This window comes from Streptomyces botrytidirepellens (assembly GCF_003721215.1).
GTDB lineage: Bacteria > Actinomycetota > Actinomycetes > Streptomycetales > Streptomycetaceae > Streptomyces > Streptomyces himastatinicus.
Genome location: NZ_RIBZ01000314.1, coordinates 1 through 51,756 on the forward strand (window position 1 = coordinate 1; position 51,756 = coordinate 51,756).

Sequence of the window (51,756 nt, forward strand, 5' to 3'; positions counted from 1 at the left end):
GGTCCCGGACGCGCCCGGCGCCGTATGGCCGCTGCTCAGTCCCTGGCCCGTTGGGCCGCAGCACGCTCCGCCTCGGCCTTCAGCAGGGCGTTCGGGGTGATCTCGATGTACGCGGCCTCCTCGTACACCGTGGCCACCGTGCGGTCGTAGAGCTTCCGGCCCTTGCCGTACGAGTCCACGATGATCTGCGCGGCGCTCGGCTTCTCCTCGTCCGGCAGGATGCGCGCCGTGCACGGGATGACCGCGCCCTTGGGCCTGCCGCGGATGTTGGACGGCGCGAACAGCACCTGGTCGTTGTTGCGCATCCGCCGCACCTTCCAGGAGTCGCAGCCGGTGCGCAGATACGCCCGGCCGTCCTTGAGGCCGAACCACATCGCCGACGGGACGGGGTCGCCGCTGCGCTTGTAGGTGACCAGGAGCGCGAACCGGCGGCGCCTGAACTGCCGCAGGTCACCGGGGCCGTTGGGGGTCGCCGTGACATGCCAGGTCACCGGGTCCCGCCAGGAGTCGTACATCCGCAGAAATCGCTGTTCCCACCATTCCTTGCTGAGCAGACGCGGCACGTAACGGCCTTCCTTTCTCTTCGGTCAGGGGATCAGCACGATGCGGCCCGGGCCACCGGCGCCGCCCTCGCGGCCCTCCAGCAGGCGGTGGGCGCGCGCCGCCTCCGTCAGCGGAAGCTCGGCGCGGACCCTGCCGCGCAGCCGGCCGCTCGCCAGCTCGCGGTTGATGGTCCCGGCGGCGTCCGCGAGGTCCGCCACCGAGGCGTTGCTGATGGCGAAGCCGTGGAGGCTGATGTCGCGGGTGTAGACGGCGCCGACGGGCAGCACGGCGCGCGCCCCCATCCCGGCCATCAGGACGACGCGGCCGCCCCGGGCGAGCAGCGGGATCGTCGTTTCGAAGTCATGGCGCCCGGAGCAGTCCCAGGCGACGTCGACCCCGTCCGGGGCGAGGCGGCGGACCGTGGCGGGGGCCTCCGGGTCGGTGCGGTCCAGGACCTGGTCCGCCCCGCAGCTACGGCACCACTCGGCGTTCTCGGCGCGGTCGACGGCGATGACGCGCGCCCCGGCCGCGGTCGCAAGCTGGACCACGGCGCTGCCCACGCCGCCGCCCGCGCCCTCCACGAGGACCGTCTCCCCCGGCCGGAGGCGGGCGTCCCGGAACAGGCCGAGGTGGGCGGTCCCGGCGGTGTGCAGCACGGCCGCCGCCGCTCCCTGGTCGACCCCGGCGGGCAGCGGATAGAGCCGGTCCACGGGCACGGCGGCGTACTGGGCGAAGGAGCCCTGTCTGCCGTCGTGGCCCAGGCTGTTGCACCACACCCGGTCGCCGCGGGCGAAGGTCCCGGCGGGGGTCTCGACGGTGCCGACCAGATCCCGTCCGATCACGAACGGGAAGGGCACCTCGGTGGCGTACGCGCCGGAGCGGACGAAGGTGTCCACGCGGTTGGCCGCCACCGCCCCGACCCGGACGAGCGCCTCGCCCGGGCCGGGTACGGGACGGGGCAGCGGCCCGATCCGGATGTCGTCCGCATCGCCGAGGGCGGTGATGTAGGCCGCTGTCATATCGCCGTTCACTGCACTGCTCTCCCGTCGGGGGGCCGTTCGGGGCCGTTCATGCGAGAACGAAGGCGAGCGCCAATCCCAGACATCCCAGATCGACCGAGCTGAGCCCGATGAAACGCGCCTTTCGCCACTCTTCCTTTCCGGCACCGTAATAGAGCTGCACGGCGTGGAGCACGACGACGGGCACGACGGTCAGCCCGAGGAGTGGATCGAATCGCGTGGTGGTGAACAGCAGGGTCAGCAGGGTGACGCTGGCGGCGAAGAGCAGACCCAGGAATACCTTGAATGCCGCCGGCGGCAGAAGGACCGCCATGGTGTAACGGGACACCTCCGCGTCGCCTTCTTTGTCGGACGCGTTCCCGTAGGACACGATCAGCAGGAACCACAGGCCGACCAGGGCGCTGGCGATCAGGGATTCGGTGCTGACATGGCCGGCGATCAGCCAGTACGGCACCAGGCCGATACAGCCGATGACATAGAAGATGGTGACTTCGAGGCCGCCGGGCAGATAACTGAGTTTCAGTCCCATCGAATACTGCACCGAGGCGATCTGCCCCACGAGCATCACCAGGACGGCGGCCGGCGGCGCCGTGCCGTCCAGGCTGGCCACGGCCCCGAGCCCGGCGGCGATCGCGATCACCCACATCACGATCCCGAACCGGACCGCATCGCGCTCCGTCAGCACCCCGGTGAGCAGGGGCTTCTTGGCGACGGTGGAGGCGGGGCGGCCCGCGTAGTTGCGGGCGTCGCTGCCGTCCCGGAAGCCGCCGAGGTCATCGGCGGCGCCCCCGCTCCACTGGGTGGCGCACACCATGAGCAGGGTCAGGGCGAGCGCGGCCGCGGTGTCGCCGCCGACCCGGCCGTCGAGGCGCAGCAGGAGCAGGGCGAGGATCCAGCCGTAGGCGTGGTGGTAGATCCGGACCTTGCCGAGTTGGACGTACCCGATGAGCTTGGTGCCGAGCGGTGTCTTCGTCGCGTCGGACGTCGTGCCGGACGCGCTGGTGGCGGTCATGAGCACGCTCCCTCAGACGCTGGTGGAAAGGCGCTGTTCGGCCAGCGATTTCTTCAGCTGTTCCCGCTTGATCTTTCCGGTGACGGTCCGGGGGAACTCGCTGTCGGGGATGATGACGGGCTCGGCCATGGTGGCGAGCCGGCGGGACGCGGATTCCCAGGCCTTGCGCCGGAAGGTGGCGCCGGGCCGCAGGGACAGGACGGGCTGGAGGGTGCCGTTCTTTTCCAGGACGACGAGTTCCAGGAATTCGGGGAACTTCTCCAGCAGGATGTCCTCGATGCCGATGCCGCTGATGGCGCCGGAGACCTTGTCGACCTGGCGGTCGATCAGGGTGATGCGTCCGGTGCGCGATTTGGTGCCCCAGTCGCCGGTGTCCCACCAGCGCTTGTCGGGGTAGTTCTTGGACGTCAGATCGGGCCGGTTGATGTATCCCGAGAACACCCCGGGGGTGTTGACGACCATGCGCCCGGGGGTGCCGGACGGTACGGGCCGCCCCGAGTCGTCGACGATGCGGACCCGGCAGAACGGGAAGCGGGGCCCGGCCGGGTGGCCGCGCAGCAGCTTGGCGCGGCGCAGCCGGCGCAGGGCGCGCAGCGGCTTCTGGGTGCCCTTGAGGTGGCTGCGGATGGCGACGGGCCCGGTCTCGTTCTGCCCGTAGACCTCGACGCAGACGGCGAAGCGGTGGTCCGACCCCTTCAGCAGGGCGCTGACCGTGTCCGGGTGGATGACGTCGAATCCGGCGCCGAAGAAGCGGATCGAGCGGAACGCGCCGCCGGGCGCGAGGTGCTGCCAGGCGCGGAAGGTGTTGGGGTGGGTCTCCAGATAGGTGGGCCGGTGCCGCTTGAGCATCCGGTCCACGTTGTCCGGGGAGTCGTCCTCCAGGAGCAGCAGCGGCGCCTTGCGCATGAGGGCGGCGAGGATGCCGACCACGGTCCGGCCGTGCACGGGTGAGATGGCGAGGGCGAGGTGGCCGTCCAGCCGGGACAGCCAGTGGATGACGGCCTGGACGCGGGCGTTGAACTGGATGCTGGCGCTGGAGCATTCGGCCAGCTTGGGGGTGCCGGTGGTGCCGGAGGTGTGCACGACGACGTACGCGGCGTCGGAGGCGACCTCGCGGGGCCGGGATATCCGCTTGTGGTCGGGGAGTTCGGCGGCGATGTCGCGCCAGTCGATGAAGGTGCCGATGTCCGGGAAGGTCTTCTCGCTCTCGGCGAGCCGAGCGTCGGTGGAGATGACGGCGGTGATGCCGGAGACGTTCTCCACCATGGAGGCGACGACCGGTCCTGAGAGGGTCGGGCTCATCAGGATGGGCACCGCGTCGAGGGCGGTGATGGCCGCGTAGGCGACGATGATGTCCGTCGGGGACTCCAGCCAGACGATGCACCGCCGTCCCGGCTCGATGCCGTGGGACCGCAGGGCGGTCGCGCCGCGGGCGGCGGCGTCGGCGACGTCGCCCGGCCGTACCTTCTCGTCCTCGGCCGTGACGGCGATCGGCTGGTGGTCGACGATCCAGGGCTCGGCATCACTGGGCAGACTCAGCAGCTTGTCGAAGATCAAGGGTGGGCCTCTTCTCGGAATGGGCCGGGTTTCCGGATGACCGGGTTATCGCGTGACGAGTTCCAGCAGTTCGTAGACCACGGGGCCTTCCGGCTCGTCCACGGTGGTGGAGTCGAGGGTGATCAGCCGCTGTTTCCCGGCCGCCGCCAGCTCGTCCAGTTCGGGGCGCCCGGCCCGGCTGCTGAGGGCGATCAGCACCCGGCCCCCGGGCGCGAGGTGATTCCTCGCCTCGCGGAAATACCGCCGGTGTGCCTCGTATCCGGGGTCGACATAGGCCAGCTCGTGTGGGGTCAGGTCGAGTTCCGGCGGTGCCCACACATTGTTGGAATGCCAGTAGACCACGTCGAACGCGGGTGCGTCGTGGAGCGCGTCGAACAGGTCGCTGTGGACGGCGGTGAGCCGGTCCGCGACGCCGAAGCGCTCGGCGTTGAGTTCGGTGTTCTTGACCGCCGCCGGATTGAGGTCGGTGGCGTATACGGCGCGGCAGCCCGCGAGAGCGGCTTCGACGGCGATCAGGCCGATGCCGGAGCCGATTTCGAGGAAGGTGCCGCCGACCGGGAATTCCAGCAGGGACAGATGGGCCAGGCTGGACTTCGAGTGCACCGGGGAGAACACGTCCGGCAGCAGGGTCCATTCCTTGCCGCTCAGCTCGATGTCCGTTTGCTGCCGTACGTCGGCCCGGCTCGCCTCGCTCCGGCTCAAGGGCTGGGTGTAGTCGTACATTCAGCGCTCCGCAGGGGTCGTCGCGTAGTTCTCGATGTCGAAGCGGGCCAGGCCGTTGCGCATCCTTTTGGTGGACCATGGCCAGGTGACGAAGTTCTTGCCGTTTTCGTCGAGATAGACGCTGCTGCACCCGCCGGTGTTGTAGACGGTCGAGGCGAGGCCGCGCTGCACCTCGTCGTTGAACGAGCGGAACGGCTCGGGCCGGATCTCCAGGGCGTCAATGCCCCGGGCGCGTGCGGTGCGGATCGCGTCCACGACGTAGTCGAGCTGGGCCTCGGCGAGGGCGAGCAGCGAGTTGTACATCACGATGTTCGGGCCGAGCAGCAGATAGGCGTTGGGCAGGGCGGGCAGGGTGGTGGCCCGGTAGGCCTCGGGGCTCTTGGTCTTCCAGGTCTCGGAGAGCAGTCGGCCGTCCCGCCCGCGGATCCGTGTCGCGATAGGCGGATGGCGCATCTCGAAGCCGGAGCCGAAGACGACGACGTCCACCTCCACCCGCTCGCCGTTCGCCGCGATCAGCTCGCTGCCGTCCGCCCCGGCGAGGGCGTGCGGCACGAGCCGGGCGTTGGGCCGGGTCAGGGCCGGGAGGTAGGTGTTCGACAGCAGCAGCCGCTTGCAGCCGACGGTGAAGTCCGGGGTCAGCTGGGCGCGCAGCTCGGGGTCGGGCACCTGGCGCCGGAGGAGCCCCTTGCCGACCGGGGTGAGCAGCCGGGCGACGCTTCGGCGGCGCATGATCAGGGCCAGCGTCTTCAGGAAGCCGTCGCAGACGCCGCGGAACAGCCGCTGGGTGACGGGGACGTGCCGGAAGAGCCGCTGGACGGGCCTCGGGACCCGGAAGTCGAGCCGGGGTATCACCCAGGCGGCGGTGCGCTGGAAGACGTACAGCTGCCGCACCTGCGGCTGGATCTCCGGCACGAGCTGGATGGCCGAGCAGCCGGTGCCGATGACGGCGACCCGCTTGCCGGTGAGGTCCACGTCGTGGTTCCAGCGGGCCGAGTGGAACGTGTCGCCCGGGAACCCGTCCAGCCCCGGCAGGGACGGGATGGCCGGCTCGTGGAGCAGACCGGAGGCGAAGATGACGTGCTGGGCGACGAAGCGCCCCCGGCTGGTGTCGAGGATCCAGCGGCGGCGGTCCCCGGACCAGGCGGCCTCCAGCAGTTCGGTGCCGAAGCGCAGGGCCGGGGCGAGGCGGAACTTCTCCACCGTGTCCTCGATGTAGGACAGCAGCTCGGGCTGGCCGACGAAATTCCTGCTCCAGCCCGGGTTGGGGTGGAAGGAGAAGGAATAGATCGACGAGGGGATGTCGACGGCGCACCCCGGATAGGTGTTCTCCCGCCAGGTCCCGCCGACCCGGTCGGCCTTCTCCAGCACCAGGAAGTCCGTGATGCCGCCGCGCCGCAGTTTGACCGCGGCGGCGATCCCCGATAATCCCGCGCCGATCACGATGACGTGCGCGTGCTGTTCCCCGGCCGGGGCCGGGGTGTCGTCCGCGGGTATAGCCATGGGTTTCCCCCTGTAGCGTCACTACGCGCGTTCCAGGATCTCCTTGCTCAGCCGCAGTTCCCGCTCCACCGACCCGGGGATGGTGCGCCGCAGAACCGGATCGAGCATCCAGCGGGTGAGCGGGTTGAACTGAAAGGAAATCATGCGGGTGGCCCGGATGCCGCCGTCCACCGGCACACAGGAGAACCGGGCGCTGAATTCGGCCATCCGGTGATTGAACTTGTTCAGCGGCAAGGGCGCCAGCCGGATGTCGATGCACGAGCCCGGAGTGAGCCGCATCTGGGCGATGGCTTTCGGCTCCGGAAGCCGCAGCCCGGGCAGCCTGGGCTGGAACTTGAACTCGGTGAGATTGCCGTTCCTGCGCACCCAGGAGATCGGTCCGACCTTGTCATCGACTTCGACGTAACGTTCGATGTCCATCACGAAGTCGAGGAAGGCTTCCGGTGTACAGGCGATTGTCTGTTCTTTCTCCACCTTGACCATGACGTCACACTACCGTCCTGCCTCGCTTTCACAGATACGCCCGCGCGTGCAGCAGCGCGAGTTCGGCGAGTTCGCCGTCGGCCGTCAACTCCCCCGCCGCGGCGCCCCGGGTGCGCCGGGTCGCGACCCGGCACCACGCCAGCAGCGGGCCGCGCAGCACATCGGTCGCGTCGTCGGGTCCGACGGTGTGGCCGGTGCCGTCGTACGCCGTCAGCTCCAGCCGCAGGGTGCGGTCCGCGGGCGGGCGCACCCGGGCCCGGCCCAGGGCGTAGCGCAGGGTGGCGTGGCCGAGCGTCGCGATGTGGCGCAGCCGGGGCGTCTCGGCCACCGGCAGCCCCAGCGCGTCCCGGATGTCCAGGCCGTGCGCCCAGTGCTCCATGAGCCGGGCGGTGGCGAACACCTCGGTGGTCATGCCGAATCCCCAGGCCACGCGGTCGCCGGGGGCGCGTTCCGCCATCAGCCGGCGGGTCGCCGTACCGGCCCGGTCCCACCAGGCGGTCAGGTCGCCGGGCGACAGCCCGTCACCCCGGCGGCACCCGGCGGCGGTGAAGTCCTCGGCGGTCGGGTACGCGGGGACGGCCTCGGCGAACGCGCGCGGGCCACCCGCCAGGGTGTCGCGGGCGACCTCCTCGGTGTCGGCCAGATGGGACACCTGGTCGGCCACGGTCCAGCCGTCCGCCGCCGAGTCACGGACCCAGTCGTCGTCGGCGAGGGACCGCACCAGGGCGCCGAACTCCCGCTGCTCGTCGGCGAGATCGGCCAGCTCCTCGCGCACCGGGGTCGCGGGCTCGCGTACCGGGGTCACAGGATCGCCACCGTTCCCGCCGAGCCGTCCACCGCGACCGGGCCGCCCGCGGCCAGCCGCTCCAGCGCCGCCGCGCCGACCCCGGTCACACAGGGCACCCCGAGTTCGCGGGCGACGATGGCGGCGTGGCAGAGCATCCCGCCCTCGGCGGTGACCAGGGCGGCGGCCTCCGCCATCAGCGGGACCCAGTCCGGGTCGGTCTGCTCGGCGAGCAGCACCGCGCCCGGCTCCCAGCGGGGGTCGTCGATGTCCCGCAGCCGCAGTGCCCGGGCGGTGGCCGCCCCGGCGGAGGCCGCGATGCCGTGCACGACCTTCGCGTCCTTGTCGTCCGTCCCGTCCGTCTCGGCGGCGGGCCCCGGCGTCTCCCCCAGCGAGGTGGTCATCGGCCGGAACTGAAGCCACACCAGGCCGCTGTCGAGCAGGGCGAATTCCAGGTCGGCGGGCATGCCGAGCGCGTTCTGCACCGCGACGCACGCCGCGCCGACCGGCAGCCCGCCGCTCTCCAGCGGCCCCGGCTCCGATCCCCCGGCGGGCCCCTCGGGCGTCCACTCCTCCCAGGCGGGGGTGACCGCGCCGGAGACCAGGGCGTCGCCGCTGCCGCGCACCCACTCCAGTCGCCCCCGGCCGGGGCCGCGGCCCAGCCACAGCCCGCTGCGCACCGGGGTGCGGAAGGGCTGGAGCAGCACCGCCATCCCGACGTCGAGCACCGGTCCGGACGCGGTGCGCTCCCGGTAGGCGGCGACCCGGCCGCTGCGCGCGGAGTCCCGTACGGCGGCGATGGCGGTGGCCAAGTCGTCGGCGCGAACGTCGAGTTCGCTGCGGAACATGCCCGCGTAGCTGAGCGCCGCCCCGTCCTCGACCGTGGCCGAGCTGCGCACCGCCCAGCGCGGGGCGACCGCCGCGAGCCGGGCGAGGTCGTCGGCGGCGGGCTCGGCGCCGACCGGCACCACCCAGGTGTCGGGGATGGTCGCCCCGGCGCGCAGCAGCGCGGCGAGCCCCACGGCCTTGCCGCCGACCGCGGCCCGGTCGCCGTCGCCGAGTTCGCCGGTGAGCCGCAGCACCGTGTCCGCGCCGAACGCAGGAAGGCCCACGGGGATGTCCGCGCCGGTCACCGCGCCGTCCCCGCCCGTTCCTCGGCCTCCCGCTCGATCCCCAGCGAGAGCAGCAGATCGCGGTGCAGCTCCATCCAGACGTCGTGGTACGAGTCGCACATGACGCCGGTGAACGCCTTGTGGTCGCCGTCGCGCAGCCGGGCCAGGGCACCGGTGAGCCCGTCGGCGTAGCGCCCGAAACGGGGGCGTACGGCGACCAGTTCACTGATCACCGTGACGGCCTCGTCGTGCACGGCGCCGAGTTCGGCCACCCGCGCCTGGTCGTAGGCGGCGTCGGTGTGGTCGTTGGTGGCGCCGTCACGGAGCTGCCAGCGGGTGCACAGCTCCTTGAACCGGTCGTTCACCGGCAGGAAGCGCTCGTAACCCGGTCGCAGCCGGTCCCGGCCGTCGCCTGCCAGGTCGTCGGCGATCAGCGCGGTGTGCCGCTCGCGGCCCTCGGCCGTGATGCGCCACAGCCCGCGCCGCTCCATGTGGGTGGCGAGCCCGTCGGCCCGCAGTTTCTCCAGTTCCGCGAGGACGTCCTCGCGGTCGTGCCCGGCGCCCGCCACCAGGGGGTCGGCCGCTGCCATGCCCTTGATGACCAGGGTGTGCAGGACGTCGAAGGCGGCGGTGTCGGTGTCGCTTTCGGGAAGCAATGCGTCTCCCGTCGTCATGTCGTGGTGGCGTCGGCGCGCAGTTCGTCGAGGAGTCCGACGAGGTCGCCGACCGTCGTGATGGTGGCGGCCTTGGGGTTGTCGACCAGCGCCACGCCGAAGCGTTCCTCCAGCGCCAGCAGGATCTCCAGGGTGGCCAGCGAGTCGATCTCCAGGTCCTGGATGATGCGATCGCTCGGCCGCAGATCCCGCTGGACCCGCTTGACCTGGGCGTAGACCTCCTCCAGGGCGGTCAGGGTCTCGGTGTTCGCGGACGTTCGGGTGGAGTCAGGAAGGGTCAAGGATGTTCACCTCTCCGGTACTGCCGTTGATGGAAACGGCCGTGCCCGCAGGCAGCGAGGCCGCGCCGGGATAGCCCACGACGCACGGAATCCCGTACTCGCGGGAGAGGATCGCGATGTGCGACAGATCGCTGCCGCGCTCGCTGAGCACGCCCTCGGCGAAGGGCAGCAGCGGGGCGATGTCCGCGTCGGCGGACGAGCAGACGATGATCACGGGGTCGTCGGGCAGATCGCCCTCGGGGGTCATCACGGTGCCGGTGCCGATACCGGGCGCCACCCCGCGCAGCCCCTGGGGTGTCCGGCTCAGCCACGGCCGGATCACCCCGTCGTCGCCGGTGAGGTCGAGGTGTTCGGGCATCGGGGTGGCGAGCGCCGCCCGGCAGGCTTCGATACGCGGCCGGGCCCTCTCGATCAGCCCCGGCCGGGTGGCCAGTTCGGTGAACTCCCGGATCGTCAGATACGGCCACAGGTCGGCGTCGCCGCCCATCGAGGACGCCAGCGCGGGCAGCAGCCGCCGGTAGACGTGCAGGGTGCGCATCGCGAGGGACTTGGAGTGCTCGCGCCCGGCCATCATCTCGCCGACGGCGACCGCCAGCGACCGTACGGTGCGGCTGCGCCAGGGCGAGACCATCCCGGCCAGGGCCTCGGCCGGGTCGATCGGCGCCACGGACGCCTCGCCGCTGCCGCCCGCCACCTGCTTGTGCCGCACCGCGTAGTCCTGCCAGGGCGCCTGGTCGTCCGCGACCTCGTAGAAGGAGGAGGCCAGGAAGTCGCCGGGGCCGTACGGGTCCAGGGTGGACGCGGCGGTGTGCAGCCGGTCCCAGACCAGTTCGCGCGGCCGGGTCAGCCAGTGCGCGATCTCCTTGCCGTGCCGCAGCAGCTTGCCGTAGACGCGCCGCTGGAGCGCGGTGACCGGCACCAGACCGGAGGTGGTCAGGATGTGCACCGCCCAGGCCTCTTCGAGGACGGGCAGCGCGTCGCGCAGCACCCCGGCCAGCGCGATGGGGCTGTCGGTGGTGGTCGCGGCGCGCAGCCCCCACTCCAGCTCGGCGACCCGCTCCTCCAGGGCGCGCAGCCGCGGTCCGGTGTCGCGCAGTTCGCCCAGCAGCTTGGCGCTGCCCGCGACCTGGCGGACCCGGCCGGAGCGCAGCGCGGTGAGTTCCTCCGGGGAGTCGATGCCCTCGAAGTAGGCGTCGGTGACGTCGCTCGGCTGGAGTCCCGGGATGGAGGCGGACAGATGACAGTAGGCGGCCAGGTTGTGGTACGGGCGGCAGCCGAAGTAGCCGACGAAGACGTAGTGTCCACCCTCGGCCCAGGCCGGGCGGCCCCACAGCCGCCGCGCCAGCGCCCGGGTGCCGCGCTCCATCGGGTCGCCCACCAGCGACCAGGACATGGGCGAGAGCCGCTGCGGGGCCACTTCGCCGAAGTTGCCCGCCGAGTAGACGCGGAAGTACGGATGCGGATCGGTGTCGACCGACACCTCCACGGTCTGCGGTTGCTCGGTCGCCTGCTCGGTCATACGAGGGCCCTCCTCTCGGTACCGCCGCGCAGCGCCTCACCGGTGGCCCCGAGGTAGTCGGGGTCGGGGACGGGCCAGGGCTCGGGGATCTCCTTGAGGACGTTCACGTCCAGGTCGAACCAGGGCTCGGTGTACTCGGTCAGCTCCTTCGGCGCACCGACCCGTTCACCGATCAGGCGGGTGAACCGGCCGAGCGGCCCGGCCTCGACGATCTTCGGCACCACGCCCCAGGGGCGGCACACCTCGGTGAACACCTCCCCCAGGGTGGGCATCGCCGGGTCGAACCAGGTCCAGGTGGACCGGCCGATGGGTGTGGTGAGCGCCTTCAGCACGATCTGCGCGGCGGAGGTCGCGTCGGTGATCCAGCAGGGGAAGTCCCCGCGCCGGGCCAGGTGCACCGGGTATCCGGCGAGCAGGTGCGGGAAGGCCATCGGCAGTCCGTGGCGGGTGTCGGGCCGTCCGCCGCGCGGGTCGGGGCCGAGCACCGGGCCGAAGCGGACGACGCCGACGGGGAGTTCGGGGGTGTCCCGGACCAGCCGTTCGGCGCAGTACTTGCCGTACTCGTACCAGTTGCGGAAGCGCTGGCCGGTGTACAGCTCGCGGTTGGTGATCCGGCCCTTGGCGCGGCCGAGCGCCAGCAGCGAGGAGATGTGCACGGCCTGCCGCAGTGCGGGCAGCTCGCGCAGGAAGGCCAGCGCGGAGCGCATCCCGGAGCTGTGGGTCTCCAGCACCTCACCGGGGCCGGAGGTCCAGGACACCGAGCCGAAGCAGAGCACCACATGGGTGGTCTGCTCCCGGACCCGGGCCAGATCGGCGGACGACAGGCCGAGGCGCGGCATCCGTACGTCGCCGCGGACGCCCTCGCCGACGGCGGTGCGACCGCTGCGGGAGAGCACCCGGACGGTGGCGCCGCCGCGTTCGCACGCCTGCGCCACGGCCGTGCCCAGGAACCCGGAGCCGCCCAGGATCAATACGTTCATGCCGGGATCGTTCATGCCGCTCATGCCAGGAACCTCGACAATCCGCTGTCGGCGGGGGCCAGGGGACGCTTGGGCGCCGGGAGGTCGAACAGCAGCCGGGCGAGCAGTTCGGTGGAGGGTTCGGGCAGCGGCCCGTCCACCAGACCGGCCAGCCGGCCGCGCTCCATCACCCGGTCCAGCCCGATGTAGCGCAGTCCGGTGAGGCTGTTGCGCCAGGCCTGGGACAGCGGCAGGAAGCGTTCGGCGTTGGCGGAGAGCCACAGCACCTGTTCGGCGGAGGCCGGGACCAGCCGCAGCCACTTGCCGAAGTGCAGCGGCGCGATCGCGCGCGCGACCTCCAGCAGGCCGCGGATCGACGGGGCCCGCTCCCCGGCGGACAGATGGGTGACGACGGGCTCGGGGCGCGGGCCGGAGCGGTGCAGCCCGGCCAGCGCGTCCAGCAGGGTGCCCGCCGCCAGGTCGCGCGGCAGGACGTCGACCCGGGCGCCGCGCATGGCGGGCAGCACCCGGCCGGGCAGCTCGTCCCACCGCTCGGCCAGCAGGTACAGCGAGTTGCGCTTGCGGGTGGCGCCGGTCTGCGAGTCGCCGAGCAGGGCGGCGACCCGGCTGATGAGGACATCGGGCTCGCCGGGGCCGTGCCGCCGCGTCAGCTCCTGTTCGGCCAGCCATTTGCTGTGCTCGTACGCGGTGCGGTGGCGGTCGGGGGCGAGCGGGGTCTCGGCGATCCGGCCGAGGGTGCCGCCCGCGACGAAGATCGAGGACGCGTAGCCGTAGACCACCCGGCGGCCGGAGCGGCGCTGGAGCTCGCGGGCGACCTCGTAGCCGCCCAGGGCACCCAGCACGTTGACGGCGTACAGATCGCGGCCGCTGCCCGCCCAGTTGGTGTCCCCGGCGAGGTTGACGACGGCGTCGACGTCCTGGGCCAGCTCGTCCAGCTCGGCGTCCGTCAGCCCCCACAGCGGTTCGCGTACGTCGCCGCCGACCCGGGCCGCGGCGAGCGAGGGGAACAGCCGCTCGAAGGGGACCTGGCCGGGGCGGGCGCGGCGCACCAGCGGCACGATCTCGATCCCGCGCCGCGGGGCGATCTCGGCGACCGCGGTGCCGAGTTGTCCGGTGATTCCGGTCAGCAGCAGCTTCATCCGAGATCGACACCCTCGTCGTAGGCGGCGGTGTCGGGCACCAGTCCCCCGGCGACCAGCTCCCACATCATCTCGTCGGTGCCGCCGCCGAGCCGGGCCAGCCGGGAGTCGCGCCACATGCGGGCGAGCGGCGTCTCGTCCTCGAGGTAGCCGGGGCCACCGAAGAGGTGCATGCACTCGCTCATGACCTCTTCGACGAACCGTGCCGCCGTGGTCTTGAGCGCCGCGATCTCGCGGGTGCCGCACGCGCCGGGCACGGCGACGCCCTGGGCGGCGGTGTAGACCGCGTAGCGCAGCGCGATCAGCCGGGACGACAGCTCGGCCAGCCGCAGCCGCAGCGCCTGCTGTTCGATCAGCGGTTTGCCGAACTGCCGGCGGCGCTGGAGGTGGGCGGTGGCCAGCCCGATGGCGCGGGCCGCGCCACCGACGGCCTGGGCGGCGATGGAGAGCCGTTCGTGGTTCAGCCCCCAGGTGGCGCCGAGGAGTCCGCCGCCGCGGCGGCCCACCAGGGCCTCGTCGGGGACCTCGGCGTCGATGACCATCCAGGTGGTGTCCAGCGCGGAGGTGCCCGCCTTGTCGAGCCGTTTGCGCGGCGTGAGCCCGTCGCGCGGTACGGCGAGCAGTCCGAGCCTGCCGTCGACCGGCCCCGAGCCCTCGTCCAGGCGGCACAGCAGCAGGGCGACGTCGCAGACCAGGCCGAGCGACAGATACTTCTTCTCGCCCGTGACCCGCCAGCCGCCGGGCGTCTTGCGGGCGACCGTGCGCACCCCGTTGAGGTCGGAGCCACCGGTCGGTTCGGAGGCGCCGAGACAGCCCACCAGCCGCCCTTCCAGCGCCCCGGCCCGGTACTCGGCGAGCAGCGGGGAGTCCCCGAAGCGGGTGAGGATGGACAGGACCGTCTCGCAGTGCAGGCTGAGCCCGACCGACAGGCTGGCGTGCCCGAGCCGGCCGCTCTCCTCGGCGATGATCACGCCGAGTCCGGGGTCGCCGTACGGGTCGGCCGGGGACGCGTCGCGCCAGCGCTCCTCGAACAGTCCGGCGCGGCCGAGTCCGGCCAGCGCGTCGCGCGGGAAGAGCCCCTCGGCCTCGGCCTGTCCGGCGACCGGTTCGAAGGTCCGCCGCAGCAGCTCCGCGACGCGTTTGCGGGTGTCCTCCACCCGCTCGCCGAACGGCCCGGCCGTGAAGAGGCGGGAGGTCTGCTCCGCGGGTGCGGTCTGCTCCGCCGGTGCGGCCACAACACTCACGAGTCGTTACGCTCCTTCAGTTCACCCGCCACGTACGACAGCCACAGCGAACGGCGGCGGGGCTTGCGGCTGGAGGTCAGGGGGATGGTGCCGCGCTTGACGTACCGCACCTCGGCGTGGGCCGCGTCGCCGGTGAACGACGCGATGACGGACAGCGCGTCGTCCAGCCGGTCGCCCAGCGGGCGTTCGGTGACCAGCAGCACCTTGGGCTCGCCCCCGGTGATCCCGGCGACGACGGTCGCGTACCGCCGGGAGATGGCCCCGGAGGCGACGAGTTCGAGTTCGATGTCCTCGACGAAGACGTTCTGCCCGTTGATCTTCACGCTGTCGCCGAGCCGGCCGATCACATACAGCTCGCCGTCCAGCAGGAACCCGGCGTCGCCGGTGTACAGCCTGCCGTCGTGCAGCTTGGCCACGTCCTCGGGGGCGGGGTCGGCGTAGCCGTCGGCGACCGAGGGGCCCTCGACGTAGATCTCCCCGAGCACCCCTTCGGGCTGCGGGGCGCCGTCCTCGTCCAGGATCTCCACGCGCGCGGTCTCCAGCGGCGGACCGCAACTGACCTGCCAGGTCCAGGGTTCGTCCACGGGCACGGTGCTCAGCTCGACGACCTCGCTCACGTCCAGCTTCTCGCCGAGCCGCCGCTCCAGGCCGCCCGCCCGCACCATCCGGGCGACGTGGTGCTTGCTCACGCCGGTGACCGCGAGGGTGCCCTCGGCCAGCCCGTACGCGGGCATCAGCGCCCGTACGTCGAAGCCGTGCGGGCCCAGCAGCGCGGCGAAGCGGGCCAGCACCGCGGGGTCGATCCGCTCCGCGCCGCTGACCACGGCGCTCAAGCCGGAGAAGTCCAGCCCTTCGAGATCCTCGGGGCGGACCGCCGACAGCACCCGCTCGAAGCCGAAGTTGGGCATGCACATGTTGGAGTACGGGGTGCGTCCGTACTCGGCGATCCAGCCGCGGGTGTCCCGGATGAACTGCTCGGGCCGCATCAGCGCGTGCTCCACCTGGAGGGTCAGCGCGCCCAGCAGCCCGCCGACGAGCCCCATGTCGTGGTAGAGCGGCAGCCAGGTGACCGCGCCGTAGCCCACCGGGTTCATCCAGCCCTGGATCATGCGCAGGTTGGTGGCCAGGTTGGCCATCGAGATGCGCAGTCCGCGCGGTGAGCCGCGGGAGCCCGAGGTGAACTGGAGCACCGCCAGCTCGCCCCAGGCGCGCGGCGCCTCCTCGGGGCGGTCGGCGTACTGCGGCGCCAGGACGTCGGTGCCGCCGCCGAGCCGGGCGACGTTCTCCGCGACCACGTCGTGGTAGCGCGGGTCGGCGATGGCGTGGCGCGGGTGGATGCGGGCGGTGATGGCCTTCAGCTGGTTCTGGTAGCCCTCTCCCCCGCGCAGCGCGAGCGGCAGGGGCAGGACGGACGGGGTGGCGCCGATCGCGAGGAGCCCGAAGAACTGCGTGACGAAGTCCTCCCCGCCGGGCAGCACCAGCGGCACCACGTCGCCGGGCCGCACCCCCGCGTCGGCGAGCGCGGCGCCCGCGCGCAGGGTCCGCCCGGCCAGCTCCCGGTAGGTGAGCCGCTGCCAGGAGCCGTCGTCCAGCCGGAACCGCATTCCGCGCTCGTCCGACGGGTCGTCCAGCCAGCCGAAGACGCGGTCGTGGTCGGGTGTTCCAGGCCGGGAGTTGTGCTGCGGCGTTCGCTGCGATGTTGGCTGTGACGTTCGCTGCGACAAGGTGACCTTCCCCCTCTATTCGGTCGGCCGGGTGTCCGGCCCGGGCCCGGCGGTGCGGTCCCGCAGCAGCCGCGCCAGCTCCAGCCGCTGCACCTTGGCGGTGGCGGTGCGCGGCAGTTCGTCCAGGGTCAGCTGCACCGGCGGGCGCATCGGGGCCAGCCGGGCGGCCGCCTCCGCCCAGCGGGCGAGGTCCAGCGGCCCGCCGTCCCGGGTCACCACGACCGGGGTCGGCGCGCCCTCGTCGCCGGGCACGACCACGACCTCCAGGAGGCTGTCGAGCCGCGACATCAGCAGGTCCTCGGCCTCCAGTGCGCTGCCGAAGCCGGGGATGACGTCGACCTCGCGGTCGGAGACGTGCAGACAGCCCCAGCGGGTGCGGTAGCCCACGTCGCCCATCCGCCACCAGCCGTCGTCGAGCTGCCGCTGGAAGCGGGCGTCCTCGCCGAAGTAGGTGAGCGCCCGGCCGTCGGAGCGGACCTCGATGAAGCCGGGGTCGCCGGGGCCGGGGGTGCGGCCGTTGCGGTCGACCACCCGGACCGCCGTCATCCCGGGGAACGGGAAGCCGACACAGCGTCCGTCGGCGGACATCGCGCGCCGCCGGGAGGTGGCGCGGCCGACGGTGGGCCCGACCTCGCTCTGTCCGTACAGCTGGAGGTGGAACGGGCGCCGGCGCCGGGACGCGCCCAGGATCTTCTGCACGGTCCGCGGATGGATGGCGTCGAAGGTGCTGCTGAGCGCCAGGACGTTGGACAGCGGACCGCGCGGGTCGTCGGCCAGCGGCTCCCACTCCACGAACGTATTGGGGTGGGCTTCCAGCACACCGGGCTTGACCTCGGCGAAGATGTCGGCGATCCGCTCGGGCGTGGCGTCCTTGGTGATGACGATCGGGAAGCCGCGCTTGAGCGCGATGGCGAGCGCGGTCACCAGGCGCGAGTGCACGAACGACACCCGTACGGCGAGGGTTTCGCGGCCGCGTATCAGCAGCCGGGCGCCGAGCGCCTGCGGGCGGTAGCGGGCGCGCAGCGAACGGGCGGTGTGCACGACGAGCTTGGGGGTGTCGGTGGTGCCGGAGGTGTGGGTGAGCAGCGCGGGACGCCGGGTCCCGGTCCGGGTGTACGGACGCAGATGCGCCTCCGGGTCCCGCCGCAGCGCGGTGGTGCCCTCGGCCTCGCCGGTCACCAGGAAGACCCGCTTGCAGCGCTTGGTGACATCCGGCGGCAGCTCGCCGACCAGTTTCTTCTCGTCGGTGATCAGATGCGGCCAGTCGCAGCGGTTCAGCAGCTCCGCGACGACCTCGCCGGTGAGGCTGGGCGAGAGGGCGACGGGGACCGCGCCGACGCGGGCGACCGCGCAGGTGAGCAGGAAGATGTCGAAGCCGTCCTCTTTGTAGACGGCGACTTTGTCGCCCGGGCGCACCCGCAGATCACGCAGTGCGGACGCCATTTCGGCGACGAGATTCGCACAGGCGTAGACGGTGAGGTCGGTGCCCAGCTCCGGTGCGATGTCGAGTTCGTGGTCGAGGGTGATTTTCTGGTACGGGCTCTTCTTGGCAGCCCCGTCGAAGAAGGAGCCCAGGAACAGTCCCCTGTTCCCGATGCGTTGCAGAATCACGGTGGGCGTCACCCCTCGCCATCAGGAGGCGGTTTCGAGTGCGGCCTTGATGCGGGCGAGCGACTGCCGCATATCGCCGTCGATTTTGTCCGACCAGTCGTCGAGGAACTTCTTCACCTCGGCGTCGCTCATGCCGTGGAGAATTCCCCGCATGCCTTCGGTCAGTTCGCCCATCCAGAAGGCGTGGGTCAGCGCACTGCCGCCCGCCGTCGGCTCGACCGTGAACGACCATACGCTCTCCTGGGCGCGGCCGTCTTTGGTGCGCATGGCCCAGCTGAACACGCGCGGCGCGACGGATTCCACGACCTCGCATTGCGTGGTCCAGTCCCCGCGCACGACCGGCGCCCAGGCGACCACATCCGGCTCCCGGTGGTTGCGCGCAGTGAAGACGGAGCCGACGGCCGCGGGTTCTCCTTCGCTCCACTCCCCGCCCAGGCACTCGGGGCTCCAGTCACCGCTGCGGGTGAGGTCGCTGACATAGGCGAAGACGGCGGCGGGATCGGCGCGGATTTCGGTGGTGGCGTCCACGCGGAACGTTTCCGTGGAACTCATGGGTCGGCACCCCTCTATCGGGCGGAGCTCTTCTCGGCAGCCAGGAAGTCGAGCATCTGCTCGGTGGTGTGGATCGCCGCGCAGCAGCGCGCGGCATAGTCCAGCGCGGACCGGTGGTGGTCGGCGGTGAAATCGGCGAGGGCGTCCGCCACCAGAAACGGCTGGATATCGGAGCTGAAGGCGTCGACCGCGGTCATCAGACAGCCGACATGGGCGTAGACCCCGCACACGATCAATTGGTCGCGGCCGGACTTCTGCATCAGATCACGGAATTCGGAGCGGACGAAAGCGCTGTAACGCCACTTCGTCAGCACGGTGTCCCCGTCGGCCGGGCGCAGCGGTTCCACGATCCCGGTGTCCCGCTCGTGCGCGGACATCCCGGGCCCCCAGAAGTCGTACAGCAGACCGCGCTGGCCGCGGTCCATGTCGCCGGGCTGGGCCGAGTACACCACCGGCATGCCGAGCGCGGCGGCCCGTTCGCGCAGGGCGCGGGCGTTGGCCAGCAGCTCGCCGTACAGGGCGCTGCCCGGGTCGAAGGGCGCCAGGAAGTACGCCTGCATGTCGTGGAAGAAGAGGACGGCGCGCTCCGGGTCGGGCCGCCAGTCGACCTGGTTCTTCGGCAGATCGGCCGCGGTCGGCATCGGATAGGGCGCGATGGCGGGAATGCCCATGGCCTTTTCTCACACCCCCAGAATGGCGCCGCCGTCGACGCACAGGTCCTGCATGGTGATGTGCCGGGCCCGGTCGGAGGCGAGGAAAACAACGGCGTCCGCGATGTCACCGGGTTCGGCGATCCGGCGCAGCGGGATTCCGGTCTTGTACGTGGTCATCGAGCCGTCGATCGTGGTCTGCCGGTCGGCTTCCGCGGACCACAGCGCACGCAGCATGTCGGTATCGGTCGAACCGGGCGACACCACGTTGCAGCGGATTCCGTATTCCGCCAGTTCCAGTCCGAGGGACTTGGTGTAGAGGGACGCGGCGGCCTTCGAGGCGCCGTACGCCGCCATATGTACCCGGGGTATCCGTCCGGCGTTGGAGGCGACGGTCACGATGGCGCCCTCGCCGCGTTCCTTCATGCGCGATGCGACGGCCCGGGAACAGTGGAAGACACCGTCCAGATTGATCGAGAAGATGGCCCGCCAATCGAGGTCCGACATGTCCAGCGCGGACCCGGCGCGCATCACTCCGGCCGCGTTCACCAGCAGGTCCACGGCGCCGAGTTCGGTTTCGATCCGGTCGACGACCTCGTCGATGCGCCCGCTGTCGGTGACATCGGCGGGAAAGGCGGCGGCGGTCAGTCCGTCCGCCGCCATCTTCTCCACCAGATCGGTCAGCCGGTCGGCATCCTTGTCCACGGCGGCCACCAGAGTTCCCCGGCCCGCGAGTGCCCGGGCGATGGCGGTTCCGATTCCGCCGGCCGCGCCGGTGACCAGTGCGACCCGGCAGGCGATGTCGGCAGTGTCCTTGTGCTCGGTCAAATCCTCACCTTCCAGAAGAGAAGGGCAGCCGCCGGGCGGAGCGAAGAGACGCCGCGTATATGTTCGGCGGATGTATTCCGAGTCTACGGATTCCTATGCGCGAATCCAGGTGCGCATCAATTCGGCTGCCTGATCGGGATTCAGTCGCGGATCGCACAGCGTCGTATAGCGCTCGGCCAGTCGCTCGACCCCGTCGACCTTTCCGCCGAGACATTCGGTGACATCCGACGCGGCGACTTCGAGATGGAGTCCGCCGGGGTGCTCCCCCGCCGCTTCCAGGACCCTCTTGCAGCGGACCGCCTCGTCCACGATGGCGCTCAGGTGCCGGGTCTTCACCCCGCCAGCGCGCACGGTGTTGCCGTGCATCGGGTCGCTCAGCCAGACCGCCCGGTGGCCCCGGGCCCGTACGGCGGCCACCAGGGGCGGCAGCAGCTCGGCGACCCGCTCCGCGCCCATGCGCGCGATCAGGGTGAGTCTGCCGGGGGTCCGGTCCGGGTCCAGCAGGGCGCACACCTCGGCGAGTTCGCCGGGGTCCGCTGAGGGGCCGAGCTTGAGCGCGACCGGGTTGGCCACCTGGGACAGCAGCCGCACATGGGCCGAGCCGGGCGCTCTGGTGCGGTCGCCGAGCCAGGGCAGATGGGTGGAGGCGAGGATCCGCCGCCCGGCGTCGGTGCGGACCAGCGGGGCCTCGTAGTCGATGACCAGCGCGTCGTGGCTGGACCAGGGCCCGTCGGGGAACGGTCCCGGGCGGCGTCCGGCGCGCCGGTCCCGGTCGCGGGCGAGGACCCGTAACACCTCGGCGCTCGCCTCGTACGCCCGCACCATCCGCCGCGGATCGTGCGCCCGCGCCCCGGCGGACGGGGTCTCGCCGTTGACCATGTGGCCGCGGAAGGCGGGCAGTTGCACCCCGTCGACGTCCTCGAAGGGACTGCTGCGCGGCTTGGCGAATTGGCCGCCGATCCGCCCGACCCGTAACACCGGTCCGTCGCCGCCGAGTTCATCGGCGAGGGCGTGCAGCACCGCCGTCTTGGCGCGGACGTGATCGGCGCCGGTCTCCCCGAAGCTCTCCGCGCAGTCGCCGAGCTGGACCATCCGCGCCCCGCCACCGGCCACCACCGCCAGCGCCCGGCGCAACCGGTCCAGTTCGGCGGCGGTCACCAGCGCGGGCGCGGCGGCCAGCGCGGCGCGGCTCGCCACGTAGTCCGGGTGGGTCTTCCACTCCGGCTGCTGCGCGGCCACCGTCCCCTCGGGCCACGGGAGTCCGGGCGCGGCCCGGGTGCCGTCGCCGATCACCGGTCGGCTTCGCATTCGATCAGCTCGGCGGGGTGCCGCAGCGCCCAGCCGAGCAGGTCGGCGAGGAGGTCGGTGCCGTGCTCGGTCAGCACCGACTCCAGGTGGAACTGGGTGGCGGCGAACCGCTCGCCGCGCACCGCGTGCACCTCGCCGGTGGCCGGGTTGCGGCACAGCTCGACGGCACCGCGGGCAAGTGGGGAATACAGCCGGTCATCGGTGTGGCGGGCGGCGTAGGAGTTGTAGAACCCGACCGGCTCGGACCGTCCGAAGAAGTCGATGCGGCGCTGGGTGCCCTGGTTGGGCCGTTCCCTGGGGAAGAGTTCGAGCCCCAGCAGCGCGCACAGCACCTGGTGGCTGAGGCATTCGCCGACGAACGGGATGCCCCGGGCGAAGAGCCGGACGATCAGGTCGGCGATGCCGCGCACCTTGGGGTCGGTGGTGGCCCGGGGGTCGCCGGGTCCTGGCCCCAGGACGACGCAGTCGTAGCCGTCGACGTCCCCGGGGGCCACCGCGTCCCAGGAGCGGATGGTGGCATCCAGGCCCAGCGAGCGGGTCTGGTGGCCGAGCATGCCGGTGAACATGTCCTCGGCGTCGACGATCAGCACCCGTCCGGCGTCCGGCCCGGCCGTCCGTACGGGCCGGTCGTCCTCCTTGCCCAGCCAGAAGGCGGACAGACCGGCGTTGCGCCGCTCCAGCGCGCTGATCACCTTGGGGTCGTGGGCGAGTGGCGCACCGCCGCCCGCGGGCCGGGCCGGTGCCGCGGGCCCGGCGCCCCGCCGCTCCAGTCCGGTGGCGGCCAGCAGCGCGTCCACCTTGGCCCAGGTCTCGGCGACCTCCGCGGCGGGCCGGGAGTCCCGGACCAGGGTGGCGCCGACGTCGATGCGCAGGTCGCCCTCGCGGCCGATGTCGGCGGTGCGGATGAGGATCGCCGAGTCCAGGGTGTCCCGGCCGGCGGTGTCCCGGCCGAGGAGGGCCAGGGCGCCGCCGTAGTAGCCGCGCCCGCTCTCCTCGTGCCGGGCGATCACCCGGCAGGCGTTCTCCAGCGGGCTGCCGGTGATGGTCGGCGCGAACATGGTCTCGCGCAGCACCTCGCGGACGTCCCGCGAGGTGGCGCCCTCCAGCAGGTATTCGGTGTGCGCGAGCTTGGCCATCTCGCGCAGATGGGGGCCGCGGGCCCGGGCGCCGCGGTCGCAGACCCGGGCCAGCATCTTCAGCTCCTCGTCCACGACCATGAAGAGCTCGTCGGTCTCCTTCTGGTCACCCAGGAACTCCAGCACCCCGTCCAGGTCCGCGCCGGAGGGCGGATAGCGGTAGGTCCCGCTGATCGGGTTCATCCGCGCGGTGCCCCCGTCGACCTGGACGTGCAGCTCCGGGGAGGCGCCCACGAAGGTGCGGTCGCCGGTGTGCACCACGAAGGTCCAGTACGCGCCGGACTCCATGGTCAGCAGCCGCCGGAAGACCGTCAGGGCGACCTCGGGCCGGTAGTCGGCCAGGGTGGCCCGGAAGGACCGCCTGATGACGAAGTTGGAGCCCTCACCGGCCCGGATCTCTTGGTCGAGGATCTTCTCCACGACCTTCTCGTAGTCCTCGTCCCCGATGTCGAACCCGGCGTCGCGCAGGGCGACTTCGGCGTCGGGCAGCAGATCCAGCGCCTCCTTGACGGGGAGGGCGGCGCGGCGCTCAGCGGTGAGCGCCAGGATCGGTTCGCCGTCGTCGTTGCACGCGTAGCCGCGCTCGGTGACCTGGCGGAAGGGGATGACCGCCAGGACCTCGGCCGGTCCGCCACCCCCGGCGCCCGCGTCCGCGGGGCCGGGCGACGGCAGTTCGGCGAGCGATCCCACCTCGGCCACCGTCCCGGTCAGCACCTCCACCTCGTGCCCGCCCGCACACGCTCTGCGCAGCAGGGCGAACGGGGGTGGGTCGGGCGCCACCAGCGCCTGGAGGAGATCCTGGGCGTCCGTGTCGCGGAAGCCCCTGACTTGATGGCTCGTCATGCCTGCCTTCCCTAGGGGGTGTCTTGTCGATCAGGCCGGATCAGCGAGCGGCGTCTGGTGCGGTGCATCGCAAGTCGCGTGAGGAGAGCGCAGCGGCGCTGCGTGCGACGAGCGCGGCGCCGCGAGGTGCCGTGCCAGGCGTCGTGAGCCCGGCATGATCGGCAAGGCACCCCCTGGGCGCCGAGAAGCTGACTCACGATGCGACGGGTGTGGACCCGCTGGGAGTGGATGGACGAAGGAGACGAAGAAACGAACGGGGAGGTGAACGAACGGGACGGACGCGGAACGTCAGCCCGACGCCTGCCGACTGGAGCGCTGCTCCAGCTCCGTGGCGAAGTCCTGCCACGCCCGGCTGCATTCACGTGCGGCCGTGGCGATCAGCTCCACCCGGTGCGGTGGGACGTTGTCGCTGATCCGGGTCCACTCTTGCGGGCCCACCGTGCAGGCGTCCAGCAGCCGCAGCAACGTGCGGCCCGACTCGGAGAGCCGCAGCGAGGGGTCCTTGCGCAGGTTGTGGATCAGTGCGGAGAGGTCGGGGGCGCGATCGGCGCCGTCGATCCGCGCCACCGCCTTGGGGACCAGCGGGGTCGCGGTGGCCGCCGCCTCGGGCTCGCGGCGCACGGGCCCCACGGGGGCCTCGCCGCGCCGCAGCCGGTCGCGGACGTCCCGCACGGTGGCGGCACAGACCCCGGCCTCCCGGGCGACCTCCCGCAGCGAGACGCCCGGGCGCTCGGCGAGGATCCGGCCGGCCTGGAGACGGCCCTCGGCGGCGTCGACCGGGCGTTCCCGGCCGTCGCGCCCGAGCCGGGTGCTCGACTGGGGAATTTCCCCACTCGCACGGCGGCGGATCGCGCCGACCGTCTTGTGGGAGAGCCCGGTGACCGAGGCAATGGCCCGATCGGACCATTCCGGATGGGAGTTGATGATACGTTTGGCCGCGGCATTCCTGTCGGCTCGCGGCAGTGGAAGTCCATGTGAGACGTTTGCTTTGACCGCGAGGACGAATGCTTCTTCATCGTCGCACTCGCAGAAAATCGCCTCGATTTTACCCAGGCCGCGCAGATCCGCGGCATGCACCCGATGCATACCGTCGATGACATGCATGGTCCTGCGATTTACCAGAATGGGCGGCAGTTCGGCATCCGACTCGGCGAGCAGCCGCACATGTTCATTGTCCGCGCCCGACAGCCGGGGCGAATCGAAGTGCGTTAACTCGCTCAGGGACACCATTTCGGTGGACCGCTGCGACATGATTTCGGCGGTGTCAGCCATGAGCTGACCATTCATGTGCCTATCCCCCTGTGACAATCCGGTGCTTCATGGAAGACAGCAATGGACGAAGACATCAGGAGGCGTACTACCCATGGAGGGCTGGACGCTGGACGACAAGCCAGCCGCATCGACGCGAAGGTGAAGTAATAACCGGCTCAAGGCCACCCCCGTGGACTTCCGCTTACCCCGTCTGTCTCATGGAACGCGAGCCCTCTGCCACTACCCGGATCGCCGACTCCCACACGTCGGCCGGTTCATCGGAGTTCATTGCGGCAGAAGTTGATGAGGCTCATCCCGGGCCCGACCGGGATCGTTAACGAACCGCAGTATTCACGATTGCGAGTTAACATCAGTTCCAAGACCAAGCGACCGTAGCAGTCGCCGTGCGGAGGACGCAACCAAAACGTAACGGACCGTTTTATGGTCAACTCGCCCTTTGCGAGGTATGCGAGGTGGACGGACGATGAGAAGATCTAGCGCCGCAGCAGGACGGGCAGTTGTTGATGTCCATTGGAGATGAAGGACTCCAGTGGACGGAGCTCGGCGGCCGGTGCCGCGAGGGCGAGATCGGGAAAGTGTTCGAAGAGGGCGCGCAGGCCGATACGCCCCTCCAGCCGGGCCAGTTCCGCGCCCAGGCAGAAGTGGGGGCCGTAGCCGAACGCCAGGTGTTCGCGGCGGGTCGCCCGGGTGAGGTCGAAGCGTCCGCGGCGCTCGCCGTGGACCTGCGGATCGCGGTTCGCGGCGGCGTAGTTGACCACGATGGGATCGCCCTCACGGAACGTCAGCCCGGTCGCCGCGTCGTGGACGTCCTCGATCGGGAACCGCATGACGATGGAGGCGATCGGCGCCTGGTGGCGTAGCGTCTCCTCCACCGCGTCTCCCCATGACGCCTGCCCGGAGCGCAGCAGGGCCAGCTGGTCGGGGTGGGTGAGGAGATTGACGATCGCGTGGTCGAGCAGGTTCACCGTGGTCTCGTGTCCCGCGCCGATCAACAGCAGCACGCTGTCCGCCAACTCCTGCTCGCTGAGCCGGGAGTCGGTCTCGTCGTCGTGCGCGTCGATGAGGACGCTGGTCACATCGTCGCCGGGAGTCTGCCGCTTGATGGCCAGCAGCTGCGTCAACAGCCCATACAGCTCAATGGTGTTGGCCTCCGCTTCCTCCTCCGACAGCCCGGTCGCGAAGACCCCGGCGATCCCGTCGCGGAAGGCGTTGTGCAACTCATCGGGGACGCCGAGAAGCGTGTTGACGACCATCAGCGGTAACAGCCAGGCGAACCGCGACCGCAGATCCACCGGCGCTCCGGGAGCGGTGGCCTCGGTGGCATCCAGCCCGTCGAGCAAAGACTGGGTGATTCCCTCGATTCTCGGGGCGAGGGCCCGCACCCGGCCGGGCGTGAACGCGGCACCGATCAGCCGGCGGAGCCGGACGTGTTCCGGGCCGTATGCGGTCAGCGCGTTACGGACGTCCATCCACAGGCGGAGCGGCCACTTGGGCGGAATGCGCTCGTCGATGTAGCTGTCGGGCCAGTGCCGGTGGGCGTCCTTGGAGATCCGGCTGTCCGTGAGCAGCCGCTTGACCAGGGCCGGGTCGGTCACCGCCCATGCCACCACCCCGCCGGGCAGTTCCACCGGGGTCGCCGGACCCCGGTCCCGCAACCGGTCCGCCTCGGTGTGGATGTCACCCGCGGTGGGGTCGAGACGGAAGGGGCAGCCGGTGGTCAGTTCGGCACTCATGGGGAGAAATTTTCGCCCCATTGCGCCGCACGAGAAAAGAGGAAGAGCGGACCGAAACGGATAACATCCGCCCCCTCGACCCCATGTGCCGCACGAGAAAAACCGCGTTTCAAAGGGGAATTCGCGGCTCCTCATCGCATATCCCGAAGGGATATCGAGGGAGCATAAAACTACCTGTGCGGCGCGTACGAAAATAGAGGCGACCGCGGCATTACGGAATACCGGCCTCCGCGGCTGCGTCGTCCCCGGCCACCGCGCCGTCCGTCCCCTGGCTCTGGCGGCGGGCCGCGATCACCACGTACACGAGTACCCCGGCGAACAGGAACAGCACGCCCTGGTACACCGCCGCGTACCCGGCCCCCGAGACCAGCCAGAAGGAGAAGCCGAAGCCCGCCAGCGCCAGCACCAGGTCCCAGACGAAGCGCCCGGTCCGGACCTCGTCGCGGCGCCCCGCCAGCAGGAAGTACAGCTGCGCGCCCGCCGCCAGCAGGTACGGGACCGTCGCCGAGAAGGTGGTGATCAGGACGAGGGTCGCGAAGACGCCGTTCGACCCCGAGGTGTAGTTGACCACGGTGAGCAGCGACGCCAGGACCACGCCGACGAACACCCCGACCGTCGGCACCCCGCGCCGCCGCTTCGCGAACACGGCCGGGAAGAGCCCGTCCTTGGCGGCCGCGTAGGGCGCCTGGGCGCTCATCAGGATCCAGCCGTTGAGCGCGCCGACGATGGACACCACGGCGGCCAGCGCGATCAGCGTGCCGCCCCAGGTGCCGCCGAACATCGCGTCGACCGCGTCCGAGAAGGGGGCGGTGGAGTTCACCAGGTCCTTGTGGGCGACGGTGCCGAACACCGACACCGTGCCGAGGAGGTAGACCACGGCCGCGCCGATCGTGCCGAGCACGCTCGCCCGCCCCACGTTCCGCTCCGGGTTCTCCATCTCGCCCGCGCTCATCGACGCCGACTCCACGCCCAGGTAGCTGTAGAGCAGGATCGCGGCCGCCGCCGACATCCCGCCGAGCGCGCTGCCGCCGCCCGCGTTGAAGGGGCCGATGTTGTCCGGGTCGAAGAAGAAGAGCCCGACGACCGCGACGAAGAGCAGGGGGATGAACTTCAGGACGGTCGAGACGAGTTGTACGGCACCGATCCAGCGCGTCCCCGCGAGGTTCGCCAGCGCGGGCAGCCACAGCGCGAGCAGCGCGATGGCCAGGTCCATGCCCTTGGACGCGTGCCCGGGGGCCAGCACATGCACATAGCCGACCGCCGCCACCGCGAGCGCCGCGTTGCTGACCCAGGTCATCGTCCAGTACGACCACGCCGACAGGAAGCCCGCGAAGTCGCCGAAGGCGGCCCGGGCGTGGACGTACGGCCCGCCCGTGCTCGGGTCGCGGCGCGCGAGCCGCCCGAAGACGAGCGCGAGCGCGATGGCACCGACCGTCAGGACGACGAAGGCCAGCAGGCTGAGGGTGCCGTACGGGGCGACGGAGGCGGGGAGCAGGAAGATGCCGCCGCCGATGATGTTGCCCATGACGAGGGCCGTCGCCGTGGGCAGGCCGAAACGGCGGGTGTGGTGCTGGTCGAGCATGCGCATATCGTCATGGACGATGTACGGTGCACCAAATCACCGGGCTTTGTCCGGCAGGAGGGGGTCGACCGCCGGAAATGGTACGGCGGCGGGGCCTGGAATCCGGGATTCCTGCGCCAGGCCCTGCGCACCGTCAGACAAGACCCCCTCGTCCGCAGCCACGGAGACCTCGGGGAGCTCAGGCGCCCCGGAGACCTCCGGCACCTCCGGCCCGTCCGCCTCCCGCAGCCAGCGCCGCAGCACCGTGTGCACCCGCTCCGCGCCCACCAGCTCCTCCCCCGCCGCGACGGGCGCGGAGAGCTGGACCGGCCACAGCAGAAAGGGGTGGCCCTGCTCGCCGCCGAGTCCGCCGTGCGAGCCGATCTGCTCCTCGAAGGCGTGCACCTCGCCGGTCGCCGCGTCATAGGCCGAGTTGACCATGATGTCGGGGGTGTTCCGGAAGTGTGCGGTCCGCCGTACGGCATCGGCGGCGCCCGGCCCGAAGACCGCGAGCGGGCTCTCCTTGATCACCCGGCCGGTGTCGAGATGGTGCTCGGCGCCGTTCGCACCCAGCACCACCGCGCCGTCCCTTTCGGAGCGTACGAGCAGGAAGCCGACGCCGGGGTGGTTGGCGAGGGTGTGCAGCAGGGCGGGATGGCGCCGCTCGATGGCCTCGCGGCTCATCCGGCCGGGGACATCCGGGAACGAGATCAGCCCCAGGTTCCCGGAGGCGAGCACCACCGGCCGGGCCCCCTCGGGTCCCTCTTCGTCCTTCTCGGGCCGGTGCAGCGCCGCCCGCGCCGCCTCGCGCGCCTCCGCCCCGCTCGCCGTACGCCCGACAGCCTTCGGCACCGGCAACCCGCACCCGGCGCGCACCAGGTCCTCCAGCGTCAGCCCGTACGCCCCCGCGAAGGTGGCTCCCGGGCTCTGGCCGTGGTCGGACAGCAGCACGATGCGGTAGTCGCGGGGCGCGCGCNTCCCGGGCTCTGGCCGTGGTCGGACAGCAGCACGATGCGGTAGTCGCGGGGCGCGCGCTCCGCGACCTTGGCGATCAGCGCGATCGACCGGTCCAGGCGGGCCAGCACCTGCTGGGCGTCGCGGCTGCGCGGGCCGGAGTGGTGTGCGACCTCGTCGTACGCCACCAGGTCGGCGTAGATCGCGGTGCGGCCCGACAGGATGTCCCCGCTCACCGCCGCCACCACCACGTCCCGCTCCACGACCGTGGCGAACGCCCGGATGAAGGGGTACAGCCCGCCGCGCCCCACCCGCGGCGACTCCCGGCGCAGCTTGGCCCGCGTGGACTGGCAGATCTCCCGGCACACCTCGGCCACGAACGAGGCGGCGGTGCGGGTGGCGTTGGCCGGGTCGGAGAAGTACGCGAAGTAGCCGCTGCGGGAGCGGTTGTGCTTGCTGCGCCGCGCCGCGACCGACAGCACCAGCGCGAGTTCGTCGGCGCCCCCGGTGAACAGGTTCCCCCGGCTCGCGCCGTCCACCGTCAGCAGCCCGTCGTGCCCGGCGCGGGCGGCGGCGCGGCGCTGCAACACGGCCGCGCTCGTCGGCCGGTTGCTCACCATCACCTCCCCGCTCTTCTTCTCGTACCAGCGGAAGGCGGGCACGTCCTCGTTCGAGCCGTGCAGGATGCCGAGCTGGCTGGCGCCGGTCTGGCTGGACCAGTCGGTGCGCCACGGCGTGACGGTGTGCGTGCGGCCCACCCACGTGGACACGGTCTCCATGACCGGCGGCCTGTTGTCCCGCGGCCGCAGCGCGTCCCGCAGCACGGCGTGCCCCACCCCGTCGAGCTGGAGGAACACCGTCCCCGGCGGCCGCGCCCGGCCCCCGTCCTCGCCGCTGAGGCGCCGCTCGCGGTCCGCGAGCCGCGCCAGCCGGCGCCGGTACGCCCCGTCGTCCCGCACGGTCAGAAAGGTGCTCGTCGCCGAGGACGCGGCCGACATCACCGCCGCCACCACGACCGCCGTCTCCGGTTCCACCGCGCCCCGCCCGTCGGGGATCACGCTGAGCGCGATCAGCAGCATCGACCCGTTCAGCACGAACACCAGCAGCCCCAGCACCAACGCGGGCATCAGCAGCAACGCCCGCACCAGCAGCGGCCACACCAGCGCGCTCAGCACACCGAACGCACCGGCGCCGCTGGCGGCGGTGATCGCGATCCGCGTCGCGCTGTCGCCGTCAGCGGCCTGCAACCGGAAATCGGGCAGGATGCCCGCGAGCGCCAGCATCGTGAGCGTCGACACCGCCCACACGGCCGTCACCCGGAGCAGCGCTCCCCCCACGGTCTTCCATCGGGGCTTCTGCACGCCGTTGGCCTCACTTCAGACTCCGGTCCGCGCTGGGCGCGCGGACCGATTCCCAGCGTTACACAGCGCGGGTGCGTCCCGGCGGGCACGAGGTGACGGGGAGTGGACCATTCCGCTTACGACATGGTGACGGCCACGTCCGGGCGCATTCGAGTCGCCCTACGGCCACTGAGACGGTGCGGGCGTGCCGCTTACGGCATGGGGGCGGCCGGACGTCCAGGCTTTCCGGCACCTTGGATCGAGGACGGCAGTTCCATTGATTTCATCATCGTATGTACATATTTTGGGAGGGATGAAGGCATATGGCTGCTTCAAGAACGCACCGAAGGCAAGCCGGTGAACGGCGCCGGACATAGCCATCACGAGAGGCAGGCGATGGCGTCAGCCACCGCCTCGGCCGCGGCTGCGGTCGCGGACCCGGACGGGATCATCGCCATTGACGACCGCGGCCTCATTCTGTGCTGCAACACGACAGCCGCCGAACTGTTCGCCCGCCCCGCCCAGCAGCTCATCGGCCAGCCCTTCGGATTCCCGCTCGTCCCCGCGCCGCCCGCCCGGATAGAGCTGCTGCGGGCCGGCGGCGCGTCGGTGACCGTCGACATGCTGCTCACCGCCACCACCCCGGGTGATATGGGTCTGTACATCGCCACCCTGCGTGACATCGCCCGCCGCCGAGAGGCTGAGAGCGAGTTCCGCGACGCCATGGAACGCCAGCAGGTCGTCGTGGGTGTCGCAGCCCATGAGCTGCACGGCCCCCTGTTCAAAGTCAGGACGCTGGTGAACACCCTGCGCGACCCCGGAAGTGTGCTCACCGGGGAACAGCGGGACGAAATGATCGACCGTATCGGCGACACCGTCCTCGGGCTCCAGGCATTGCTGGACAAACTCATGCTCGGCGCGCGCATCGACGTCAGCGCCGGCTCCTTCGCGCATGTGGTGCCCCTGCGCGCATTCCTGCTCGAACGGCTCCGCGAACTGGGCGAGAGAGGCGAGCGGGTCCGCCTCGTCTGCCCCGACGGACTCGCCGTACTGGCCGACCGCGACGAACTCGCGGCGATGGTCGACAACTACCTGGACAACGCGTTCGCTCATGGCCTGCCACCGGTCGAGGTGTGCGTGACCGAGCAGAACGGCTGGATCGATCTGCGGGTGTGCGACCGGGGCCCCAGTGTCCCCGAGGCCTTCGTCCCGCAACTCTTCCAGCGGTTCAGCCGCCCGCCGCACCACCATCCCGACGTCGGCGGGGCCGGACTGGGGCTGTGGATCGTCGCAGCCTTCGCCGAGGCCAACAGCGGCCGCGCCTGGTACGAGCCGAACCCCGGCGGCGGTTCCTGCTTCTGCCTCCGTCTCACCCGGGCGGCCATCTGATCAGCCCCCTGACGGCCTGTCCTCCCCCATGCCCCGGCCCGGTGTCGCGATGGGCCAATGGGGGCCGCCGAGGGAGTCGCCCATGATCGAGGAGAGCTCGGTCATGGGTTCGCCGATCACCATGCCGGTCTCGTCGATCATGGCCTCGCGGATGGCTGGGTCGTGTGCCGAGGCCCGGCTCTGTAGGACGGCGATGCAGCGTTTGATCTCGCCTGCGTGCTCCACATAGCGCAGCAGGATGCTGACGTCGGTGAGGCTGGCGATCTCCATGGCGATCGCCGGTGTGGCCAATGGCGTGACCCGGCCCGTGGGCGCCGAGGTGAGCAGCGTGGTGATCTCGTGCTGGCGCAGCAGCGCGCCCAGCGAGATGACGAAGTCCAGCAGGGCCCGTGGGGAGACGATGCGTTCCAGCGCCGAGAGGGTGTCGATGACCAGGCGGCGGGGGTGGTAGTCGTCGATGATCCGCCGAAGGCGGATGAAATGGTCCTCCAGGGAGGCCACCTCCGGATAGTCCGAGAGCACCCACAGGAGTCCGGAGGACTCCATGGCGGCGAGGTCCATGCCCCACCCGGCGGCGTTGCGGCTGAGCTGCTCCCGCGTCTCGTCGAAGGAGGCCAGCAGGCAGCGTTCGCCGGCGTTGTAGGCCGCTTCGGCGAAACGCAGCCCGGTCAGCGTCTTGCCCGTACCGGTGGGACCGGTGATCAAGGCGATGGCGTCCCGGTAGAGGCCACCGCCGATCATCCTGTCCAGCCCCGCGTTTCCTGTGGACACACGTTCGAGGGAGGCGCGCTCCCGTGACATGAGGAATGCCTGGGGCATGATGACGATGCCCTCGTCCGGGTCGATGGTGAACAGCCACTCCCCGGTGTGATGTGCGCAGCCACGCAGCTTGACGATCTCAACGGTGCGCCGGCGCCGCTCGTCTCTCAGGACGTTGCGCAGCACCACCACGTTGTCGAAGACGAACTCCTCGACCCCGTAGCGGGAGACCCCGTCGTACTCCTGTGCCCGCTCGACGGTGAGCACCGTGGTCACACCGAGCCGCCCGAGCGAGGCGGCGATGCGGAACAGTTCGTGGCGCACGATCCCCAGGTCGGTGAAGCGGGTGAAGACCGCGCCCAGCGAGTCCATTGCCACCCGGGTGGCACCGGTGCGGCGGACCTCGTGCTCAATACGTGCGATCAAGCCACCGAAGTCGTAGCTGCCGATCGTGGGTGCCTCCTCGACCATGTCGACGGAGACGTCCACGAAAGTCCACTTGCCCTCGCTTTCCCACTGGTCGATGGGCAGTCCGAAGGAGGATGTGTTGCGACGGATGTCGGTGGCGGTCTCCTCGAAAGTGACGAACACCCCGGGCTGGTCGAACTTGGTGATGCCGCGAGCGAGGAATTCGGTGGCGAACATCGTCTTGCCACTGCCGGTCGTGCCCGTGACGAGCGTGGACCGCCCCGACGGCAGCCCGCCGATGGCGATCTGATCGAAGCCGCTGATGCCCGTGGCCAACCGCTCGAGCCGGGCAGGTCCAGACATGGTGATCACCTCTCCGGCAGTGGTGGGGAGTCGGGAAACCCGAGGTAGGCGGCGGCGCGCCCGAGATCGGACAGGTCCCCGATCACCCGCAGCTGGGGGGACGGCGCGAGCCGGATCACCGTCGGCGTCGCCATGATGTGATCACCCGCCGCCCGCTCCGGATACTCCACGGTGTCGATGACCTCGACCTCGCAGTCACCGTCCGTAAGGGTGTGGCACAGCCTGCGCAGGTTGGATTCCGCGGCATGTGATCGCGGTGTACGGCCCGTGACGTACAACCGGAAGGAGTAGGCAGCCACCTGTTCCGACTCCCTCCTGCCTCCCATCCGAGCCGGTGGAAGACGCGGTAGGCCGGGCCCGATCACACCCTTCGCGTCCACTTTGCCACATTTTGATCACGCGGGCCGGTCAGACGCCCCTCCCCCGGAGCAGCCACATCGCGACGGGCACGAGGGTACGGGGAGCGGACGGTTCCGCTTACGACACGGGGACGGCCGGATCGTCCAGCCACGCCCGGTGCCCGTCCGGCGTCACGGTGAGCCCGAACCGGGTGTGGTCCGGCGCGCCCTGCGCCTGCCACCACCGGTACGCACCCTCCACCTCGTCCCAGAGCCGACGCGGCCCCGCCTGCCAGACGCGCGCCTGCGTCGTGTCCTCGCGGAACACCACGCACGCCCAGGAGCGGTCGCCCAGCCCGTAGAACCACACCGGCCGCGCCCCGTCCTCCTTGTCCGCCACCACCTGGACGCAGTGCGGTACGCGGAGCCCCAGCACGAAGGGGAGGGCGCTGTACGGCCCGGTGACGAACTCCGCCTCGGTCAGGTCGGTGGTGGACGTATCGGCGCCGTCGGTCGGGTCGTACGCGCTGTGGTCGGGGAGCGCCGGCCGCTGGGAGCGCAGCTTCATGAACTCCACGGGCCGGGTGAAGCGGCCGGTCGCCGTCCCCTTGCGCACCGTGAGCCGGGCGACGGCGTCGGCGTGGGTGAAGTGCGTGCCCCAGGGCGCGACGATGAGGCCGCCCGGGCGGGTCTGCTCGATCCACGCCCCGGGGATCGTACGGACCCCCACGGTGGCCAGGACGCGGTCGTACGGCGCGCCGCCCGCGTGCCCCTCGGCTGCATCACCCACGACGACGGCCGGGTGCCACCCGGCGGCGCGGAGCCGCTCGCCCGCCCGCCGCGATACGGCGGGGTCCACCTCGACGGTGGTGACCCCGCCGCCGCTGCCGCAGCGGTGCGCCAGGGCCGCCGCCGTCTCGCCCGTGCCGGTGCCGACGTCCAGCACCGTCATGCCGTCGTCCACGGCGAGGTCCTGGAGCAACGCGTAGACGACGGACGGCATGGAGGAGCTGCTGGTGGATACCCGTCCGGGTTCGGTGCCGGTGTGCTCGCCGTCGTCCCACTGCGTCACGATCGGCGCGTCGCGGTCGGCGGCGGCGTACCAGGCGTCGGGGTCCTCGGACTTGTGGACGGGCGTGGCCACGTGGGTGTGGGTGTCGAACGGCCACATGAGGTCGGGCAGGAAGGCGACCCGGTCCACGGCGGCGAAGGTGGGCGCCCAGTCCGCCGCCATCGCCCGCCCTTCCAGCAGCGCCCGCCCCAACGCCTCGCGCCCGGGGCGCGTCACTTGGGCGGATTCGGCACGCCGGGCCCACCGTCAGGGGTCGGCGGCTGATGCGGGCCGGGGTAGGGCTGCCCTGGCAGCTTGTCCCCGTTTCCGCCTGCGTCGTGGGCCGTGATGATCTGTGGCACGGCGCTCTCTCCTTCGTCCGGCCGGAGGCCTCGGTCAGCAGCATAGAGAGCGCTGCTGGAGCCGGACACGAACCACGGATAATGGGCGCATGGCTGACCACGAGATACTGCCGCCCGCCGTGGACGCGGAGGCCCTGCTCGCCCTGTCCCGCGAACACCACGCCCGGACCGCGCGGACCTGGGGCACCCGCGAGGCGGGCGGCCACCTGGTCAAGGTGTACTCCGTGCAGGCGCCCGGCAGGGCCGTGACCGACCAGGACGTGGCCACCGCCCTCCGCCTCGCGGGCGCCCATCTCGAACTCGGCGCCACCCGCGGCTCGCTGGGCCTCGCCGTGCTCATCGTGCACGCGGGCGGCGACGGCGACTACGTCCTGATCCACAGCTGGATCGAGGGCCACATGTCCGACCTCGCCGTCTTTTCCGGCCCCGCCGGGAAGCCCGAGGCGCTGCGCCCCGGGCGCGTCGGGCTCGCCCCGTGCGTCTGGGAAGCGGCCGTCCTCGCCCATGAGCGCGAAGCGTTCTCGCGGCACCTCCTCGACGGCGACGGCGCCCTCGCGGACCGGCTCGCCGCATGGCGGGCCGACACCCTCGAAGGCTGCGTCCGATGACCACCGCCCACGTCCGGCAGGCCCGCCCCGCGGACCTGCCGCGGATCGCCCAACTCGCCGCCGAGCACGCCGCGTACGAGCGCGCCACGCCGCCCGCGCCCGGCCTCGCCGACCGGCTCGGCGCCCTCCTGTTCGCCACAACCGCCCCACGCCTGCACTGCGTTGTCGCGGAACGTGCCGACGGCGAGGTGGTGGGATACGCCACCTGCGCCCCGGAGATCTCCACGTGGGGCGGCCGCGAGTACCTCCACATGGACTGCCTCTTCCTGCGCCCGGACAACCGCGGTCAGGGGCTCGGCCCCCTGCTCATGGACGCGGTCGCGGCCCACGCCCGGGACCTGGGCCTCACGGAGATCCAATGGAACACCCCCGCCTGGAACGAGGGCGCCGTGCGCTTCTACGAGCGCCTCGGCGCCCGGGCCAAGGAGAAGCTGCGTTACACCCTGCCGGTCACCGACCAGCCCGCCAACTGATCACTATTGGCCGGGCAGCGCCACCGGCAGCGGACGCAACGGCACCGGTGTCGACACCACAATCGACGTGGTCGTCTGGAATGAAATACACCAGGCGCAGCGACCAGATCGCCTTGACATGGCTACTCAGCAACGCGGTGGTCGGTTGAAGGCTGGCCCGGCGCGTCGGCGTCCTGGCGCATCCGGGCGGTCAGCTCGGCCGGGGCCTTGTGCGGTGATCCGGAGTCGTAGGGCGGCTGGGGGTCGTACTGGAGCATCAGCTGTACGGTCTGCGCGGTGGCGTCACCGGCGATCCGCCCGGCCAGGGCCAGGCCCATGTCGATCCCGGCCGAGACACCCGCCGCGGTGACGTACTTGCCGTCGAACACATAGCGCTCGTCCACCGCCTCCGCTCCCAGGGCCCGGAGGCCGTCCATGGCGGTCCAGTGGGTGGTGGCGCGGCGGCCGGTGAGCAGTCCGGCCGAGCCGAGGATCAGCGAGCCGGTGCACACCGACGTGGTCCAGGTCGTGGTGGCGTCCACGGCTCGCAACCAGGCGAGCACTTCCGGGTTCTTCTGCTGCTCGGCCGGGAACGGACCGCCGGGCACCAGCACGACGTCCGGCCGCGCCACTTCCTCCAGCGTGGCCTCGGCCACCAGCTGGAGGCTGCCGCTGTCATTACGCACCGGGCCGCGGCGTTCGGCCACGAACACCGGCTGGGCGCCGGGCAGTCCGGCCAGGGTGTCGTACGGGCCGACGGCGTCGAGGGCCGTGAAGTGTTCGTAGAGCAGGATCGCGATCTGCACGATGGTCCTCCAGCAGCCGCCGCGCTACTTCGAGCCGCACCTGATTCACGTAGCGTCCGGGCGAGATGCCGATCTCGTCCCGGAAGGCGCGGGCGAAGTGGCGGGGTGACAGGTTCGCCCGCTCGGCCAGGACGGATACGGACAGGTCGGCGTCGGGGTGTTCGGCGATGTACTGCTGGATGTCGCGCAGCGGACGGCGCTGACAACCCGCTGGAGGTGCGCACCGGTGAGCCGTCCAGGCTGCCGGTCCTGATGTCGTACGCGCCGGGGACCGCACTGGCCGCACCGGCGAAGACCTCCAGCGGTCCGGTGAAGTCCAGGCTCAGCACGCCGTCGAAGAGGACGATGAGCACGGTGCGCGCTCCCATGGCGTCCATGCTGGCGGCCCGCGGTGATGGCAGCAATGACGGGTTTCCCACCTTCCTGCCAACGGCGCGGATCTGTTCGCGTGCAGCGCGTGGCATCCCCTTGTTGTTGACGTCCCGAAGGCGTCAGGTGTCGAAGCGGTGGCGCGCCCCCTCGATGTGACCGAGGTACTGGTGGGTCCAGCCGCAGATGGCGTCGACCGTGGCGCGCAGGGCCCGGCCCGGCTCGGTGAGGGTGTACTCGACCCGCGGCGGCACCGTGGGGTGCACCTTCCGGTCGACCAGGCCGTTGCGCTCCAGCATGCGCAGGTTCTGGGTGAGCATCTTGTGGCTGACGCCCTCGACCTCGTTCCGCAGCTCGCTGAAGCGCAGGGTGCGCTCGCCGAGCGCCTCGATGATCAGGAGCGCCCACTTGTTGGCGACGTCCGAGAAGATCTCCCGCGCCAGCGAGTCCGCGCGCCGCAGGTCCGCGTCCTCGGGCAGGCCCTTGAGTTGCTGCTTGGTCACCATCAGGTTCCCCAGTCACCGAAAAGTGCGTTCTTCCAGGTCGGCCCTCACTCTCTTACGGTTTCCGAGTAACCGCAAGAGAGCGCACCAGAAAGGTGAGAACCATGACCACCATCGATGTCTTCAACCACAACGTGCCCGCCGAGGACGACTTCGGCTACTCGCAGGCGATCAAGTCCGGCGATCTGATCCACGTCTCCGGACAGCTCTCGCTGGACGAGGCGGGCGACTTCCGCCACGCGGACGACTTCGCCGCCCAGCTCAAGCAGACCTACGTCAACATGGACAAGGTCCTGGACCACTACGGCGTCACGCGGAACCAGGTCGTCTCGCAGACCCTGTACGTGGTGAACCTGCTGACGTACGCCTCGGCGGTGGCGGAGGGCAACCGAGCCTACTTCGGCGACCACCGCCCGGCCAGCACGGTCCTCGGCGTCACCGAACTGACCTTCCCCGGCCAGGTCATCGAGATCAGCCTCGTCGTGGACACGAAGCTGCCCGCCTGAGCGCCTAGAGGCGGACGCGAGCCCAGACGGTCTTTCCGACGATGCGCTCGCGTACGCCCCACGCCTCGGCGAACGCCTCCACGATCGCCAGCCCGCGCCCGGACTCGGCGTCCGGCGTCGCGTCGCCGAGGCGCGGTAGCCCCTCGCGGGGGTCGGACACCTCGACACCGACCAACTTCTCTGCGTCGTATGCGATACGCACCTCGTAGTACCTCCCGGGTACGCGCCCATGCCGTACCGCGTTCGTCGCCAATTCCGAGAGCACGAGCAGCACGATGGGGATGGACCCGGGAGCCACGCCCCACGCGCGGAGAGCAGCCTCGGCGGCGTGACGGGCGCGGTGGACGGACGGGGGTACGGGCGTAAACCTCTGCTTCCAGCCATGGCAGGGATTTACGTCGTGACTTTGTGCATTCATGCCCCCACTGTCAGTGCAGGTGGCTAGCGTCACCAGTAGCAGAGAGTCGACGGTACGAATCAGCGAGCCTGGTCGAACAGCCGTTGATTGGCGTTGAGTCACGTTGAAAGGCTGACTGAGGTGGCCCAGTCGAAGAAGAAGGACTCGGCATCGCCGACCGCGCAGTACTTCGCCGCTGTACTGCGGTTATTGCGCCAGCAAGTGGGACTGACTCAGGAAGAGTTGGGTGAACGGATGGGATACACGGGCTCGGCCGTGAGCGCGGTCGAGACGTGTGCGAAGCCGCCGACGGACGCGTTCATCGAAGCGGCTGATATGGCACTGGACGCGGGAGGGTTGCTGCGGGCGGCCATCAAGCTCCTGCGGCTGGAGCGGTACCCAGTGCACTTCCAGGGCTTCGTACAGCTGGAGCAGGAGGCGGTCAGCGTGTCGTCGTACTGCACGCAGCTGATCGACGGTCTGTTGCAGACCAAGGAGTACGCCCGCGAGGTTCTGGTGCATGCCTTTCCGCCGCTTGAAGAGCAAGAGATCGCCGATCTGACCGAGGCTCGGATGGATCGCAAGGCGCTCCTTGACCGGAAGCCAGGAGCCGTGGTCAGCGTCATTCTGGAAGAGGCGGCGCTGCGGCGGCAGATTGGCGGACCAGAGCTCATGCGTGCGCAATACGCGCACCTCATCGAGTGTGCCGCACGGCCCAACATCGTCATCCAGGTAATGCCGATGAGCCGAGCCGGACACGCGGGGTTGCAAGGGCCCATGAAGCTGATCGAAACGCCGGACGAGACACCCATGGTCTACATGGAGAGCAACGGGAGGAGCATCCTGTTGTCCAAGCCCGACGAAGTGGGCGTCCTATCCCGGCGCTATGCCATGATCAGGTCCCAGGCTCTCGGGCCGGACGAATCCGTAAGCTTCATCGAGCAGTTGATGGGTGAGCTATGAGCAGACTCGTGTGGTTCAAGAGCAGCTACAGCGACTCCAGCGGAGGCGACTGTGTCGAGGTCGCCCTCGACTGGCACAAGTCCAGCTACAGCGATTCCGGCGGCGGCCAGTGCGTCGAGGTGGCCCAGGCCCCCGCCACCGTCCACGTCCGGGACTCCAAGGTCCCCGACGGGCCGAAGCTCCAGATACCCGCCGACGCCTGGTCGACCTTCCTGACCACCCTCACGCCTCCCAGCTAACCGGCAACCTCCGCACGCCGCGCGTGGACACGCCCACCTTCCACTCCACGTCCCGCTCGGTGTCGGCCAACCGCAGTCCCGGCAGCCGTTCCAGCAGCGTTCGCAGGGCGATCTGGAGCTCCATCCGGGCCAGCGGAGCGCCCAGGCAGTGGTGGGGGCCGTGGCCGAAGCCGATGTGGGTGGCCTGGTGGCGGCGCAGGTCGAGGTGGTCGGCGTCGGTGTAGACGCGTTCGTCGCGGTTGGCCGAGTTGATGGCGACGACTACCGGCTCACCGGCCCGCACGGTCACGCCGCCCACCTCGACGTCCTCGACCGCGTACCGCGGCTGGAGGCTGCCGGAGCCGAGCGGGGTGAAGCGCAGCAGTTCCTCGACCGCCTGCGGTACGAGGGAAAGGTCCGCGCGCAGGGCGGCTAGGTGATCGGGCTGCGTCAGCAGGACGTAGAGGAAGTTGGCGATCTGCGTGGCGGTGGTCTCGTGGCCCGCGATGAGGATCGACTCGGCCAACGACAGCAGTTCGTCCTCGGACAGCCGGTCGTCGTTGTCGCGCGCGGCGACGAGGGAGCTGAGCAGATCCTCCTGCGGCGCGGTCCGTCGCTGCTCCACGAGACCGGCCATGTAGTCCCGGAGCAGGGCTCGGTAGCCCTTGATCTCCTCCAGCGTGTACTTCGTCGTGGAGAGGAACGCCTCGGACCACAGGCGGAAGTCGTCCCGGTCCTCGACCGGCACGCCCAGCAGCTCGCAGATGACCGTGATCGGCAGGGGCAGGGCGAAGTCCTCGACCAGGTCGGCGGGGGCGCCGTCGGCCCGTATCGCGTCGACCAGGTCGTCGGCGATCTGCTGGGCGCGGATGCGCAACCGCTCGATCTGGCGCACGGTGAACGCCTTCGTCACGAGCCGTCGCAACCGGCTGTGCTCCGGCGGGTCGAAGGTGCTGATGGTGCCGGGGCCGGGCGCGTACGGCCGTACGCGCGGCGCGTCGCGGCCCACGGAGGCCGCCCGGCTGAACCGCGGGTCGCCGAGGACGAGCCGGGCGTCCTCGTAGCGGGTGGCCAGCCATGCCGGTTCGCCGTACGGGAGTTGGACCCGGGCCAACGGCTCCTCGCGGCGCAAGTGTGCGTACAGCGGGGCCAGGTTCAGCTTCTCGGCCGCGAACGGGTAGGTCAGAGGCTCGGCGGACTGGGCGGACGACGTCATGCATCCTCCTTGGCGGCCGTGTGGGGGGAGGTCGGCCACCTCGGTTCGCATTGTCCACGCGGATCACCAGGGAGATCATTAGAGATGCCCCTCACCTTCTGATGCGCGCGCGACCGCTCTCCAGCTCCTCGCGGGCCACTTCCACGAACGCCTCGCGCCGTTCGCGTTTGACCGGCGAGCGCCCGCGCTCGCTGCGCATCAGCGCGTGCAGCTCCTTGGTGTAGTCGTGGGCGGCCTGGGCGGCCTCGGTGGAACACACCAGCTCGACCGCCTTCGTCGCCAGCCACAGGTCATGCAGCTTCACGTCCTCGGGGTCGTCGAGGGTCGGCATGCCGAGCTTTCGGCGGTCCAGGACCAGTTCGACCCGCTGGACCGCCTTCAAGAACCCCGATATGGCCTCCTTGCGCTCGGATCGCGCCAGGTCCGCGCGGTGCCGATGGTCGCGCTGCACCTCGACGCGGTTCGCCAGGTGCTGCCCGATGAGGGTCCCCGCCGTTCCCAGCAGAACGCCGATCAGGGCGAGAACCGTGCTGTCCGTAACTCCGTCCACGGCATCTAGCTTTGATCATGATGCCGCCGGTCCGCCAGACCGCTCAGAGCACCAGTGCGAGCAGCGCCCAGATGAGGCTGCCCAGCCCGATCGCCGCGAAGAGCGCCCCCATCGCGGTGAAGACCCACCACACGGTGTTGCTCTCCGCCGGGAGCGTCCAGTGGGAGGGGTTCGCCGGGTCGTAGCGGACCTCGACCCGGGTGCCGACCGCCAAGGTCTTCTCACGGGGGCGGGCTATGTCGGTCCTGGTTTCCCTGGACTGTCCGTCGGCCGTGGTCCAGGAGATGACCGGGTAGTAGACGAGGGTCCCGTGGCTCCGGATCGTGGCCCCGCCTTCCGAACCGGGTGACTGCATACGGGTCGGTTGCAGGTCGGTCACCACACCCTGCGCGCTCGCGCCCGTCCGGAGCAGGGTGCGATTCCGCCTGATCTTGCGGTACATCACCACGCCGAGGACGGTTCCCACCGGCGTGAAGACCAGCGAGAAGATCCAAGGGACGAGGGAATCAGACATGAGACCTGTTCCGATCGGCAGCGGCGGACAGCGGCGACCCTATCGTTGGCTGATGCGCTTACCCCGTGTTGACCGCCCAGCCGATCTCGATGTGGTCCGTGAGTCCTATGACCGCGTGGCCGACAACTACGCCCACATGGTGGACACGACGGGACTCGGCGACATCCGTAGGCATCCATGGCTCAAGGCATCGATCGACGCCTTCGCCGACACCGTGAGCGACCTCGGGCCCGTCCTCGACGTCGGCTGCGGACCCGGGACGGTGACCGCCTACCTCGCCGACCGCGGACTCGACGTGTCCGGGGTGGATCTCTCCCCCCGCATGATCGAGAACGCGCGCCGCCGTCATCCGCAATGCCGCTTCAGCGTCGCTTCCGCCACCGACCTCGACCTCGGTGATGCGTCCCTCGGCGGCGTGCTCGGGTGGTGGTCACTGTTCAACCTCCCCCGCGACGTCCTTCCGCAGGTTCTCGCCCTGTTCGCGCGCGCCCTGAAGCCCGGCGGACACTTCATCACCGCAACGCACGTCGGCGACGAAGACGCGATGCGCACCGAGGGCTACGGAGGTGTGCCCGTTCGCTGGACGACATACAAATGGCGGCCGGAACAGCTCGTGGACCTGATCGAGCAGGCCGGACTGCGCCCGGTCGCCGAACTCCGGCTCCCCGCGGAGGAGCAAACGGGGCCGGGTCTGGTCGTCACGGCCAAGCGCCCCGGCTGAGGTGACCGGCATGGATAGGGACGCCTTCGGCCGCCCGGACGACTTCGCCGAGGCCGTGGCGCGCGAGCGGCGGCCCGCCGCCGTACGGGCGGGGGGCGACCCCGACGCGATGACCGCCACCGACTACGCCGTCGCCGTGACCGGGCAGTTGGGCTTGATGACCTTTGGGGCCGGGGCGTACGAGTTCGTGACGAACGGCCTCATGACCGGTCTCACCACCGCCGCCCTCGTCGGCTGCGTCGCCATCGCCGCCGCCACGGCCGCCCTGCACGGCGTGCAGTTCGCACTGCACGCCGGCTCCCGCCGCCGCGCGGCCGGTTGCGGGCTGGCGGCCATCGCCGCCGTCATCCTCGCCGCTGTCGCGCTCGTCGAAGGGCCCGACACCGTGATCGCACACGTGCCGACGCCCGCCATCGGTGCGCTGGGCATCCTGCTCCCCTCATGGGTGCTGTTCGCCAAGCCGCCGACCGCCCCCGCCCACGAGCGGTTGCCGTCCGAGGCGTGGCTGCACAAGCTGCCGCGGCTCCTGGAAGGGCGCTACGCGCTCCCGCGGGCCCGCGCGGCCGAACTCACCCGGGAGGCGAGCCGCCACCTCGCGGAAAGCGGACGTGAGCCCGAGGAGGAATTCGGGCCCGTGGCCGCATACGCACGGCAGCTCGCCAAGGCGGAAGCGCCCCGACAGCACTGGTGGCAGCGGAACGACGTGCGGTCCGCGGCCGGCACCGCGTTCTTCGGCATGTATTTCGTGAACAACCTGCACGACCATGGACCGCTGTGGCTGACGCTGGTGGCCGCGGTCGTCACGTACACCAGCACGGCGTCACTCATCGGCCACCTCCGCCGAAACGCCAAGCGCGACCGACGGACGGGTGAGATGCCGAGGCGTCACCGCCGTCGCGTGAGCCGGGGGAGGCGGGCGGCCGAGGTTCCCAGACCGGTGGGGATGTCGAGGCTGCGGTGCGGGCGCCCGGGGAGGTCGCGGCGCAGGTCGTCCTCCTTGTAGCGGCGGCAGCCCTGGTGCCAGGTGAGGATGCCCGACAGCCAGTTCTCCAGCTCGCGCACGTAGCCGTCGAGGATGCGGCGGGCGTCCGGGCCCAACGCGAAGTCGTCGTAGACGACGGGCAGCTCGTGCTGCGCGACATGCTGGAACTGGCGCATTCGGGAGGTCATCAGGTCATGGACGATGCCGAGGGCGGTCGGGTAATCGCAGTTGAAGAAGTTCTGGACGACCAGGACACCGTTGTGCACCTCGCCCTCGTACTCGATCTCCTTCTGGTAGGAGAAGACGTCGTTGAGGAGGCAGGCGTAGTCGGCGGCGGCGTTCTCCAGGGCGCGCAACGGGCCGCTGCGGTAGATCTCGGGTGGGACCTGCTGCCCGTGGGCCAGTCGGCACAGGCTCATGGTGAGGTCGGAGCCGAAGGTCATCCGGCGCATCTCGATGTAGTCGACGGGGTCGGGGATACGGTTCTGGGCCTGGTTGGCCAGTTCCCACAGCCAGCTGGAGGTCATGTCCTCGATGGCCGTACGGAAGGTACGGCGGGCCTGCGGGGTCATCGGGCCGGCGGTGCGGGTCCAGAGATCGGCCAAACCGCGCTCCAGCGCGTTGGCGGGGGTGGGCGGCGCGGAGCCGTCCACCGGCATGAAGGACGAGAGCCGCTGGTTGGCGGCCTTCGCCCCGGCCAGGTCCCGGGTGCGGCCGAAGACCACGGGGAAGTAGTCGTCCCCGTACGTGCCCCAGGTCAGCCAGCCGGAGGTGATGTCGAGCTGCTCCGGGGTGGCGTCGGGGTGGATGCCGGCCGCGCACAGGGGGAAGTCGAAACCGGCGAGCTTGCGCTCGTTCCAGATGTGCGAGCCCGGGATGCCGGGCTGGGCTTCGAGCATGCCCATGCGGCGCCCCCACTCGACCACGTTCCGCCGGGCACCGTCCAGGTGCGGACTGAGCCGGGTGGTGAAGGGCATGAAGAAGTCGGGCAGTTGAGAGGGCCCCACACGCTGATGCGGGACGTGGGTGAAGCTCCGCAGCCGGCCGGCCTCGGCCCGGCGGGTGGTCGTCAGCCCGATCCGCGCCGCGGAGGTGCCCAGCCCGCTCGGCAGGAGCGAGAAGCCGCCGAGTCCCGACGGGGCCGGGCTCCCCTGCGCCCCGCTTGCGTTCATGTAGCGGCTGGACCGCATGTGCCACTCGTGGCCGCCCGACTGCCAGTCCTGCAACCCCTTGACGTAGGCGAGGACGGCCGCGCACTGGTCCGGGCTCAGGCCGGTCTCGGCGAAGAGCGGGGGGAGTTCGGTGAAGACGGTGTTCTCGAACTGCTGGAGGCGGGAAGTGAGCAGGTCGTTGACGGCGTCGGCGGCCTCCTGTGTGGCGCAGCCGAGGAAGGTCTCCAGGACCAGCACGCCGTTGCTGTTCTCTCCCTCCTCCTCGACCTCGCGCTGGTACGAGAACAGGTCGTTCCGCAGGTGCACGGCGTCGGAGAAGCTGTCCCGCAGCACCTGCAACGGGCGTGAGGCGGCGACCGGCGCGGGCACCTCGGCCCCGATCGCGTACTCGACGAGCCCCGCCGACCAGGGGGCACCGCCGACCTTGCGGCGCATCTCGATGTACTCGACCGGGTTGGGAATGCGGTGGGCGTTGATGTTCGACAGCTCCCACAACGACTCGTTGAGGAGGTTCTCGGTGCTCTCCGCGAACCGCGCCCGCCAGTCCGCGGACATGCTCGGCACCGTACGGGCCCACAGGTCGGCCAGACCGGCCTCGACCGGGTTCGTCGGCTCGGGGACGGCCGCGGCCGGGTCGGTCGGCATGAAGAGCGGCAGCCGGTCCAGATACGCCTTGGCACCCTCCCGGTCGTTCGTGTACTTGAATTCCTCGAGGAAGTGGTCATCGAAGAAGAAGACCCACACGTACCAGTCGGTCACCAGGGAAAGGGCCGGGCCGGACGAGTCGGGGTGGGTGTAGGCGCACAGCAGGGCGTAGTCGTGCGCGTCGAGGTCCCGCTCCTCCCAGACCCCCGAGCCTTCGAGCATGCCCATCTCACGGGCCCACCGCTTCGAGTGCTGCCGCGCCTCCTCCAGATGAGGGTTCCGGCGCGCGGGGTGCGGCATGTAGAAGTCCGGCAGTTCAAAAGGCTGTGTCACGGGTGCCCGGCCCTTTCCTGAATGCGAAGCGTGCGATCAAGCCGTGTCCGGCGGATCACCCAGGGGCGCGCACCCTGATCCGCCAGGCATCTCTAGTCCCCGTAGTGGCCGATTTCGACGTCTTCGAGGATGCCGAGCGCGTCCGGGACGAGTACCGCCGCGGAGTAGTACGTACTGACCAGGTAGGAGATGATCGCCTTCTCGTCGATGCCCATGAAGCGGGCGTTGAGGCCGGGCTCGATCTCGTCGGGGATGCCGGTCTGGTGGAGACCGACGACGCCCTGGTCCTCCTCGCCCGTGCGCATCGCCAGAATGGAGCTGGTGCCGGTGGAGCTGACCGGGAGCTTGTTGCAGGGCAGGATCGGGATGCCGCGCCAGGCCGGCGCCTGGTGGCCCTCCAGCTCCACGCCCTGCGGGTAGAGCCCGCGCTTGTTGCACTCCCGGCCGAAGGCCGCGATCGCCTTCGGGTGGGCGAGCAGGAACTGGGTCTTGCGCCTCCGCGAGATCAGCTCGTCGAGGTCGTCGGGGGTGGGTGGCCCACTGCGCGTACGGATGCGCTGCTTCAGGTCGGCGTTGTGGAGGAGACCGAAGTCACGGTTGTTGACGAGCTCGTGTTCCTGGCGCTCGCGCAGTGCCTCGACCGTGAGACGGAGCTGCTGCTCCACCTGGTTCATGGGATCGTTGTAGAGGTCGGCGACGCGGCTGTGCACGCGGAGCACGGTCTGGGCGACGCTCAGCTCGTACTCCCTGGGGCTGAGCTCGTAGTCGACGAAGGTGCCGGGCAGGGTCCACTCGCCCTCGTGTCCGGAGGCCAGGTCGATGGCGGCCTCCCCCTGCTTGTTCTGCGGCGGGCGAGCGACGGAGCGGAGCGCCTCCAGGTGCGTGCGCAGCCCTTCCGAGCGGCCCTGGACCTCCTCGAAGGCCGCCCGGGACAGGCTCAGGACGGTGCACGCCGTCACCGCGCGCACCGTGAACTCCCACTCGCCGGCCGAGCCGGTCAGCAGCCCCTCGCCGACGTAGTCGCCGTCCGCGAGCACACCGAGGACGGTCGGGTCGCCGTACTTGCCGGTGCCCAGCTTGTTGCCCTTGCCGTGCGCGATGAGAACGACCTCGTCGGCCGGGCGGCCCGACTCCACTATGGTCTCGCCGGCGGCCACCTCCCGCTGCTCGAACCGCTCCGCCAGCGCGCCCAGGGCCTGTTCGTCCGTGAAGTCCCGCAGCGGCGGCAGTTCACGCAGCTCGGCGGGAATGACCCGGACGTCCGCGCCGGTGGCGACGAACTCGACCCGGCCGTCGCCGAGGGTGTGCGTGAGTCGCCGGTTCACTCGGTACGCCCCTCCGGAGACCTGCACCCACGGCAGCAGGCGCAGCAGCCACCGCGAGGAGATGCCCTGCATCTGCGGAGGGGTCTTGGTCGTACTCGCCAGATTCCGCGCGGCAGCCGTGGCCAGGCTCAACTGCGGCTGTCGGCCGTCCTGGTCGGCAGTGGTCGGGTCGAACGGCATAGACATGAAGGCGCCATCCATCCATAGGAGCGGGAGAGGGAACGACAGCAACGGCCGGTCGCAACTGTCGGGGGGCGCAAGAAGATGATCTTTACCCGCACTGGACCCTAACACTCCGCTCCTGCGGGGCAACTCGGTGCGCTGAACGAGAGGTTCCGGGCGGAAGCGACCCAATTCAGGCCCGCGTCAAGCAGGTTGCGACAGCAGGGTCGAACCGGCCGAAACTTCTCGGCTTTGGCCAAGCGCCTTAGCCATCACGCCTTGGTGCGGCACGACGTCGCTGATCAGGTAGGTCAGGAATGGACATCAATGCAACCGCGACGTGACACGTTCACCCGCATGAGTGAATCGAGTCGGCAGGAGTTTTACGTCCCCGCACTCCGCGCAGACCTTCCCGGAGTACGTGAACGACGAGAGTTAAGGAGTAGTCATGTCGTATGAGGGCGAGAAGCAACTGCTGGTGAACCGCCTCAATGGGAGCCGTCTCACTGTGCAGGGAGGCAGGTGTTTCGACGGAGCACTCATATGCAGCGTTCGCTACGCGACCTATGACAACTACCCGCAGCGGTGGACGACGCGGAAAATCGGAGAGGAAGACTACTGGACGGTCTGTCACATTGAAATATCTCAAGACGGCAAAACCTTCCGCCTGGACGCCGGCAGCGATGAGCCGAAAATCTCTCTCGCCAGCCAGCCCCTCCTCAAGGAGCCCGACGACTCAGATCGGCAGAAGTGGTGCTTCCGCCCTGACTGGTCAGGAGGAGGCGCCCATTTGATGAACATCGCCCCGTATCTGAATCCTTCGGCCGGGCTGGGACTCAAGGATGACTTCGGAGCGGAGTGGACTGAGGCCGCCCTGGTCAGGAACTTTTCAACCGTTGAACAACTGTGGTACTTCAACGCGGGCGATTACAAGGACTCCATTCCCAACTGACCTCTCCTGGTCGGCGCCGTCCATCGGGTGCACTGCCCGATGAACGGCGGCCGCCGACTGCCCCGGTGCCGGATCTCTGTCCACCTGGTCAGCTCGCCATGGGTCACGAAGGTGATCAGTGGCTTGCGACCGGCAACTCGGTGAAGGCGCCCACTTCCCCTGAGTAATCGGCCCTCGCCGCGCTCGTTTGAACGGCCCTGGCGGCGGGTGCATGCTCGGTAAGGAGGAGATGGGCGCATGAACGCCGAGGTCCCGCGGACCGCCGTGATCACGGTCGATGAGTTCGGCATCGTCACGGGCTGGAATCGCGGTGCCGAACGGGCGCTGGGGCATACCGCGGAGGACGCCGTGGGGCGGCGGGCCGGGGAGTTGCTCATGCCCGAGGGCGGGGCGCCGTTCTGGGACGGGCCGCCGGAGCGGGACGACTGGCTGGGGTGGCTGTCCGCGCGGTGTGCCGATGGCCGGGTGGTGCGGGCGCGCGGGGCGGGGCACCGGCTGATGGATCGCGCTACGCGGGGGCCGTGGGTGCTGGTGGCGTCGGTCGAGGACGCCGCGGGGCCGCGGCCGCTGCCCCAGGAGGTGGAGCGGGCGGTCGTGGACTGGCTGTTCTCCGTCTCCCCGGTGGCCGTGACCATGTACGACACGGATCTCCGGTGCATCCGGCAGAACGCCGCCATGACGCGGATGTCGGGGATCTCGGAGGCCGACCGCAAGGGGCTGCGGCTGCCGGAGGTGTTGTCGGGTCCGGACGCGGCGGCGTGGGAGCAGCGGCTGCGCCGGGTGCTGGAGACGGGCGAGACGGCGTTCAGCGGGGAAATGCGGGGGCGGCTGCCCGCGAACCCGGACCGGGACTCGGTGTTCCTGGCCTCGGCCTCGGCCCTGCGGGGCGCGGACGGGGAGACGCTCGGGCTGTGTACGACGGTCGCCGACGTGACCCAGCAGATCCGGTCCCGGGAGCGGCTGACGCTGCTGAACGAGGCGAGCACCCGGATCGGCAGCACCCTGGATGTGATGCGCACCGCGCGGGAGCTCGCCGACGCGGTGGTGCCGCGGCTCGCCGACTGGGTGACCGTCGATCTGCTGGAGACGCTGCTCAGGGGCGATGAGCCGGGTCCGTTCAGCGGGGTGGTGGCGCTGCGCCGGGCGGCGAACCAGTCGATCATCGAGGGGGCGCCGGAGGCGGTGCGGCAGCCGGGCGAGGTGGACATCTACCCGCCGTACACGCCCGCCGTGCGCTGCATGGCCACGGGCCGGTCGACCCGGCACCGGGTCACGGACCGGGACATGCGGGACTGGCTGGCGCGGGACCCCGCCCGGGCGGAGAAGTTCCGGGAGTACGGGTTCCAGTCGATCATGGGGGTGCCGATCCGGGCGCGCGGGATGACGCTGGGCATCACCATGTTCTACCGGCGGACCAAGGACCCGTTCACGGAGGACGACCAGCTGCTGGCCGAGGAGCTGGTGGCGCGGGCCGCGATCTGCCTGGACAACGCGCGCCGCTTCGACCGCGAGCGCACCGCCGCGCTCAGCCTCCAGCAGAGCCTGCTGCCGCGGGGCACTCCGGCACAGGCGGCGGTCGAGACCGCGTCCCGCTATCTGCCCGCGGGGGCCGGTCGGGGCTGGCGGGCGACTGGTTCGATGTGATTCCGCTGTCCGGGGCGAGGGTCGCCCTGGTGGTGGGCGATGTCGTCGGCCATGGCATCAGCGCGGCGGCCACCATGGGACGGCTGCGCACGGCGGTCCGTACGCTGGCGGATGTCGATCTGCCGCCGGACGAGCTGCTGACGCATCTGGACGATGTGGTGATCCGGCTCGCGGCGGAGGCGGAAACCGGAACGGAATCGGAAGCGGAGGCGGGAGGCAGCGACGGGGGCGACCCCGCCATCCTCGGCGCCACCTGTACGTACGCGGTCTACGACCCGGTCACCCGCACCTGTTCGGTGGCCCGGGCCGGGCATCCGCCGCCCGCCGTGGTCACCCCGGACGGCGAGGCGCGGCTGCTCGAGCTGCCCGCCGGTCCCCCGCTGGGCCTCGGCGGGCTGCCGTTCGAGGCGGTGGAGGTGGAGCTGCCGCCGGGCAGCCTGCTCGCGCTCTACACCGACGGGCTGCTCGGCTTCCGTGAACCGGAACGCGAACTGGACGGCGCGCTGGAGGAGTTGTGCCAGACGCTCACCCACCGCGCGCCCTCCCTCGACGCGCTGTGCGACCACGTGCTCGGCGATCTGCTGCCGGACCACCCCGCCGACGACGCCGCGCTGCTCATCGCCCGCACCCAGGCCCTGGGCACGGACCGGTTCGCGGTACGGGATCTGGCGGCCGACCCGGTCACGGTGGCGTCGGCCCGGTCGTGGGCGTCGCGCCGGCTCGACGCCTGGGGGCTCGCGGACGCGTCGTACATCACGGAGCTGGTGGTCAGCGAGCTGGTCACCAACGCCATCCGGCACGCGGAGGGCCCCATTCAGCTGCGGCTGATCCGCGATCGGACGCTGATCTGCGAGGTGTCCGACGCCAGCAGCACCGCGCCCCATATGCGCCGGGCCCGCCTCTCCGACGAGGGCGGCCGCGGGTTGCTGCTGGTCGCCCAGCTCACCCAGCGCTGGGGCACGCGGCACACCCACACGGGCAAGACCATCTGGTGCGAGCAGCTGGTCGGGTCACACCCCTGAGTCGGGTCACATCCCTGAACGAGAGCTATGAAAGCAAAGAACTCCGTTCATTGATATGGACACGTCATCAACCCTGGCCTACGTTGACGCCTGGTCTGGACCATGACGACTGGAGGTGGGCACATGCCCGCGTTACGCATGAGAGTCAGAGTGGGCGTCGCCGTCGGCGCGCTCATGGCCGCGCTGACGGGGACGGCGACCGCACACGGGGCAACGGCGGCCGACCCTGCCGCCGACCCGACGGACGGATGGACGCAGAAGTCGTACACGTACAGCATGCAGAAGCCGTACAACCTGGATCTCAGCGAGCGCTACAGCTACAACTCCAGCACCAAGACCCACACCATGTGGGTGAACGCCACCGACGAGCCGTTCGAGGAAGGCAGTTCGACCAATCCGCGCACCGAGATGCGCTGGAAGAACGACTACACCTCGGGCAAGCAGATGTGGGACGCCGATGTGTACGTCCCGTCCGGCACCAACGGCGCGGACATCATGCAGATCCTGCGCACCCAGCGCCCGTCGGGGACCCCCGCGACCGACATCATGTTCCGGGCGTCCAGCGCGAACGGCGGCACGCTCAAGCGCTACACGAACGAGACCATCAAGACCGGGATCTACAACACCTGGTGGAATCTGAAGGTCGCCCATGACGCGAGCGCCGGAACGATCCAGGTCTACGCGGACGACAAGCTGGTGCTGACCGCCGACGACCGCGGACCGGCCACGCGCTACTTCAAGAACGGCGTCTACCACCACGGTTCGGGCAAGGCCGAGGCCCGCTTCCGCAACGTGCGCTACTGGGTGAAGTAAAGCCGGCGCGTCATACCGGCCGCCGGGCCCGGCGGCCGGTATGACGCGTCTAGTGCTGTGACCGCATAGGTTCGCCGGGTCGGCGGTCGTGGCGGTTGGATGTGCGGTGACATCCGATCCGACCGCTGGAG

48 protein-coding genes and 2 pseudogenes are annotated in these 51,756 nt (G+C 70.7%); 12 read left to right on the forward strand and 38 right to left on the reverse strand.

The window, feature by feature from the left end:
• Window positions 1–35: 35 nt before the first annotated feature.
• From EEJ42_RS26860 to EEJ42_RS26990, 26 genes and pseudogenes are all read right to left on the reverse strand, one after another.
• The gene (locus tag EEJ42_RS26860) at window positions 36–563 is read right to left on the reverse strand and encodes a PPOX class F420-dependent oxidoreductase (protein ID WP_123103770.1); all 528 of its coding nucleotides are present in this window, start codon (window positions 561–563) and stop codon (window positions 36–38) included.
• Window positions 564–587: 24 nt separating this feature from the next.
• A complete protein-coding gene (locus EEJ42_RS26865) occupies window positions 588–1,562 on the reverse strand; it encodes an NADPH:quinone reductase (protein ID WP_184503288.1) in 975 nt (324 codons plus the stop codon).
• 49 nt (window positions 1,563–1,611) lie between these two features.
• Window positions 1,612–2,574, reverse strand: a complete 963-nt coding sequence (locus tag EEJ42_RS26870; protein ID WP_123103774.1) for a UbiA family prenyltransferase — start codon at window positions 2,572–2,574, stop codon at window positions 1,612–1,614.
• 12 nt (window positions 2,575–2,586) lie between these two features.
• Entirely contained in the window at window positions 2,587–4,131 is a 1,545-nt protein-coding gene (locus EEJ42_RS26875) for a class I adenylate-forming enzyme family protein (protein ID WP_184503289.1), read from the reverse strand.
• Between the two features lie 45 nt (window positions 4,132–4,176).
• A complete protein-coding gene (locus EEJ42_RS26880) occupies window positions 4,177–4,854 on the reverse strand; it encodes a methyltransferase (protein ID WP_123103778.1) in 678 nt (225 codons plus the stop codon).
• Window positions 4,855–6,354, reverse strand: coding sequence for a flavin-containing monooxygenase (locus EEJ42_RS26885; RefSeq protein ID WP_123103780.1), 1,500 nt, complete (start codon window positions 6,352–6,354; stop codon window positions 4,855–4,857).
• Window positions 6,355–6,375: 21 nt separating this feature from the next.
• Window positions 6,376–6,837, reverse strand: a complete 462-nt coding sequence (locus tag EEJ42_RS26890; RefSeq protein ID WP_123103782.1) for an SRPBCC family protein — start codon at window positions 6,835–6,837, stop codon at window positions 6,376–6,378.
• A 28-nt stretch (window positions 6,838–6,865) separates the two neighbouring features.
• Window positions 6,866–7,642: a maleylpyruvate isomerase family mycothiol-dependent enzyme gene (locus EEJ42_RS26895; protein WP_184503290.1), complete on the reverse strand. Its 777-nt coding sequence runs from the start codon at window positions 7,640–7,642 to the stop codon at window positions 6,866–6,868.
• Complete coding sequence (locus EEJ42_RS26900; RefSeq protein ID WP_123103786.1) at window positions 7,639–8,754, reverse strand: PEP-utilizing enzyme; 1,116 nt, start codon at window positions 8,752–8,754, stop codon at window positions 7,639–7,641. The genes EEJ42_RS26895 and EEJ42_RS26900 overlap by 4 nt, the downstream gene beginning before the upstream one ends.
• Complete coding sequence (locus EEJ42_RS26905) at window positions 8,751–9,407, reverse strand: MarR family transcriptional regulator (protein ID WP_148082037.1); 657 nt, start codon at window positions 9,405–9,407, stop codon at window positions 8,751–8,753. Before EEJ42_RS26905 ends, EEJ42_RS26900 begins: the two co-directional genes overlap by 4 nt.
• The gene (locus EEJ42_RS26910) at window positions 9,404–9,688 is read right to left on the reverse strand and encodes an acyl carrier protein (protein WP_123103790.1); all 285 of its coding nucleotides are present in this window, start codon (window positions 9,686–9,688) and stop codon (window positions 9,404–9,406) included. Before EEJ42_RS26910 ends, EEJ42_RS26905 begins: the two co-directional genes overlap by 4 nt.
• Window positions 9,675–11,207, reverse strand: a complete 1,533-nt coding sequence (locus EEJ42_RS26915) for a PEP-utilizing enzyme (RefSeq protein ID WP_123103792.1) — start codon at window positions 11,205–11,207, stop codon at window positions 9,675–9,677. Before EEJ42_RS26915 ends, EEJ42_RS26910 begins: the two co-directional genes overlap by 14 nt.
• A complete protein-coding gene (locus EEJ42_RS26920) occupies window positions 11,204–12,187 on the reverse strand; it encodes an SDR family oxidoreductase (protein WP_184503291.1) in 984 nt (327 codons plus the stop codon). Before EEJ42_RS26920 ends, EEJ42_RS26915 begins: the two co-directional genes overlap by 4 nt.
• A gap of 20 nt (window positions 12,188–12,207) precedes the next feature.
• The gene (locus EEJ42_RS26925) at window positions 12,208–13,326 is read right to left on the reverse strand and encodes an SDR family oxidoreductase (RefSeq protein ID WP_123103796.1); all 1,119 of its coding nucleotides are present in this window, start codon (window positions 13,324–13,326) and stop codon (window positions 12,208–12,210) included.
• Window positions 13,323–14,570, reverse strand: a complete 1,248-nt coding sequence (locus EEJ42_RS26930) for an acyl-CoA dehydrogenase family protein (RefSeq protein WP_123103798.1) — start codon at window positions 14,568–14,570, stop codon at window positions 13,323–13,325. Before EEJ42_RS26930 ends, EEJ42_RS26925 begins: the two co-directional genes overlap by 4 nt.
• Complete coding sequence (locus EEJ42_RS26935) at window positions 14,567–16,294, reverse strand: AMP-binding protein (RefSeq protein ID WP_148082038.1); 1,728 nt, start codon at window positions 16,292–16,294, stop codon at window positions 14,567–14,569. The genes EEJ42_RS26930 and EEJ42_RS26935 overlap by 4 nt, the downstream gene beginning before the upstream one ends.
• Before the next feature lie 15 nt (window positions 16,295–16,309).
• Window positions 16,310–17,905 (reverse strand): class I adenylate-forming enzyme family protein, encoded by a 1,596-nt coding sequence (locus tag EEJ42_RS26940; RefSeq protein ID WP_184503292.1) that lies wholly within the window; start codon window positions 17,903–17,905, stop codon window positions 16,310–16,312.
• 21 nt (window positions 17,906–17,926) lie between these two features.
• On the reverse strand, window positions 17,927–18,457 hold the full coding sequence (locus tag EEJ42_RS26945) for an SRPBCC family protein (RefSeq protein ID WP_123103802.1): 531 nt from the start codon (window positions 18,455–18,457) through the stop codon (window positions 17,927–17,929).
• A gap of 14 nt (window positions 18,458–18,471) precedes the next feature.
• Window positions 18,472–19,128 carry an isochorismatase family protein gene (locus tag EEJ42_RS26950; protein ID WP_123103804.1) on the reverse strand — a complete coding sequence of 219 codons (657 nt, stop codon included), beginning with the start codon at window positions 19,126–19,128 and terminating at the stop codon, window positions 18,472–18,474.
• A gap of 9 nt (window positions 19,129–19,137) precedes the next feature.
• Complete coding sequence (locus EEJ42_RS26955) at window positions 19,138–19,935, reverse strand: 2,3-dihydro-2,3-dihydroxybenzoate dehydrogenase (protein WP_123103806.1); 798 nt, start codon at window positions 19,933–19,935, stop codon at window positions 19,138–19,140.
• Window positions 19,936–20,028: 93 nt separating this feature from the next.
• Window positions 20,029–21,243, reverse strand: coding sequence for a 3-deoxy-7-phosphoheptulonate synthase (locus EEJ42_RS26960; protein WP_123103808.1), 1,215 nt, complete (start codon window positions 21,241–21,243; stop codon window positions 20,029–20,031).
• Window positions 21,225–23,222, reverse strand: a complete 1,998-nt coding sequence (locus tag EEJ42_RS26965) for an anthranilate synthase family protein (RefSeq protein WP_123103810.1) — start codon at window positions 23,220–23,222, stop codon at window positions 21,225–21,227. Before EEJ42_RS26965 ends, EEJ42_RS26960 begins: the two co-directional genes overlap by 19 nt.
• A 288-nt stretch (window positions 23,223–23,510) precedes the next feature.
• Window positions 23,511–24,494 carry a ParB/RepB/Spo0J family partition protein gene (locus EEJ42_RS26975; RefSeq protein WP_246097411.1) on the reverse strand — a complete coding sequence of 328 codons (984 nt, stop codon included), beginning with the start codon at window positions 24,492–24,494 and terminating at the stop codon, window positions 23,511–23,513.
• Between the two features lie 473 nt (window positions 24,495–24,967).
• Window positions 24,968–26,227, reverse strand: a complete 1,260-nt coding sequence (locus EEJ42_RS26980; RefSeq protein WP_123103814.1) for a cytochrome P450 family protein — start codon at window positions 26,225–26,227, stop codon at window positions 24,968–24,970.
• A gap of 211 nt (window positions 26,228–26,438) precedes the next feature.
• Window positions 26,439–27,809, reverse strand: a complete 1,371-nt coding sequence (locus tag EEJ42_RS26985) for an amino acid permease (protein ID WP_123103854.1) — start codon at window positions 27,807–27,809, stop codon at window positions 26,439–26,441.
• 36 nt (window positions 27,810–27,845) lie between these two features.
• Window positions 27,846–30,103, reverse strand: a pseudogene (locus EEJ42_RS26990) (phage holin family protein).
• Window positions 30,104–30,478: 375 nt separating this feature from the next.
• On the opposite strand from EEJ42_RS26990, the gene EEJ42_RS26995 reads away from it, so the two are divergent.
• A complete protein-coding gene (locus tag EEJ42_RS26995) occupies window positions 30,479–31,471 on the forward strand; it encodes a PAS domain-containing sensor histidine kinase (RefSeq protein WP_184503293.1) in 993 nt (330 codons plus the stop codon).
• Here EEJ42_RS26995 and kaiC read toward each other — a convergent pair whose 3' ends face one another.
• The 3 genes from kaiC to EEJ42_RS27010 form a co-directional block, all read right to left on the reverse strand.
• Window positions 31,472–33,001 (reverse strand): circadian clock protein KaiC, encoded by a 1,530-nt coding sequence (kaiC, locus tag EEJ42_RS27000; RefSeq protein ID WP_123103856.1) that lies wholly within the window; start codon window positions 32,999–33,001, stop codon window positions 31,472–31,474.
• A 5-nt stretch (window positions 33,002–33,006) separates the two neighbouring features.
• Window positions 33,007–33,300: a circadian clock KaiB family protein gene (locus EEJ42_RS27005; RefSeq protein WP_221179434.1), complete on the reverse strand. Its 294-nt coding sequence runs from the start codon at window positions 33,298–33,300 to the stop codon at window positions 33,007–33,009.
• A gap of 178 nt (window positions 33,301–33,478) precedes the next feature.
• Window positions 33,479–34,573 carry a methyltransferase domain-containing protein gene (locus tag EEJ42_RS27010; protein ID WP_246097414.1) on the reverse strand — a complete coding sequence of 365 codons (1,095 nt, stop codon included), beginning with the start codon at window positions 34,571–34,573 and terminating at the stop codon, window positions 33,479–33,481.
• Between the two features lie 268 nt (window positions 34,574–34,841).
• Here EEJ42_RS27010 and EEJ42_RS27015 point away from each other — a divergent pair, with 268 nt between their 5' ends.
• The gene (locus EEJ42_RS27015) at window positions 34,842–35,360 is read left to right on the forward strand and encodes a hypothetical protein (protein ID WP_123103820.1); all 519 of its coding nucleotides are present in this window, start codon (window positions 34,842–34,844) and stop codon (window positions 35,358–35,360) included.
• Window positions 35,357–35,833 carry a GNAT family N-acetyltransferase gene (locus EEJ42_RS27020; protein WP_246097412.1) on the forward strand — a complete coding sequence of 159 codons (477 nt, stop codon included), beginning with the start codon at window positions 35,357–35,359 and terminating at the stop codon, window positions 35,831–35,833. The genes EEJ42_RS27015 and EEJ42_RS27020 overlap by 4 nt, the downstream gene beginning before the upstream one ends.
• A 122-nt stretch (window positions 35,834–35,955) precedes the next feature.
• Here EEJ42_RS27020 and EEJ42_RS27030 read toward each other — a convergent pair whose 3' ends face one another.
• From EEJ42_RS27030 to EEJ42_RS27040, 3 genes and pseudogenes are all read right to left on the reverse strand, one after another.
• On the reverse strand, window positions 35,956–36,618 hold the full coding sequence (locus EEJ42_RS27030; RefSeq protein ID WP_123103824.1) for a DJ-1/PfpI family protein: 663 nt from the start codon (window positions 36,616–36,618) through the stop codon (window positions 35,956–35,958).
• Window positions 36,619–36,622: 4 nt separating this feature from the next.
• Window positions 36,623–36,820, reverse strand: a pseudogene (locus tag EEJ42_RS54745) (helix-turn-helix domain-containing protein); the annotation flags it as partial.
• Between the two features lie 289 nt (window positions 36,821–37,109).
• On the reverse strand, window positions 37,110–37,493 hold the full coding sequence (locus EEJ42_RS27040) for a winged helix-turn-helix transcriptional regulator (protein WP_123103826.1): 384 nt from the start codon (window positions 37,491–37,493) through the stop codon (window positions 37,110–37,112).
• A gap of 101 nt (window positions 37,494–37,594) precedes the next feature.
• On the opposite strand from EEJ42_RS27040, the gene EEJ42_RS27045 reads away from it, so the two are divergent.
• Window positions 37,595–37,996 (forward strand): RidA family protein, encoded by a 402-nt coding sequence (locus tag EEJ42_RS27045; RefSeq protein ID WP_123103828.1) that lies wholly within the window; start codon window positions 37,595–37,597, stop codon window positions 37,994–37,996.
• A 4-nt stretch (window positions 37,997–38,000) separates the two neighbouring features.
• Here the strand turns inward: EEJ42_RS27045 and EEJ42_RS27050 are convergent, their stop codons facing one another.
• Entirely contained in the window at window positions 38,001–38,414 is a 414-nt protein-coding gene (locus EEJ42_RS27050) for an ATP-binding protein (RefSeq protein ID WP_123103830.1), read from the reverse strand.
• 120 nt (window positions 38,415–38,534) lie between these two features.
• Here EEJ42_RS27050 and EEJ42_RS27055 point away from each other — a divergent pair, with 120 nt between their 5' ends.
• Together EEJ42_RS27055 and EEJ42_RS27060 are read left to right on the forward strand one after the other, a co-directional pair.
• Complete coding sequence (locus EEJ42_RS27055) at window positions 38,535–39,356, forward strand: helix-turn-helix domain-containing protein (protein ID WP_123103832.1); 822 nt, start codon at window positions 38,535–38,537, stop codon at window positions 39,354–39,356.
• Window positions 39,353–39,595, forward strand: a complete 243-nt coding sequence (locus EEJ42_RS27060; RefSeq protein WP_123103834.1) for a DUF397 domain-containing protein — start codon at window positions 39,353–39,355, stop codon at window positions 39,593–39,595. The genes EEJ42_RS27055 and EEJ42_RS27060 overlap by 4 nt, the downstream gene beginning before the upstream one ends.
• Here the strand turns inward: EEJ42_RS27060 and EEJ42_RS27065 are convergent.
• The 3 genes from EEJ42_RS27065 to EEJ42_RS27075 all read right to left on the reverse strand — a co-directional run bounded on the left by EEJ42_RS27065 (window position 39,579) and on the right by EEJ42_RS27075 (window position 41,854).
• The gene (locus tag EEJ42_RS27065; RefSeq protein ID WP_123103836.1) at window positions 39,579–40,790 is read right to left on the reverse strand and encodes a cytochrome P450; all 1,212 of its coding nucleotides are present in this window, start codon (window positions 40,788–40,790) and stop codon (window positions 39,579–39,581) included. The two genes, EEJ42_RS27060 and EEJ42_RS27065, sit on opposite strands and share 17 nt — an antisense overlap.
• Window positions 40,791–40,881: 91 nt before the next feature.
• On the reverse strand, window positions 40,882–41,340 hold the full coding sequence (locus EEJ42_RS27070) for a hypothetical protein (protein ID WP_123103838.1): 459 nt from the start codon (window positions 41,338–41,340) through the stop codon (window positions 40,882–40,884).
• A gap of 43 nt (window positions 41,341–41,383) precedes the next feature.
• Entirely contained in the window at window positions 41,384–41,854 is a 471-nt protein-coding gene (locus EEJ42_RS27075) for a DUF3592 domain-containing protein (protein ID WP_123103840.1), read from the reverse strand.
• A 52-nt stretch (window positions 41,855–41,906) separates the two neighbouring features.
• Here EEJ42_RS27075 and EEJ42_RS27080 point away from each other — a divergent pair, with 52 nt between their 5' ends.
• Window positions 41,907–42,575 carry a class I SAM-dependent DNA methyltransferase gene (locus EEJ42_RS27080; protein ID WP_123103842.1) on the forward strand — a complete coding sequence of 223 codons (669 nt, stop codon included), beginning with the start codon at window positions 41,907–41,909 and terminating at the stop codon, window positions 42,573–42,575.
• Between the two features lie 10 nt (window positions 42,576–42,585).
• The gene (locus tag EEJ42_RS27085; protein WP_123103844.1) at window positions 42,586–43,578 is read left to right on the forward strand and encodes a hypothetical protein; all 993 of its coding nucleotides are present in this window, start codon (window positions 42,586–42,588) and stop codon (window positions 43,576–43,578) included.
• Here the strand turns inward: EEJ42_RS27085 and EEJ42_RS27090 are convergent.
• Both EEJ42_RS27090 and EEJ42_RS27095 read right to left on the reverse strand, forming a co-directional pair.
• Complete coding sequence (locus tag EEJ42_RS27090) at window positions 43,461–45,707, reverse strand: family 2 encapsulin nanocompartment cargo protein terpene cyclase (protein ID WP_184503294.1); 2,247 nt, start codon at window positions 45,705–45,707, stop codon at window positions 43,461–43,463. The genes EEJ42_RS27085 and EEJ42_RS27090 overlap by 118 nt on opposite strands.
• 92 nt (window positions 45,708–45,799) lie before the next feature.
• A complete protein-coding gene (locus tag EEJ42_RS27095; protein WP_123103846.1) occupies window positions 45,800–47,218 on the reverse strand; it encodes a family 2B encapsulin nanocompartment shell protein in 1,419 nt (472 codons plus the stop codon).
• 424 nt (window positions 47,219–47,642) lie between these two features.
• Here EEJ42_RS27095 and EEJ42_RS27100 point away from each other — a divergent pair, with 424 nt between their 5' ends.
• The 4 genes from EEJ42_RS27100 (at window position 47,643) to EEJ42_RS27110 (ending at window position 51,625) form a co-directional block, all read left to right on the forward strand.
• On the forward strand, window positions 47,643–48,146 hold the full coding sequence (locus EEJ42_RS27100; RefSeq protein ID WP_123103848.1) for a hypothetical protein: 504 nt from the start codon (window positions 47,643–47,645) through the stop codon (window positions 48,144–48,146).
• A 237-nt stretch (window positions 48,147–48,383) separates the two neighbouring features.
• Window positions 48,384–49,790, forward strand: a complete 1,407-nt coding sequence (locus EEJ42_RS54285) for a PAS domain-containing protein (RefSeq protein WP_342778330.1) — start codon at window positions 48,384–48,386, stop codon at window positions 49,788–49,790.
• The gene (locus EEJ42_RS54290) at window positions 49,787–50,812 is read left to right on the forward strand and encodes a SpoIIE family protein phosphatase (RefSeq protein ID WP_342778331.1); all 1,026 of its coding nucleotides are present in this window, start codon (window positions 49,787–49,789) and stop codon (window positions 50,810–50,812) included. Before EEJ42_RS54285 ends, EEJ42_RS54290 begins: the two co-directional genes overlap by 4 nt.
• A 138-nt stretch (window positions 50,813–50,950) precedes the next feature.
• The gene (locus EEJ42_RS27110) at window positions 50,951–51,625 is read left to right on the forward strand and encodes a polysaccharide lyase family 7 protein (protein WP_246097413.1); all 675 of its coding nucleotides are present in this window, start codon (window positions 50,951–50,953) and stop codon (window positions 51,623–51,625) included.
• Window positions 51,626–51,756 lie beyond the last annotated feature (131 nt).

Excerpts from the sequence above, each read along its gene's own strand:
- EEJ42_RS26945 (WP_123103802.1), bottom strand. The coding sequence starts at position 18,457 with ATGAGTTCCACGGAAACGTTCCGCGTGGACGCCACCACCGAAATCCGC.
- EEJ42_RS27040 (WP_123103826.1), bottom strand. The coding sequence starts at position 37,493 with ATGGTGACCAAGCAGCAACTCAAGGGCCTGCCCGAGGACGCGGACCTG.
- EEJ42_RS27100 (WP_123103848.1), top strand. The coding sequence starts at position 47,643 with ATGTCGTATGAGGGCGAGAAGCAACTGCTGGTGAACCGCCTCAATGGG.
- EEJ42_RS26980 (WP_123103814.1), bottom strand. The coding sequence starts at position 26,227 with ATGAGTGCCGAACTGACCACCGGCTGCCCCTTCCGTCTCGACCCCACC.
- EEJ42_RS26925 (WP_123103796.1), bottom strand. The coding sequence starts at position 13,326 with ATGAAGCTGCTGCTGACCGGAATCACCGGACAACTCGGCACCGCGGTC.
- EEJ42_RS27080 (WP_123103842.1), top strand. The coding sequence starts at position 41,907 with ATGCGCTTACCCCGTGTTGACCGCCCAGCCGATCTCGATGTGGTCCGT.
- EEJ42_RS27060 (WP_123103834.1), top strand. The coding sequence starts at position 39,353 with ATGAGCAGACTCGTGTGGTTCAAGAGCAGCTACAGCGACTCCAGCGGA.
- EEJ42_RS26920 (WP_184503291.1), bottom strand. The coding sequence starts at position 12,187 with ATGAACGTATTGATCCTGGGCGGCTCCGGGTTCCTGGGCACGGCCGTG.
- EEJ42_RS26985 (WP_123103854.1), bottom strand. The coding sequence starts at position 27,809 with ATGCTCGACCAGCACCACACCCGCCGTTTCGGCCTGCCCACGGCGACG.
- EEJ42_RS26915 (WP_123103792.1), bottom strand. The coding sequence starts at position 11,207 with ATGACCGAGCAGGCGACCGAGCAACCGCAGACCGTGGAGGTGTCGGTC.
- EEJ42_RS27075 (WP_123103840.1), bottom strand. The coding sequence starts at position 41,854 with ATGTCTGATTCCCTCGTCCCTTGGATCTTCTCGCTGGTCTTCACGCCG.
- EEJ42_RS26885 (WP_123103780.1), bottom strand. The coding sequence starts at position 6,354 with ATGGCTATACCCGCGGACGACACCCCGGCCCCGGCCGGGGAACAGCAC.
- EEJ42_RS26905 (WP_148082037.1), bottom strand. The coding sequence starts at position 9,407 with ATGACGACGGGAGACGCATTGCTTCCCGAAAGCGACACCGACACCGCC.
- EEJ42_RS26870 (WP_123103774.1), bottom strand. The coding sequence starts at position 2,574 with ATGACCGCCACCAGCGCGTCCGGCACGACGTCCGACGCGACGAAGACA.
- kaiC (WP_123103856.1), bottom strand. The coding sequence starts at position 33,001 with ATGTCTGGACCTGCCCGGCTCGAGCGGTTGGCCACGGGCATCAGCGGC.
- EEJ42_RS26995 (WP_184503293.1), top strand. The coding sequence starts at position 30,479 with ATGGCGTCAGCCACCGCCTCGGCCGCGGCTGCGGTCGCGGACCCGGAC.
- EEJ42_RS27045 (WP_123103828.1), top strand. The coding sequence starts at position 37,595 with ATGACCACCATCGATGTCTTCAACCACAACGTGCCCGCCGAGGACGAC.
- EEJ42_RS26865 (WP_184503288.1), bottom strand. The coding sequence starts at position 1,562 with ATGACAGCGGCCTACATCACCGCCCTCGGCGATGCGGACGACATCCGG.
- EEJ42_RS27110 (WP_246097413.1), top strand. The coding sequence starts at position 50,951 with ATGAGAGTCAGAGTGGGCGTCGCCGTCGGCGCGCTCATGGCCGCGCTG.
- EEJ42_RS54285 (WP_342778330.1), top strand. The coding sequence starts at position 48,384 with ATGAACGCCGAGGTCCCGCGGACCGCCGTGATCACGGTCGATGAGTTC.
- EEJ42_RS27095 (WP_123103846.1), bottom strand. The coding sequence starts at position 47,218 with ATGTCTATGCCGTTCGACCCGACCACTGCCGACCAGGACGGCCGACAG.
- EEJ42_RS27065 (WP_123103836.1), bottom strand. The coding sequence starts at position 40,790 with ATGACGTCGTCCGCCCAGTCCGCCGAGCCTCTGACCTACCCGTTCGCG.
- EEJ42_RS26880 (WP_123103778.1), bottom strand. The coding sequence starts at position 4,854 with ATGTACGACTACACCCAGCCCTTGAGCCGGAGCGAGGCGAGCCGGGCC.
- EEJ42_RS27050 (WP_123103830.1), bottom strand. The coding sequence starts at position 38,414 with ATGAATGCACAAAGTCACGACGTAAATCCCTGCCATGGCTGGAAGCAG.
- EEJ42_RS27010 (WP_246097414.1), bottom strand. The coding sequence starts at position 34,573 with ATGGCGGCGGACTGGGCGCCCACCTTCGCCGCCGTGGACCGGGTCGCC.
- EEJ42_RS26950 (WP_123103804.1), bottom strand. The coding sequence starts at position 19,128 with ATGGGCATTCCCGCCATCGCGCCCTATCCGATGCCGACCGCGGCCGAT.
- EEJ42_RS27020 (WP_246097412.1), top strand. The coding sequence starts at position 35,357 with ATGACCACCGCCCACGTCCGGCAGGCCCGCCCCGCGGACCTGCCGCGG.
- EEJ42_RS27085 (WP_123103844.1), top strand. The coding sequence starts at position 42,586 with ATGGATAGGGACGCCTTCGGCCGCCCGGACGACTTCGCCGAGGCCGTG.
- EEJ42_RS26975 (WP_246097411.1), bottom strand. The coding sequence starts at position 24,494 with ATGGCTGACACCGCCGAAATCATGTCGCAGCGGTCCACCGAAATGGTG.
- EEJ42_RS26890 (WP_123103782.1), bottom strand. The coding sequence starts at position 6,837 with ATGGTCAAGGTGGAGAAAGAACAGACAATCGCCTGTACACCGGAAGCC.
- EEJ42_RS27015 (WP_123103820.1), top strand. The coding sequence starts at position 34,842 with ATGGCTGACCACGAGATACTGCCGCCCGCCGTGGACGCGGAGGCCCTG.
- EEJ42_RS26960 (WP_123103808.1), bottom strand. The coding sequence starts at position 21,243 with ATGCGAAGCCGACCGGTGATCGGCGACGGCACCCGGGCCGCGCCCGGA.
- EEJ42_RS26965 (WP_123103810.1), bottom strand. The coding sequence starts at position 23,222 with ATGACGAGCCATCAAGTCAGGGGCTTCCGCGACACGGACGCCCAGGAT.